The organism is Pseudomonas sp. P1.31 (assembly GCF_001269815.1).
GTDB lineage: Bacteria > Pseudomonadota > Gammaproteobacteria > Pseudomonadales > Pseudomonadaceae > Aquipseudomonas > Aquipseudomonas rustica.
In genome coordinates this window covers 574,105-630,612 of the sequence record NZ_LHVN01000007.1, presented here as the reverse complement: position 1 = coordinate 630,612, position 56,508 = coordinate 574,105, and the positions used below count along the sequence as shown (strand labels likewise).

The following is a 56,508-nucleotide window of genomic DNA, read 5'->3' as shown; positions in this document are numbered from 1 at the left end:
GTGCTGTTCAACCAGCAGATCAGCAAGGCGTGGAAATCCTCGCCGGGCATGCCATTGATCCCGGCCAAGGCCAGCAACTTCCTGACCCTGCCGACCACGCAACGCTACTTCATCATTGCGCTGATCATCGGTGCACTGGTGTGGCCGTTCTTCGGTTCGCGTGGCGCGGTGGACATCGCAACGCTGATCCTGATCTACGTGATGCTCGGCCTCGGCCTGAATATCGTCGTCGGTCTGGCCGGTCTGCTCGACCTCGGTTACGTCGGCTTCTACGCCGTCGGCGCCTACAGCTACGCGCTGCTGTCGCACTACTACGGCTTGAGCTTCTGGATCTGCCTGCCGATTGCCGGCCTGATGGCGGCGACGTTCGGCTTCCTGCTGGGCTTCCCGGTGCTGCGTTTGCGCGGTGACTATCTGGCGATCGTGACCCTCGGCTTCGGTGAGATCATCCGTCTGTTCCTGCGTAACCTGACCGACATCACTGGCGGTCCGAACGGCATCAGCAACATCGAGAAACCGACGTTCTTCGGTCTGACCTTTGAACGCAAGGCTGCGGAAGGCATGCAAACCTTCCACGAGTATTTCGGCCTGCAATACAACTCGATCAACAAGGTGATTTTCCTCTACCTGGTTGCCCTGGTGCTGGCGCTGGCGGCGTTGTTCGTCATCAACCGTTTGCTGCGCATGCCGATCGGCCGTGCGTGGGAAGCGCTGCGTGAAGACGAGATCGCCTGCCGTGCGCTGGGCCTGAATCCGACGATCATCAAGCTGTCGGCGTTCACCCTTGGCGCTGCGTTCGCCGGTTTCGCCGGTAGCTTCTTCGCCGCCCGTCAGGGTCTGGTAACCCCGGAGTCGTTCACCTTCATCGAGTCGGCAATCATCCTCGCCATCGTCGTGCTGGGTGGTATGGGCTCGCAGTTGGGTGTGATTCTGGCCGCCGTGGTAATGATCCTGTTGCCGGAAATGATGCGTGAGTTCAGCGAGTACCGCATGTTGATGTTCGGTGCCCTGATGGTGTTGATGATGATCTGGCGTCCACAAGGTCTGCTGCCGATGCAACGCCCACACATGGAGTTGCGAAAATGAGCCGCGAGATCTTAAAAGTTGAGAACCTGAGCATGCGCTTCGGCGGCTTGCTGGCGGTCAACGGCGTGGCCCTGACCGTAAAAGAGAAACAAGTGGTTGCACTGATCGGGCCGAACGGCGCGGGCAAGACCACCGTGTTCAACTGCCTGACCGGTTTCTATCAGCCCACCGGCGGCAGCATCCTGCTCGACGGCGAGCCGATTCAAGGCCTGCCGGGCCACAAGATCGCCCTCAAAGGCGTGGTGCGCACCTTCCAGAACGTGCGCCTGTTCAAGGACATGACGGCGGTCGAGAACCTGTTGATCGCCCAGCACCGTCACCTGAACACCAACTTCCTGGCCGGCCTGTTCAAGACCCCGTCGTTCCGCAAAAGCGAGCGCGAGGCCATGGAGTTTGCCGAGTACTGGCTGGAAAAGGTCAACCTTAAGGAGTTCGCCAACCGTACCGCCGGCACCTTGGCCTACGGTCAGCAACGTCGTCTGGAAATCGCCCGCTGCATGATGACCCGTCCGCGGATCCTCATGCTCGACGAACCGGCCGCCGGCCTGAACCCGAAGGAAACCGAAGACCTCAAGGCGCTGATCAGCGTGCTGCGTGAAGAGCACAACGTCACCGTGCTGTTGATCGAACACGACATGAAACTGGTCATGAGCATTTCCGACCACATCGTCGTGATCAACCAGGGCACGCCGCTGGCCGACGGCACGCCGGAACAGATCCGCGACAATCCTGAAGTGATCAAAGCCTACCTGGGGGAAGCGTAAATGCTGCAGTTCGAAAACGTTTCCACCTTCTACGGCAAGATCCAGGCCCTGCACAGCGTCAACGTCGAAGTCCGTCAGGGCGAGATCGTGACCCTGATCGGCGCCAATGGGGCCGGCAAGTCCACGCTGCTGATGACGCTGTGCGGTTCGCCGCAAGCGCACAGCGGCAGCATCCGCTACATGGGTGAGGAACTGGTCGGTCAGGACTCGTCGCAGATCATGCGCAAAAGCATCGCGGTGGTGCCGGAAGGTCGTCGGGTATTCGCCCGTCTGACCGTTGAAGAAAACCTCTCGATGGGCGGCTTTTTCACCGACAAGGGCGACTATCAGGAACAGATGGACAAGGTTCTCGGACTTTTCCCACGCCTGAAAGAGCGCTTTAACCAACGCGGCGGCACCATGTCCGGCGGCGAACAGCAAATGCTCGCCATCGGTCGTGCGCTGATGAGCAAGCCGAAACTGCTGCTGCTCGACGAGCCGTCGCTGGGCCTGGCACCGATCATCATCCAGCAGATTTTCGACATCATCGAAATGCTGCGCAAGGACGGTGTGACGGTGTTCCTGGTCGAGCAGAACGCCAACCAGGCGCTGAAAATCGCTGATCGCGCGTACGTTCTGGAGAACGGCCGTGTGGTCATGCAAGGCACCGGTGAAGCGCTGCTGACCGACCCGAAAGTACGGGAGGCGTACCTCGGCGGTTGATGCATTCGCCAACAAAAAAACGGCCTTCGGGCCGTTTTTTTTTATGCCCAGCACAAACCTCCAACCCAGCAAAAATCCCCTGTGGGAGCGGGCTTGCTCGCGAAGGCGGGGTGTCAGTTAGCAATGATGTCGACTGATACACCGCGTTCGCGAGCAAGCCCGCTCCCACAAGATCAACAGCTTAGAGAAGCCCTCAGTCGTTTGGTGTTCGCCAGACTTGAAATTGCTTCACACGTTGGCGCGAACAAAATCGACGATCTGCTGCACGGATTGAAATCTCTCGGCATCCTCATCAGATATTTCAATGTCGAATTCTTGCTCTATCGCCATAACCAATTCGACCGCATTTATTGAGTCCGCTCCTAAATTACCAATCACGTGATCTGCCCCCTTGAGCGTTGAAGAATTACCTTCAGGGATATTCTGTGCTATCACCGACCTCACACGCGTTTCTATGTCATCCATGTCAAACCTCATCTCGTTTTGAGTGGTAATCAATGCTCTTGAATGAGGAATATAGAGCTCGAACGCTCTTCGCTCTACTGTCATAAATACCAGTTTTTTATACCCATTCACTATCAGCGCATCCTGCTTACTCCAAAAAATCAGATCTCTCTGTAGGAGCTGCCGAAGGCTGCGATCTTTTGATCTTGAAAGGCAAAATCAAAAAATCGCAGCCTTCGGCAACTCCTACAGGTGTCTGTAAAAGATTTGCACTTGAGCTGTAACGCATCGCCATGACCTTTCTCTAGAGGGTTAAGCAAGCGCAAAAAACGCTTGTAAAAACCCCGACCCAATCTGGAGAAACACCATGACTGCTACCACCCGCACCCTGTCCGCCACCGCCCTGGTTCTGGCCCTCGGCTCTGCGCTGAGCATCGCTGCCGTTTCTACCGCCCACGCGGCCGATGACATGGAAAAATGCTTTGGCGTGGCCATGAAAGGCAAGAATGATTGCGCTGCAGGCGCCGGCACCACCTGCGCTGGCACCGCGAAAACCGACTACCAGGCCAACGCCTGGAAGCTCGTCCCTAAGGGCACCTGCGCCAAGACTGAAAGCAAAACTTCGCCGACCGGTTTCGGCCAGATGGAAGCGTTCAAAGCGAAGTCCTGATTCACGGCCTGCCTGAGTGACGATCATGTTCACACCTGACGACCATGCCCTCCCCCACACTCAGGCAGCCCTCACCGGGCTCCCGCCCCGTGCCGGGCTGGGGCTCAAGACCGGGCACTTTCGTGAAGTGCTCGACACCCGACCGGACATCGGTTTCTTCGAAGTCCACGCCGAAAACTACATGGTGGCCGGCGGCCCGTTCCATCACTTTCTCGGTTTGATTCGCGAACAGTATCCGCTGTCGCTGCATGGCGTCGGCCTGTCCATCGGCAGCGAAGGCCCGCTGGATACTCAGCACCTGCAACGTCTGGCCGAGCTGATCGAGCGCTATCAACCACACTCCTTTTCCGAACATCTGGCCTGGTCGAGCCACGGCCCGGTGTTCCTCAATGACCTGCTGCCCCTGGCCTACGACGAGCCGACGCTGAACCGCGTCTGCGCGCACATCGATCAGGTGCAGAACACTCTTAAACGGCCAATGCTGCTGGAAAACCCGGCAACGTATCTGGCGTTTCAGCATTCAACGTACGACGAGCCTGACTTCATCCATGAAGTGATCCGTCGCAGCGGCTGTGGGCTGTTGCTCGACGTCAACAATGTCTATGTGTCGTGCGTAAATCATCACCGTGATCCATTGGCGTATCTCGATGCGCTGCCCCTGCACGCGGTTGGTGAGATTCATCTGGCCGGGTTTGCCGAAGATTCCGACAACCTCGGCGACCGATTGCTGATTGACGATCATGGCGCGCCGATCGATCAGGCGGTTTGGGCTTTGTATTGGCAGACGCTGGATCGTATCGGGCCGATAGCAACCTTGATCGAACGGGACAATCAGGTGCCCCCGTTCAACACCTTGCTGGCCGAAGCGCAGCAGGCAGACGAAATGCTGCTGTGCGCCGGGAGTCGGCCATGAGCACGCACAGCGCATTCAGCGCCGCGCTGCTCGATGTACGTCTGCCCTGCCCTGCCGGTTTGTGCAGCAGTAACGGCGCCGATCCCGCCAGCCGGTTTGCGGTGTACCGCAACAATGTGCAGAACTCGTTGATCAGCGCACTGGCGGACGGTTATCCGGTGGTTGCGCAACTGGTCGGCGAGGAATTTTTCCGCGCCATGGCGGCCATTTTCGTACAACAGCAGCCGCCGCAGAGTCCGTTGATGAGCCGCTATGGCGAAGCGTTTGCGGACTTTATCGACGCCTTCGAACCGGCATCGAGCGTGCCTTATCTGGCCGATGTCGCGCGCCTTGAGCATCTGCGCACGCAGGCCTATCACGCCGCCGACGCTCAACCGGTGCGGCAAGAACAGATCACCGCTGCTTTGGCCGCGCCGCAAGCCTTGAGCGAACTGCGCTTCAAGCTTCATCCCTCCCTGCACCTGCTCGATTCCACTTATGCCGTGGTTGCGATCTGGGCTGCACATCAGCAAGAACCTTCACTTGAAGGCATCGAGATCCGTCAGGGCCAGCACGCGCTGATCCTGCGCAACGGACTGGAGGTTGAGGTGTACGCCATCGATCACGGTGCCAGCGTGTTTATCCGCCATCTGATCAACGGCCAGCCGCTGCTGGCAGCTGCCGAAAACAGCCCTGAATTCGATCTCAGCCAGACCCTGGCCTTGCTGATCGCGCGCAACGTCATCACCCACTTGAACAATAAGGTAACGCCATGAACAACCTGATCACTCGCGCCATTGCGCTGCTCGAGAGAATCCCCCAGAGCCTGATCGCTTTCATTGCGCGCTTCGCGATTGCGGCGGTGTTCTGGAAGTCCGGGCAGACCAAGATCGAGGGGCTGGCGATCGACCTCATCGACGGCACCTTTCAGCTTGGCTGGCCGCGTCTGGCCGATTCGACCATTCCGTTGTTCACCAGCGAATATCACGTGCCGCTGCTGTCGCCGGAGATCGCCGCGCACATGGCCGCGTTTGCCGAGCACTTCTTTCCGGTGCTGATTCTGATTGGGTTTGCTACGCGCTTTTCGGCCATGGCGTTGCTGGGGATGACGTTGACCATTCAGCTGTTTGTGTACCCGGATGCTTACCCGACTCACGGTACGTGGGCGGCGGTGTTGCTGTATTTGATGGCAACCGGGCCGGGCAAGTTGTCGATTGACCACCTGATCGCCCGCCGTTTTTCCCGCTAAACAGAGATCCCTGTAGGAGCTGCCGAAGGCTCGGGCCGCGATCGGACGATCTTTTGATCTTTCTTTTTCAGGATCAAAAGATCGCAGCCTTCGGCAGCTCCTACAGGGGATCACCGTTAGCGCTGGAGTCTATCCAGCGCTTCGCCGCTGCGCTTGAACCAGCCAATCAGATAATCCGCCAGCACCTGCGTGCGCTTGGGCAACCCGCCCTGATACGGATGCACCAGGTACATCGGCATGCGCCGCGTCTGATAATCGCGCAGGATCCAGCGCAATCGGCCGTCAGCCAATTCCGCTTGCAGCAGGTACGAAGGCAATCGCGCGATACCGGCGCCGCTCAGCGCGGCTTTTTTCAGCAAGTTGTAGTGATTGCTGGCAAACGGCCCGGACACGCGTACTCGCAACAATTCGTGCTGCTGGTGATACAGCCATTCTTCGCGACCGCTGTAGTGGCTGTTGAGCAAACAACGGTGCTCGGCCAGCGCCTGTGGTGTCGCCGGTTCGCCGAATCGATCCAGATACGCGGGACTCGCACAGGTCATTTCCTGCCAGGCCAGCAACGGCTTGGCCACCAGTCGTTCGTCATTGGCCACTTCTGAACGGATCGCCAGATCAAAGCCATCGCGGGACAGATCGCGGTAGCTGTTGTTCAACTCCAGCTCGATCTGCACCTCGGGATACTGATGCGAAAACTCCAGCAACAATCCATCGAAAAACGTTTCCCCCAGCGACACCGGAACCGTCATACGCACCGGGCCGGCCATGTCGTCCTTCAACCGCGCCAATGCCTGACGGGCTTTTTCGACCTGGACTACAAGCGCCTGCGCCTGCGGCAATAACGCAGCGCCGGCCGCCGTCAGGCTCAGGCGTCGAGTGGTGCGTTGTAGCAACACCACGGAAAACTGCGCTTCGAGCTGACTGATGCGTTTGGACAACTGCCCCTTGCTGCAGCCCAATTGCTGCGCCGCCAAGGTGAAACTTCCGGCTTCAATCAACACGGCGAACGCCGCCAGATCATCCATTTCACTCATGGATTGTTTCCATTTGAAAACCAAAGGTTGCCTATTAGTGCGCTTATCCACAGAAAAAACCACTCTAGACTGAAACCTCGTTCACACACTTGAGGTACAGCTCGATGAAGATTCTGTTGATAGGCGCTGGCGGCACCATCGGTTCGGCCGTGGACAAAGAACTGTCGCAACGCCACGAAGTGATTCGTATCGGCCGCACCAGCGGTGATTTCCATGTGGATATCAGTGACAGCACGTCGATCCGCAAGCTGTTCGAGCAGACCGGCAAATTCGACGCACTGGTCTGCGCCGCTGGCAACGTCACCTTCGCCCCGCTGGGCGAGATGAGCGAAGACAGCTTCGCCCTCGGCCTCAAGGACAAGTTGATGGGCCAAGTGAATTTGCTGCTGATCGGCCGCGAATTCGCCAACGATGGCGCCTCGTTCACCTTCACTACTGGCGTGCTCAGCCACGATCCGATTCGCAGCGGTGCGTCGGCAGCGCTGGTCAACGGTGCGCTGGACAGCTTTGTGCGGGCAGCGGCCACTGAGTTGCCGCGTGGCCTGCGCGTTAACTCGATCAGCCCGACGGTGTTGCTGGAAGCAATGGGCAAATATGCGCCGTACTTCCGTGGCTATAAGCCGGTTCCTGCGGCGGATGTGGCGTTGGCCTACGCGAAAAGTGTTGAAGGGCTACAGACGGGGCAGACGTTTCATGTGGGGTGAGATCAAAAGATCGCAGCCTTCGGCAGCTCCTACCGGGGAATGTCGGGGTTGCGATGTTTTACATTTTGTCGGCGGGGGGTGTAATTCGGTGTAGGAGATGCCGCAGGCTGCGATCTTTTGCATTTGACTGACAGGCTGCGTAACGTGGCGACACTTGTCTGGAGAGCCGAAGATGCGTGTTGCCCGTTCGTTAGTCCTTGTTGCCCTGCTGCCGTTGTTTGCGGCGTGCCAGTTGTTCGATGGCCCGCGTGAAAGTGCCTCGCACGTCGGGCAAACGCGGATGCAGGGGCAACTGACCGCTGCTGACGGCAAACTGGTGTTCCAGCCGTGTCAGGATCAGCGCCAACTGGTGGTCAACGACATCGGCGGCACCAGCGTGCTGCAAGAAGCCGCCACCCTCGCCGACGAGCAAGGCAAACTGTTCGCCGATGTTCGCGGCAAAGTCTCCGGTGATCGACTCGATCTGACCCAGTTGTATCGCGTCGAACGTTCCGGCACCGCGTGTGATGATCCGAATTTCAAACTGCTGATCCTGCGTGCCGCCGGCCATGGCCCGGAGTGGAACGTCAAGGTCAGCGGCAAAGGTATGGTCATCGACCGTGAAGGCCAGCCGCCACTCGCCGTGCCGTACATTGAAGATCAATTGGGCGATGGCCGCTTCAACCTCAGCAGTGAAGCCAATAACCAGCGCATTGAATTGTGGGTCGCGCCGCAGCGCTGCGTCGACAGCAACACCGGCAGCGTGCAGCACATGAGCGCCGAGTTGCGCATCGACGGCAAGGTGCAGCGCGGTTGCGGGTATTTCGGCGGATCGCGCAACGACTGAGCGTTTTAGCCTCACCGGATCCGGCCTTTGCGGCTTATAATCGCGGCCTTCAAACGCCCTGGCGCAGTTGTGCGCCCCGCGAACCCGGATCCTCGCCATGTTACGAATCACTGAACTCAAGCTGCCAATCGACCATCCCGAAGAAGACCTGCGCCCTGCCATCGTGCAGCGCCTGGGCATCGCCAGCGATGATTTGCTCGATTTCACCTTGTTCAAGCGCAGCTACGACGCGCGCAAAAAGTCCTCCGAACTGTGCTTCATCTACACCATTGACCTCGAAGTGCGCGACGAGGCCAACGTGTTGGGCAAGTTCACCGACGACCGTAACGTCAACGTGGCGCCGGATGTCAGCTACAAATTCGTCGGCGAAGCGCCGAGCGACCTGAACCAGCGCCCGATCGTTGTCGGTTTCGGCCCGTGCGGCATCTTCGCCGGCCTGCTGCTGGCGCAAATGGGCTTCAAGCCGATCGTCCTCGAACGCGGCACCGAAGTCCGCCAGCGCACCAAAGACACCTGGGGCTTGTGGCGGAAAAGCGTACTCAATCCAGAATCCAACGTGCAGTTCGGCGAAGGCGGCGCGGGCACGTTCTCCGACGGCAAGCTGTACAGCCAGATCAAGGATCCGAAGTTCCTTGGCCGCAAAGTCCTGCACGAGTTCGTCAAGGCCGGTGCGCCGGAAGAAATTCTCTACGTCAGCAAGCCGCACATCGGCACGTTCCGTCTGACCGGCATGGTTGAAAACATGCGCGAGCAGATCCGCGAACTGGGCGGCGAAGTGCGCTTCCAGGAACGCGTCACCGACGTGCTGATCGAAGACGGCCAACTGGTCGGCGTCGAACTGGCCAGCGGCGAAACCCTGCATTCGAAACACGTGGTTCTGGCCCTCGGCCACAGCGCCCGCGACACGTTCCGCATGCTCCACAGCCGTGGCGTGTTCATGGAAGCCAAGCCGTTCTCGGTGGGTTTCCGCATCGAACACCCGCAATCGCTGATTGACCGCGCGCGCCTGGGCAAGTACGCCGGCCACCCGAAACTCGGTGCCGCCGACTACAAACTGGTGCACCACGCCAAGAACGGCCGCTCGGTCTACAGCTTCTGCATGTGCCCGGGCGGCACCGTGGTCGCGGCGACTTCCGAGCCGAACCGCGTGGTCACCAACGGCATGAGCCAGTACTCGCGTAACGAGCGCAATGCCAACTCCGGCATCGTCGTCGGCATCACCCCGGAAGTCGATTATCCGGGAGGCCCGCTGGCGGGGATCGAGTTGCAGGAACGCCTGGAATCCCACGCGTTTATCCTTGGCGGCAGCGATTACAAGGCGCCGGCGCAACTGGTTGGTGACTTCATCAACGACATTCCTTCGACCGAACTGGGCGAAGTCGAGCCGTCGTACAAACCGGGCGTGGCGCTGGGCGATCTGTCCCTGGCATTGCCGGAATTTGCGATTGAAGCGATTCGTGAAGCCTTGCCGGCGTTCGAGAAGCAGATTCGCGGTTACTCGCTGCACGATGCGGTGTTGACCGGGATCGAGACGCGCACCTCTTCACCGCTGCGCATTACGCGTAACGAAACGCTGCAGAGCATGAACGTGAAGGGCTTGTTCCCGGCGGGTGAAGGCGCGGGTTATGCGGGCGGGATTTTGTCGGCAGGTGTGGACGGGATTCGGATTGCCGAAGCCGTGGCACGCGACATCCTCGGCCTGACTGACTGACACAAAACCTTGTAGGAGCAAGGCTTGCCCGCGAAGACGGATTAAGATTCAACATTGAGTTGACTGATCTGTCGCCTTCGCGGGCAAGCCTTGCTCCTACAGGGGCTGTGTCAGATATTGGCGCGAAGGACTGAAGTCGGCAGCGGCTCACCGCGCTCGGCACTCGCCGCCACGGCGTCGATCAAATCGGCCAACTCGTAACCCTGCATCTTCAGCCAATCCTGATCGTAATACGTGTCGGCATACCGCTCGCCGCCATCGCACAAAATCGCCACGATTGACCCCGACTCCCCCGCCGCTTTCATCTGCTGCGCCGCCATCAACGCGCCGATCAGATTGGTGCCACTCGACCCACCAACATGCCGGCCCAGACGCTGCGCCAGATAATGCATGGCCGCCAGCGACAAGGCGTCCGGCACTTTGACCATCGCATCGATCACCTTCGGCAGGAACGACGCTTCCACCCGTGGCCGGCCAATGCCTTCAATCCGCGAGCCGCAATCCAGACGCAAAGTCGCGTCGCCAGTCTGGTAGTAATCGAAGAACACTGAACGCTCGGCATCGGCGCACAACACGCGGGTGCAATGCTGGCGATAGCGCACGTAACGACCAAGGGTCGCGGTGGTGCCGCCGGTGCCGGGGCTGGAAATTAGCCAGCTCGGTTCCGGGTGCCTCTCGAAACGCATCTGCTGGAAGATCGATTCAGCGATGTTGTTGTTCGCGCGCCAGTCGGTTGCGCGCTCGGCGTAGGTGAACTGGTCGATGAAGTGACCATCGTGTTCACGGGCCAGACGCTCGGATTCGGCGTAAATCTGCGTCGGATCTTTTACCAGATGACTTTTGCCGCCATAGAACTCGATCTGGGCGATTTTCTCTTTCGAGGTGGTCGCCGGCATCACCGCAATGAACGGCAAACCGAGCATCCGCGCGAAATACGCTTCGGAAATCGCCGTCGAACCGCTCGACGCTTCGATCACCGGCGCGCCGGGTTTGAGCCAGCCGTTACACAGCGCATAAAGGAACAGCGAACGGGCCAGGCGATGTTTGAGGCTGCCGGTCGGATGACTGGATTCATCCTTGAAGTACAGCTCGATGCCCGGAAAACCCGGCAGCGGCAAGGGGATCAGATGGGTGTCGGCGCTGCGCTGGAAGTCCGCTTCGATGATGCGGATGGCTTCGCGGGCCCACTGTCGGTTGTCGCTCATGGTCTGTGTTCTCGTTGAATCGGGCAGGAGATTGACCTCCTGAAAAGGTTCGTACGTCAGATTAGGATTAATCCTATATTCCGCACAGATACAGCTGAGTCTCAATATGTCAGGCAACTGCTAGGCTCACCGTGGCTTGAGCCAGACAGCCTGTAACGACATATAACAAAAAAGAATATAACTTTTGTTTTAACAACTAACAGTACGGGTTAGGGTGTTCCACCTTTTTGACGATTCGATGGAGAGCGACCTTGCCTCTGCGTAGCACTTTCACGCGTTTCTTTCAGTTGGAAGCTGCCAGCGGTCTGTTATTGATCGCCGCGGCCATCCTGGCTCTGATTATCAACAACTCGCCACTGTCGTGGCTGTACACCGGCCTGCTCGACACCCCCGTGGTGGCGCAGATCGGTGCGTTGAAAATCGCTAAACCCCTGCTGCTGTGGATCAATGACGGTCTGATGGCGATGTTTTTCCTGCTCATCGGCCTGGAGGTGAAACGCGAGGTACTCGACGGTCAGCTGTCGAAGCCGTCGCAAATCGTCCTGCCCGGCGCCGCAGCCATCGGCGGCATGCTGGTGCCGGCGCTGATCTACTGGTTCCTCAACCGCGACAACCCTGCGGCCCTCAGCGGCTGGGCGATCCCGACCGCCACCGACATCGCCTTCGCCCTCGGCGTACTGGCCCTGCTCGGCAAGCGTGTACCGGTATCGTTAAAGCTTTTCCTGATGACCTTGGCGATCATCGATGACCTCGGCGCCATCGTCATCATCGCGATCTTCTACTCCGGCGAACTGTCGACCCTGTCGTTGGGCCTCGCGGCCGCGTGCATTGCGTCGCTGGTGGCGATGAACCGACTCGGGGTGGTCAAGCTCGGGCCGTACATGATCATCGGGCTGATCCTCTGGGTCTGCGTGCTCAAAAGCGGTGTCCACGCGACGCTGGCCGGTGTGACCCTGGCCTTCTGCATCCCGCTGCGCACGAAAAACGCCGAGCCGTCGCCACTGCTGACCCTCGAACATGCGCTACATCCGTGGGTCGCCTACGGGATCCTGCCGCTGTTCGCCTTCGCCAACGCCGGCCTGTCGCTGAGCGGCGTCACCGTCGAAAGCTTCACCCACGACGTGCCGATGGGCATTGCAGTCGGCCTGCTGCTCGGCAAAACCGTCGGCGTCTTCGGCCTCACCTGGCTGGCCGTCAAAGTCGGCATCGCCGCCCTGCCGCAAGGCGCCAACTGGGGCCAGGTCATGGGCGTGGCGATCCTCTGCGGCATCGGCTTCACCATGAGCCTGTTCGTTGGTTCGCTGGCCTTTGAACCGGGTGTGAGCGACTACGCCGGGATGGATCGAATGGGCATTCTGACCGGCTCTATTCTGGCGGCGCTGATTGGTTATGCGGTGACGGCGGCGGCGAGTCGCCGAAACACATTACCGAATCCTGCGTAGAACAACTGTGGCGAGGGGATTTATCCCCGTTGGGCTGCGAAGCGGCCCCCGCTTTTAAATCAAGAGCTGGGGACTGCTGCGCAGTCCAACGGGGATAAATCCCCTCGCCACAAGTCCCGCCACACTGATACACAGCGACTAATCCCCACGTCTTTAGAGACACGTCCTACAGCCACAATTTTCCTGCTTCGTTAACGTTGCCCAGTCCCTTGCGAGGGGCTGTCGATGGATGAACGAAAGGACGATCAGTGGCTGGCAACAAGGACATTCCCCGGGTTCCCAACCCACCGCAAGGCGACGGGCATCACGTCACCTACCGCTACATGACGGCCAGCGAACTGGCTGACCGCGACGCCAGACAAAATGCTTACGACGCCATGCTGGCCCGGCAGGAGGCTTTCGAGCGTGGTCGGGAAGTGGCGGCGAAAAAGGACGATGTCGTTCGGGCCGGCTGCGTATTCGCCAAGTCCTGCAAATTGCCGGACGCGATCATCGATTACGCCAATCCTTCGGGGATGGTGCCAACTGACAGTTTGAAGGACTACGGTGAGCTGATTTTGCTGGGCGCGCGTGAGGCTGATGACAGCGGCGGCGTCCCGCTCAAGAAAATCGGTGCAACAGCTATTCCGGCCGGGTTTGGCAGTCTGACGTTGGCGGGTTCGGTGTTTGAAGCCCTGCCCGCAGTGGTATCCAGTGCGGCCGTTGCGCCTTTGGTGGGTTTGGTCGCGCTGTTCATGCCATCGAGTCTTGGCGACAGTGCGCTGTACACCGATGAGCAGTTGCGCGGACTTGAACAAGCGCGAACTCGCGTTCGGCTGAGAATCGAACAACAGGCCGACGGCAGTCTGAAAGGTTACGGTTTCTACACCGGCAAGAATCGCGATTGGGAAATGGTTGATGTCGTGCAGTTCACCGCGCGCGGCAGTCAGTTTATTGCGGATCTCGGTGAAGGCGTCGAACTGATCTGGACGCCTGCTGTGGATGGCTCCGACATTCTCAGTATTCCGGCGCTGGAGGCTGCACCGCAAGCGCCGCATATCTGGGTGTATCCACCGACGAAAGCGGCGGACGGGATTCTGGTTAATCCGGTTTATCCGCCGGAGTACCGGGATTTCATTTTGGTGTTTCCCGCGGACTCATTGGTTCAGCCGGTTTACATTGTTTTAAGCAAACTCCCAGACCATAAGTATTACGACGATCCAGACACGCTTCCCGCATTCCCTGACACGAAAAGGGTGAAGTCAAAAGCTTCAGTGCAAGGAGGAGGAAAGAAAAGAGCCCGCTGGCTTGATCGAAAGAACCGGATATATGAGTGGGACTCAAAAAGCGGTGCTGTCGAGATTTTTGACAAATTAGGAATACACCTGGGAGAGTTCGATCACGTAACCGGAAGGCAGACCAAAAAAGCAAAACCGGGCCGTACGACTCCAAAATGACTCAACAACGAGAGAAGTTATGCGCTACCTATCCATTACTGGATTCTTGCCTGACGAAGTACAAGACGATTCACTGCAGTTCGAGCTGCTAATAAAAGACTACGAGCTAAACCAAGCATTAGCACAGATCACAGAATCCAAATCCCTTGAAGATCTGGAACCAGGCGAACTGGAAATGAATGATGCTCAAATCAGGCAAGCCGCCAAGCTGTTGGAAACTGAGTTCCCCGAAGGCCTGGAATATTTCATTGGCACCCGAGCCGGGTCTTGACTTGAAGATGTAAGAAAGAAAAACCCCGACCAGTCACCTGATCGGGGTTTTCTTCAACGACTCGCTATCGCTTAGTGCGAAACGCGGCTCGTCCCGCCAACAGTCGAAATCCGTACCCGCTCGCCAACACGGAACACTTCGTTCTCCTGAACCTGCTGCACGTAGGCGCGCATGCTGCCGTCGTCTTCACGTACGGTGATTTCCACACCCTGAGTACGGGTCAAACCTTCTTCCGTGGCCGAACCAATCAAACCACCCGCCACCGCACCGATGACCGCTGCAACGATGCTGCCCTTGCCGCCGCCAATGGCGCTGCCGCCGACGCCGCCGACTGCTGCACCGGCGAGGCCGCCGATCGGGGTTTTGGTGCCTTCGATTTTGACCGGGCGCAGGGATTCGATGGTGCCCATGCGAATCGTCTGCACGCGACGCGCTTCGTCACGGGAGTAGGAGTCACCGGTCAGGCTCGATTGGCAGCCGGTAAGCAACATCGCCATCGTGGAAAAGGAAGCAACCAGCAGAACAGACTTACGCATAGCATCAACTCCAAAAGAACATATATTCATTAAACTCCGCTGCTTGACGCCTGTCACGGCGCAGCCCGGACAAATTTGCTTTCATTCAGGCGAGGTACAGACGCCTGCACGTTTCCTTCTAGAGCCCTACAGTAGCGCCAAATGACGGATTCTGCGCCACCGCCCCAAAGGATTTTCATGGATTACTTCATCATAGTCGTCACCACGCTCGCCGGGCTGTACTTCCACGGGTGGCTGTACGTGCGGATCAAACGCTGGATGGATCGCGACCTGGCGCTGTCGATGGCCGGCAAGGATGAAGGTAAACGCGCCTACATGCTCGAGCAACTGGCGAGCGCTCGGGCGCAGAAGATCAAGCGCCGCGATCTGCCGCAGTGGCTCAATGCCGCTGCGGCAAGCTATCTCGCTCGGTAGACTGCTTAAGGTGCCAGACGTTCAACAGACCATTGGCCGGTCTGCAGACGGTAGTTGAGGCGATCGTGCAGACGGCTCGGACGGCCCTGCCAGAATTCGATGCGCTCAGGCAGCAAGCGGTAACCGCCCCAGTGTTGCGGGCAATCTGGCTGGCTGTCGGAGAAACGTTGTTCAGTCGCTTTGAGCAAGTCTTCCAGTTCACCACGGCCGTTGATCACCCGGCTTTGCGGCGACGCCCAAGCACCGAGACGACTGCCCAGCGGACGCACCTGATAATACGCGTCGGACTCTTCAGGCGTGACCTTCACGACGCGCCCCTCGATGCGCACCTGGCGCTCTAGGGTTGGCCAGAAGAACGTCATGGCCGCATACGGATTCGCCGCCAGATGCTGGCCCTTGGCACTCTCGTAGTTGGTGAAGAAGGTGAAGCCCTGCGCGTCCAGGCCCTTGAGCAGCAGAATGCGGCAATGCGGACGACCGTCCGCATCAACCGTGGCCAGGGTCATGGCGTTGGCTTCCACCGGTGCCTGCTCGGTTTTCACCGCGTCGGCGAACCACTGGTGGAACAGCGCAAACGGCTCGGCCGGGGCTTGCGCCTCGGACAGACCATCCCGGGTGTAATCACGACGCATATCTGCCAGAGCCTGGGTCATGGCGCATTCCTTTCGTTAGCGAATCACTTTTTGGTGGTATCGGTCGCCGCGACTTTCTTGTCGGTGGTCGACGCTTTGGCTGGCGTGGTTTTCTTCGCCGGTGCCTTGGCCGGTGCTTTTTTCGCAGGCGCCTTGGCAGCGGCTTTTTTCGCCGGGGCTTTTTTGGTGGCCGGTACAGCGGCTTTCTTCGCGGCCGGAGCCGGAGTTACCGGTTTGGCCACTGGCTTGACGTCTTGCGCCGCCACCATGGTGACGGGCTTCGGTGCTGGCATGTTGTACTTGCTCAGCAGGGCAACCATGGTGTTTTGCGGAGTCACCAGCATCTCGACGCGACGGTTCAGGGCGCGACCTTCAACGCTGTCGTTGGCCGCACGCGGTGCTTCGGAACCCATGCCGCGCAGCATCAGACGATCACGCTGCAAACCGCTGAGGCGGAAAATCGCCGCGATGGCTTGTGCGCGTTCTTGGCTCAGCTTGACGTTGGCTGGCGCGGAACCGCTGGTGTCGCTGTGACCGAGTACCAGCACAGCGGTTTTCGGATCGGCTTCGAGGATTTTAGCCACGCGAGTGAACGGGCCAAGGGTGACCGGCAACAGCATGGCCGGGCGATCCGGGTTGAACGAACCTTCTACCGGTGCGGTAACGACCAAGACGTTTTCACGGCGCTCGAGTTGCAGGTTGCTGTCCTTGACCGCTTCGCGCAGGCGCGGCTCGTAATCGTCGAGCCAGGCCTGGGTTACTTTCGGATCTGGCATCGGCACGGCTTTAGGGGTTTGATCGTCCTTGGCGCCGAACGGCCACCACCACTTAGCGCCCGAATCGGCATCAGCCTTGGCCACGGCGACCGGTTTTTTCGCTTCAGGCGCGACTTCGGCTTTCATGTCAGCTTTGACGGCTTCGTCATCGGAACCGAACGGCCAGTACCAAGGGTTGCTGCTTTCAGACTTGGCAACCGGCGCGGTTGCGGCAGGTTTCAACGGGGCTGGAGCTGGCTCTTTGGCCGCGACTTTGTCTGAGGAACCGAACGGCCACCAAGTGCTGGCGCCTTCCGCATCGTTCTTTGGGGTCTGTGCGCAACCGGTGATCGCTACACACAGGGCCAGGGCGAGGGTCTTTTTAGATGACATTGAAAATCCACAAAATAAAGTAATGAAAAATCAGAGCACTTTCGCCCGGATAAACTGTCGCTTTGAATCGAAAAATTGCACGAGGTTCCGATGCAGAGACCTCGGGTGTTGCTTTATAGACAAGTGGCAAGCACCCGCGCGAGCTTCTGCGCGCGCGGATCCATCAAAACGTAAGGCCCAAGGGTATTTGTCACAAAACCAAACGCGACATCGTGCTCAGGGTCAGCAAAACCGATCGATCCGCCCGCGCCCGGATGGCCGAACGCCCGTGGGCCGAGGCCGTAGGTGGCGTTAGGCACATCGGGTTGGTCGAGCATGCAGCCCAGACCAAAGCGGGTGCGGGTCAGCAGGGTTTTATCTTCGCCGAGGCTGTGTTCGCGGGTCAGCTCTTCGAGCATGTCGCTTTCCAGCAGGCTGCCGTCGAGCAACCCGGCATAGAAGCCGGCGAGGCTGCGCGCATTGCCGTGACCATTGGCCGCCGGTTGCTGCATGCGTCGCCATTCCGGTTTGTTGGTGCTGGTGAGCACCGACGGCGGATTGGTAAAGGCGCGGGTGCTCATGGCGGTCGGTTCACGCATGGTCACTTGCAGCAGACGTTGCGCGGCGGCATCGCCGGGATTGCCTTTGCCGCGCGCGATATGCGCCACGCGATGGAATTCTTCGTCAGCCAGGCCAACGTGGAAATCCAGCCCCAACGGCTTGGCCACGCGGGCAACAATAGATTCGCCCGGACCGCGACCGTCGGCACGTCGCAGCAATTCGCCGATCAGCCAGCCATAAGTGATTGCTGCGTAACCGTGGCCAGTACCCGGCGTCCACCATGGCGTTTCCGCCGCGAGGGCGTCGACCATGGTTTGCCAGTCGTACAGGGCTTCCGGCGCCAGCAATTCACGCAGCGCCGGCAGACCGGCCTGGTGGCAGAGCAATTGGCGCAGGGTGATGGATTCTTTGCCGGCGGCGGCAAATTCCGGCCAGTAGCGGGCGACCGGCACATCGAGTTGCAACTTGCCTTCGGCGACCAGTTGCAGCGCGGTGACGGCAGTGAAGGTTTTGGTGCAGGAGAACAGGTTGGCGATGGTGTCGCTGTGCCAGGCTTCGGCGCCGTCTTTGTCGGCGGTACCTGACCAGAGGTCGAGGACGGTTTCTCCGCCGACCTGAATGCACAAGGCTGCGCCGCGTTCCTGGGGATCTTCGAACAGCGCGGCGAAAGCATCGCGCACCGCTTCGAATTGAAGCTCGTAATGTCCCTGAATCTGCACCCGCAACTCCCCCGCGAAAACGCTCTACAAAGTGGCCCGCATTGTTCCAGCCCTTGAGGGATTTGGGAACAGCTGCGGGCTAGACGGTTATTTCAGATTTTGGGTTGAGGCGACTGACGCCTTCGCGAGCAAGCCCGCTCCCACAGGGGATCTCGATAGCACCAAAGATCCCCTGTGGGAGCGGGCTTGCTCGCGAAGAACGATAACGCGGTATCACGCCTTAATGACCATTCCCCGAATGCCCACCCGCATGCCCTGCCCCCGCGCCTTTGCCGGCCTCGCCTTTGCGGCCACCTTCAGCTTCATGCATCGGGGCTTTCTGCGCCTGCTGACCCAACTGATCCATCGCCTGCAAATTGCTCTTGCGCACGGTTTCAACAAACCCCTGATACGGCAGATCCGTCACGCCCACCAAACCAAAGTGACCATTCTCGCCATCGAGCAGACGCCCGGTCACCGGTTGATCCAGATACTGGAACCAATGCACGCCGACGATCGACGGTTCACTCAACGCCTGTTTGAGGAAATTGGCATATGCCGGCCCACGATCTTCTTCCTTGCTCAGTTGCGTCACGCCGCCCCAGAACGGGCCGCGATCAGCCGAGCCAAAGTTGAATTCGGTAATTAGCACCGGTTTGTCCAAAGCTCCCAGCGCAGCGAAGTCATATCCATCCTGCGGCTTGAGCGTGTACATGTTGAAGCTCAGCACATCGCAATACTGCGCGCAGGACGCCACGGCTTCCGGGGTGCTGGTGGCGAAGCGACCGCCCAATAGCATCTGGTTGGGCGCGTGCCATTTCAGCGAATCGGAGATGGTCTTGAAGTAGGTGTCAGCGAAGACTTTCTGGAAATATTTGAAGTCGGCCTCGATTTCCGGGTGCTCGGGGTTCGGCAGTGGCGGCACGAAACCCGGGTCTTCCATCAATTCCCACGCCGGCAGATCAATGCCCCACGCCTTCGACAGGCCCGCCTGATTGCGATACTTGTCGCGCAATTGCTTGAGAAACGCACGTTTGGCCGGCACGTCGGTGGTCATTTTCAACGTACCGTAGGCCAGCGCGTAACGGGATTTCGCATCGTCGCCCGGGCCGGCCCAGGCCAGTTCGTTGTCGGCGTAATAGCCGACCAACCATGGATCGTCGCGGTGATCGCGAGCAGCGATGGCCACGGCACGCTCGGTGGCCATGGCGAAACGCGGGTCGAACGGATCGGGCATGCCGCCCCACCAGTCGCTGCCGGTGCTGATGCTGGTGTAATCGCCGACGATCGACAGCGGCAAGGTGTACGGCACGCGCTCGGCTTCACTCAGCGAATCGGCGCTCCAGTTGCCGACCGTGTTGAAGCCCCAGGCTTGCAGGCGATCGAGCGTGTGGTTGGCCCACTGTTGCTCATCAATAGTTGCTTTGCACGGCGCGGCAGCCTTTTCAGTGGCCACTTGCACGGTTTCAGTCTTGGCCGCTTCGGCGACGCCTGACTTCGGCTCTGCCGGCACAGCGGCAGGTTCTGCGGCTGTGCCGGCGGCGGTTTCAGTGGCTTCAGCCTTCGCCGCTTCAGCGACCCCGGATTTGCCTGCGCTGTCCGCTTTGCACGGTTCGCCGTACACACGCTGCAAGTTGGCGCCGTAGAAATCGTACCAGCGGCCGTTGCCGTAGCCTCGACCTTGATCAACACCATTGCCGCCACGGTTGTCGCCTTCACCAAAGTGGCTGGCCAACGGCTCATCCGGTTTCGGCAAGGATTCGAACATGAACTCGCGACCTGCCACGTACGTCTGGCTGACGTCGGGGCTGACGGTGTTGACGCCGAGGGAGTAGAACGGATGCCCTTCAGGCGTGACCAGATACCAGCGGCCGTCACGTTTTTCGGTGCGGAAGAAGCCGCTGGCCTTGAACGCCGGGCCTTTGTTCCAGCCACCAAACTTGTCCAGCGAGGACTTCTCGCGCTCGGCCAGCCAGGTTTTCAGTTGTTGCTGTTCCTTGGCGGCGGCGGATTTCAGTTGTTCGTCGCTGGCGACTTTTTCCGGCCATTTGCTGCGCGTCGATTGCCCGTAAGCGTCGACCAGATTGCCGTACACCGCTTGGCTGACCGACTCGCCGTCCTGCACGCCGAAACGCTCAAGCAGCAAGCTCTGCGCGACTTTCGGCTGATCCATCGACAGGCTCACCGATACCACTTGGCTGCGATCAATCTCACCGCTGCTCGCGGCCAGCAAAATGCGCTGACCGTCGACGGTCATCGGCATCGGCGGCCCGGCTTTCATGCCCTGGCTCAGCGGCGTCGACGCCACCAGCGGCACCAGCAAGGTCTGCGCAGGGCCGGCCGGCAGGTCGACGCGGCTGACCAGTGTGCGGCCGTCATTGCTCTGGATTTGCACATAGACCGTCACGGCCCAGTTCATCGCGCTCTGCAGACGCAGGCTCATCATGCCCGACTGCGACCAGTCCCAGGCACCGGTCTGCGGGGTCAGACGCAGGGTCGGACGGGCCACCGGGTTGAACGTCACCCGGCGCAGCACTTCGCCTTCTGCGGTTTGCTCAGCGTTGGCTTGGGGCAGATCGGCGTTTTCGGTGGTGACTTTGACCACGTCCGCCGGGCGGACAAAGTTGAACAGGGTCTGCTGACCGGCAGGCGCTGCCAGCAGAGGGGCAGCGAAGATCAAGGCGAAAACGGCAGGCAGCGAACGGCGGATCATAAGAACGGAGTTCTCCCTAACGACCAATAATGGCCAATGGAAAAGCGATGGCAGAGAGATAGACAACACGGCGGGCAAAACTGCCCACCGATGTCTCAGGATATTTCACGACGGAAGGGCGGCAACGCATTGAGGATCGCCTTGCCGTAGCGCTGAGTGACCAGGCGCCGATCCAGCAAGGTGATGGTGCCGCGGTCTTCTTCGGTACGCAGCAGACGACCGCAGGCCTGAACCAGTTTCAGCGAGGCGTCGGGCACCGAGATTTCCATGAACGGATTCCCGCCACGGGCTTCGATCCATTCCGACAGCGCCGCTTCGACCGGATCGTCCGGCACCGAGAACGGAATCTTGGCGATCACCACGTGCTCGCAGTAAGCACCCGGCAAGTCGACGCCTTCGGCAAAACTGGCGAGACCGAACAGCACGCTGGAATCACCGCCATCGACGCGCGCCTTGTGCTTGTTCAGGGTTTCCTGTTTCGACAGGTTGCCTTGAATGAACACTTGCTTGCGCCAGTCGCGGTCGAGGCCGTCGAACACGTCCTGCATCTGTTTGCGCGAAGAGAACAGCACTAGCGTGCCGCGCGAGCCTTCGACCAGATCCGGCAGATCACGAATGATCGCGGCGGTGTGCGCGGGAGCATCACGCGGATCGGCTTTCAGATCCGGCACTCGCAGCACGCCGGCATCAGCGTGATGGAACGGGCTCGGCACCACGGCGGTGACGGCTTTTTTCGGCAAACCGGCGCGCATGCGGAAGCGGTCGAACGTGCCCAGCGCGGTCAGGGTTGCGGACGTAACGAGGCAACCGTAGGCGACGTTCCACAGGCTGCGGCGCAAGGTTTCGGCGGCCAGAATCGGGCTGGCGTTGACCTCGATGTCGAACAGCGAACCGCTTTCAGCCAAGGTCAGCCAACGCGCCATCGGCGGGCTGTCTTCCGGGTCTTCGGCGGTGAAGGCCGTCCACAACTCCCAGTTGCCGGAGGCACGGGACAACAGACTGCCAAACAGCGGATACCACTCTTCCGCCTGATTGCTGGCGATGCCGATGTTGACCTCACCGTCCATGCCTTCCTTGAGCAGGTCGGTCAGACGGGTGAACAGATCATTAAGGCGCGAGAAGCCTTTCTTCAGCTCGATGCCCATTTCGCGCATGTGCTCGGGAATCACCCCGGCGACGAAACGATGACGCGGCCGCTCACGGCCCTCGACGTCTTCGCCCGGTTTGAAATCGGCGACCTGTTCGCAGGCGCTGAACATGAACTGCTGCTGCGCCTTGATCTCCCGCGCCAGCTCCGGCACTTGCTCGATCAACTTGCCGAGATCGCCCGGCAGCGGATGCTGGGCCAGCAGTTTAGTGAGGTTCTTCGCGGTGGTTTCCAGCCAGTCGGCGGTGGAGCGCAGACGCGTGTAATGGGCGAAGTGGCCGATAGCCTTGTCCGGCAGGTGGTGACCTTCGTCGAACACGTAAATGGTGTCACGCGGATCGGGAAGCACCGCGCCGCCGCCCAATGCCAGGTCAGCCAACACCATGTCGTGGTTGGTGACGATCACGTCGACCTTGCCCATGCCTTCGCGGGCCTTGTAGAAGGCGCACTGGCCGAAGTTCGGGCAATGGCGGTTGGTGCACTGGCTGTGATCGGTGGTCAAGCGTGCCCAATCGGCGTCTTCCAGCGCATTCGGCCAGCTGTCGCGGTCGCCGTCCCATTTATTGCCGGCGAGTTTCTCGATCATGCTGGTGAACAGCTTCTGACTGGCCTCGTCGATCTCGATCTTGAAGCCTTCTTCTTCGAACAGCTGGGCAGTGGCGGTTTGCGCGTGGCCTTCCTGCAAGAGCATGTCGAGTTTGGACAGGCACATGTAGCGGCCACGGCCCTTGGCCAGGGCGAAAGTGAAATTCAGCCCGCTGTTGCGCATCAGGTCGGGCAAATCCTTGTAGACGATCTGCTCTTGCAGCGCGACGGTCGCCGTGGCGATGACCAGACGCTTGCCAGCGGCTTTGGCCGTGGGGATCGCCGCCATGCTGTAGGCCACGGTCTTGCCGGTACCGGTGCCGGCTTCCACCGCAACAATTGCGGGGTCGCCACTGCGCCGGCCTTCGTCGTCGGTGTCGATATCCCCGAGGACTTTGGCGATTTCAGCGATCATCAGGCGCTGGCCGTAACGCGGTTTGAGGCTCTTGGCTTCAAGAAAACGCGAGTAGGCGCCCTGGATCGTGGTTTTGAGTTCAGTGCTGATCATTGAGTGTCGGGCGCAAAAAACGCTGGATAAATTTTCAGTGGTTTGGATCGGCGGCTATCATACCCCGCGAATCGATCCTGCGCAGAACGGAGTAACCCAATGACACTTTTTAGCCTCGTCTACCCCCTGCATGTCCTGTCCGCCCTGGTGTGGGTCGGCGGCATGTTTTTCGCCTGGATGGTCTTGCGCCCTGCGGCCGTAAAGGCCCTCGACGGCCCTGCCCGGCTGACCTTGTGGGTGGAAGTGTTTCAAGGTTTTTTCCGCTGGGTGTGGGTCGCGGTGATCTTGTTGCCGATCAGCGGTGTGGGCATGCTGCATCTGCAGCAGGTCGGGTTTGAAACCGCGCCGAAATATGTGCAGGTGATGATCGGGTTGTACGTGGTGATGACGGCGCTGTTTATCCGCATTCAAGGGCTGATGCTGCCGGAATTGCGCACGGCGGTGGACGCCAAGGACTGGCCGGCGGGTGCGGCGGTGTTGGGGCGGATTCGGCGGGTGGTGGGGATTAATCTGATTGTCGGGTTGGTGCTGGTGGCGATAGCGGCGGCGAGGCCGTGATCGTTCCCACGCTCTGCGTGGGAATACCGCAAGGGACGCTCCGCGTCCAGTGACGCGGAGCGTCACGGGCTGTGTTCCCACGCAGAGCGTGGGAACAATCAGCCATGGATAGCGTGAGTCACCTCGGTCGGCTTCCTCTCCCTCCGGGAGAGGGCTAGGGTCTGCTTTTACAGGCGCTGAACAGTCACAGCCCCCGCCGCACCCACCGGCCCAGGCTGTCCATCCGCCCCGGCCTTGCCATTTTTGCCACCATCGGCGCGATACACCAGGCAGCCCTTGGACTTGCCGCCCTTGCCTGCTTTACCGCCAACCCCCGCCGGGCCACCGTTGCCACCGGTCACATTGACCTTGATCAGCTCAGCCGGAAACTCGCGCGGCACTTCCAGCCGCACCAGCGCACCCGGTGCCCCCGGTTGGCCATCAGCGCCGTCACTGCCATCAAAACCATGCCCGGCCGAACCATAAGTGCAGCCCGGATCCTCACCGTTGCCGCCATCCAGACCGACAAAACCCGGCGCACCGGTGCCACCACGAGCATCGACCAACAGTTGCGGCGCGCTCAACGCTTTGAATTGCAGATTCAGATTGCGCCCCGCGCGCGCGGCTTTTTCATAAGTACCGGGAGCACCGCGCGCGGTGATCTGGCTGCCTTCGCTGAGTTCAGCGCGCGCCACTTTCATCTCCAGCGCCTGTTCGGCCGGGACGATGGCGATGCGAGCCTCATGACCCAGACGCAATTCGCCCACGGTCAGTTCGGTCACATTCGATGGAATCAGCAACGTGCCGTAATCAGCCACGTCCAGTCGTTCAAGTTGCAACGTGCTGGTAGTGTTGGGCAGGCGCATCAGCGAGTTGGTTTCAACCGTCACCACTTGGGCGCAGGCCAAAGGGCTGATGAATGCAGCGAGCAGGCAAAGTTTACGCATGGGAAGAAGCCTCCGGAGCGGCCGGGGCCGGGATGGTTTGCAGGTGGAATACGCCGAACAACAGGATGCGGCCACGGTCACGCCAAGGGTGCGGACGCCCCTTGAGGCTGCGATTGCACAGCAGCACTTCGAGCACGTGGATCAGCAACAACAGACCGCCAGCCAGATTGACCAGCAGGTGCAGCGGATGAACGAATGGCACCAGTTGATTGGCCAGCACCACGCAGCAGAACAGCAGGGTCAACAACCGCCCCAGCCCCCAGAACACTTTCATACGCTCCCCCGTGTTGCGAATTATTCTTTGGACGCACAGTAACGGCTTCTGCGGGGGATAAGCCAGAGGGGAAAAGAAAAAATCCAGACAAGTCGCCAAATGGCCGCCGGGTCAACGATGATCGAAGCCCGGCGGCTCTAGCCTGCGCCCTACAGACGCGTCCTAACGATTGATGTGCAATTCCACGCGACGGTTTTTCGCGCGGCCCTCATCGGTTGCGTTGTCAGCCACCGGTTCACTCTCGCCACGCCCTTCACTGGTGAGTTTGTTCGGCGACAGACCCTGGCTCAGTAAATACGAAGCGACACTGCTGGCGCGACGTTCCGACAGCGCCTGGTTGTAAGCGTCCGAACCCTTGCTGTCGGTATGACCGATGACCTTGATGCTCACCACGTCGGCATTACGCAGTTTGTCCATCAGCGTATCGAGTTGGGCTTTGGCCGAAGGCGTCAGGTCAGACTTGTCGAAATCGAACAAGACATCGCCGGCATCGCTGAGGGTGATGACTTCCGTTTGCGGCACAGGCTCCGGTGTTTTTTCGGTGACCGGATATTGCGGCAACGGGCAGCCACGGTGATCGACCGGGGTATTGGCCGGCGTATCGGGGCAACGGTCGCGGCGGTCGAACACGCCATCGTCGTCTTCATCGCCATCCTGGGCGTAACAGATCAGTCCGCCGGCAAGAATCCCCAGCGCTGCGCCGCCACCGGCCCAGCCGCCACTTTCAATGGCGCCAAGACCGCCACCGACCAAGCCGCCAAGAAGGCTGCAGACCGGCCACGTACGTTGATTGAGGGGTGCAGTGCCATCGCTGTGCGTGGCGCAACCGGTGAGCAAACTGCCTAGCAGCAGAACCGGCAAGACGGACCTTGAGAAAACACTCATTTGAAAGCTCCTGTGTCACCGGCCCATACCGGTTACACAGGAGTAAAGACCCGCATCCGCGACTGCACAAGCCGCGGATGCGAGGGGGCTAGCGTTGGATTTTGATTTCGGTGCGACGGTTTTGCGCGCGACCGTCTGCCGTTTTGTTGTCAGCGACCGGCTGGCTTTCACCCAGACCCGACACCGAAACGAAGCTGGCACGTGGCACGCCCTGCTGGATCAGGTACTCCACCACCGAGTGCGCACGGCGATCCGACAGTTTTTTGTTGTAGGCATCGCTGCCCACGCTATCGGTGTGACCAGTGACGGTCAGTTGTGCAGTCGAGGATTCCTGTTTCAGGCGCGTCGCGACTTTATCGAGCACTTGTTTGTCAGGGCTGGTCAGTGTGGCTTTGTCGAACTGGAAGTGCACATCACGAATAACGATGGTTTCTTCTTTGACCACTACCGCTTCTTCAACCACGGGGGCTGGAGCCGGTGGTGGGCAGCCGTCAGCATCGACCTGCACGCCTTTTGGAGTGCCCGGGCACTTGTCGCGGCTGTCCGGCACACCATCGCCGTCTTCGTCGCCATCACCATGTACCCAGCAATACGCCGCTGCCGTACCGCCTACGATCAGCGCGCCGTAGCCCGCCCACGCCGAACTTTCCGTCGCGCCAAGACCGGCCCCGACGACACCACCGACCGCCGCACAGGTCGGCCAGTCGGTTTTCTGCAAACCTGCGCAACCCGTCAACACACTGGTTAGCAGAATCAAAGGTAATGCTGTCCGCACTATGCTCATCTGGTTTTCTCCTGAGGGATCGGCTTGAAACCGATTCAGGGAGTAAAGACCGGAGTTTTAATCTCCGCCAGCAATAGGCCACTGCTGTTTGCGACCGTGTTCACAGGACTTCGCCGCAATTGCCGCAAAGTCGCGGGACAGGGCTCTTTGCGGGCGTGATCAGGCAGGCTAGTCTTGGCGGTCTGATTGAGGAGCTTCGATGAACGTCGCCATTTCTTCCCGCACGCCACAACAGGCGTTGGCCGCTTTGCTGGATCGCTACGCCCCGGCGCGTTTGCTGTTGATCGGCGCCAGCGAATTCCCGGCCCTGACTGCTTTCAAGGAGGCGCACCCGAATTCCGTTGTCGCCCACGCCGCCCCCGGTGCGTTGCCCGCCGAGCTGGCTGCGCAGCGTTTTGATCTGGCGCTGGTGGTCGATTGCCTGGAACATTTGCCCAAGCGCGATGGCCTGAATCTGTTGGGCGGGATTCGAAATTTAAATGCCAGCCGCATCGCGGTACTGGCAGATCTGTCGGCTTGCGGCTGGCAGGAAACCGATTTCTATTCGCTGGCCCTGCAAGCCAGCGAACGTTTTCAGCGCGACGATCAAGTGTTGACCCTGTTCACCTACGATCTGCTTGACTACAAACAAGTCCCCGATTGGCTCAACGCGCGGTTCTGGGCCAATCCGGAAAATTTCGGGAAATACTGGTGGTAATGCAATGAGTACAGCCATTTGCCCGTGCGGCAGCGGCAACCTGCTGGATGCCTGCTGCGGCCATTATCACGACGGCCTGCCGGCGCCCTGTGCCGAAGCCTTGATGCGTTCGCGCTACAGCGCTTATGTGCTGGGCCTGATCGACTATCTGGTGGCGACCACCCTGCCCGCTCAGCAAGCGGGCCTGGATCGGCAGTCGATCAGCAACTGGAGCGCGCAGAGCACCTGGCTCGGCCTGGAAGTCGAGAGCTCGGAAGTCTTTGGCGGGCAGCCGGAACACGCCTTCGTCACCTTCACTGCGCGCTGGCACGACGATCAGGGTGAGCACAGCCATCGCGAGCGTTCCTCGTTTGTGCAGAACGCCGGGCGCTGGTATTTCATCGACCCGACGGTGCAATTGAAACTGGGGCGCAATGACAGTTGCCCATGCGCCAGCGGGCAAAAGTTCAAGAAGTGCTGCGCGGGGTATTTCGGCGCTTGAGGTTGGAGATCAAAAGATCGCAGCCTGCGGCAGCTCCTACGGGGGACGCGATCTCCTGTAGGAGCTGCCGAAGGCTGCGATCTTTTAAGGCTAGACTGAGCACCAAAGGGAGTTATCACATGCTCGGTTGCAGGCGCACATTCCAATTCTTGATCCTCACGCTGTTCCTCAACCTCGGCGGCTGTGCCTCGTGGTTCAGCGACAACAGCGTCGATCCCGCCGTGCACTTGGTGAACGTCGAAGTGGTGCGGGCGAAACTGCTCGAGCAGAAATTCATCCTGCACTTTCGCGTCGACAATCCCAACGACAGCGACCTGACCGTGCGCGGCCTCGAATACCGCATTCATCTGGGCGATATGCTCTTGGCTGAAGGCGAGCATGAACACTGGTTCACCGTCGGGCCGAAGCACAGCGCGTACTTCAAGGTGCCGATCCGCACCAACCTGTGGCCGAAGGTCAAAGACGTGGTGAAACTGCTGAAAAAACCCGACCAGCAGATTCCTTATCGATTGCAGGGTGAAATGGAAACCGGTTTATTCATCGCCCACTACGTGCACCTTGAGCGCAATGGCGTGATAATCCCCGCCGATTTTATTCCGGAGCAACACCGATGACTCAGCAACCTCATGTCCATGGCCCTGACTGCAACCACGATCATGATCATGACCATCACCACGATCATGACCACGGTCACGTACACGGCCCGAACTGCGGCCACGCCCACCAGGAACCGGTGCGCAACGCCCTGAAAGACGTCGGCCGCAACGACCCGTGCCCATGCGGCAACGGCAAGAAATTCAAGAAGTGCCACGGGGCGTGATGCTCTGGGCGGAGAGCTTCTTCGCCTGATCTGAAGCCTTCGCGAGCAAGCCCGCTCCCACAGTTGACCGGTTCCTTCACTTGGAATGCATTTATTGTAGGAGTGAGCCTGCTCGCGATTGCGGTGTGTCAGTTGATGAATTTGTTACCTGACAAACTGCTATAGCGAGCAGGCTCACTCCTACAGTTGACCGCGTTCTTTCTGCTGGAACGCCATTAACTGTGGGAGCGAGCCTGCTCGCGAAGAGGCCCGCACATTCACTACAGATTTCAGCCCGCCGCCAATACCTGCGCCGCACTCACCACCGTCGCATACTCCCCCTGCAAATTCCCCAACGACATCCCGTGCACCTCTTCAGCCGTCCGCAACGTGCCGAAATAATCGGCTTTGTCGAAGGTAAAGCACGCATCCTCTGCCACCCACGTATCAAACCCCAGATTCCCCGCCGAACGCGCCGTCGATTCCACCGAGTTATTCGTCGCCACGCCAACAATGATCAACTGCCCAACCCCCGCCTCACGCAAACGCGCCTCCAGCCCGCTGGCACAAAACGCATCCGGCACTTGTTTCTGAATCAGCCATTCAGCGTCCTGCGGCAAGAACCGTTGCTGAAACTCCACGCCTTCCTGCTCAGGCCAGAACACCGAGTCCGGCTCGCGCGACAGATGCTGCACATGAATCACCGGCCGCCCGCTGCGCCGCCAGAACCCCAGCAGGTCAACAATTCTGTCTTCCGCCTGAGGATTATTCCGTCGCCCCAAACGTGGCTGCAGGATGCCTTTTTGCTGGTCGATGATGATCAGTGCTGCGTTGGCCTGAAGCTCCATGGCGATTTTTCTCATGTGCGGGTCATTGAATTCTGCGCAGTTCAGCATCACCTCCTGATAACAGGCAAGCTATCGAACGCACACAGGATCACCTGACGCTGGCGTTTGCTGTCCGCACGTAAGCCATTTTCTGATTTGGAGCTTTCCATGATCGACCTGTATTACTGGACCACCCCCAACGGCCACAAGATTTCCCTGTTCCTAGAAGAAGCCGGCCTGCCCTACAAGGTTCACCCGATCAATATCAGTCAGGGTGAGCAGTTCCAGCCCCACTTTCTGAAAATCTCCCCGAACAACCGCATCCCGGCGATCGTCGATCATCAGCCGGTTGATGGCGGCGAGCCGTTGTCGGTGTTTGAATCCGGGGCGATTCTTCTGTATCTCGCAGAAAAAACCGGCCAGTTCCTGCCCAAGGATCTGCGCGGGCGGCAAACCGCGTTGCAATGGCTGTTCTGGCAGATGGGCGGTTTGGGGCCGATGGCCGGGCAGAATCATCATTTCAGCCAGTTCGCGCCGGAGAAAATTCCTTACGCGATCAAGCGCTACATTGATGAAACGGCGCGGTTGTATGGCGTGTTGAACAAGCAATTGGCGGACAACGAGTTTGTTGCTGGCAGTGAATACAGCATTGCCGACATGGCGATTTATCCCTGGATCGTCTCGCACAAATGGCAGAGCCAGAACCTTGAAGACTTCCCGCATGTGCAGCGCTGGTTCAACCACATCAAGGATCGCCCGGCGACGGTGAAGGCGTATGCGCTGGTGCAGAAGATCAATCCGCCGAAATCCTGAACCGACCTGATTTGTAAGGCGGTCGAGTAAAAACTGTGGTGAGGGGATTTATCCCCGACCGGCTGCGTAGCAGTCGCAAAACCTGCAAATGCGGTTTAACTGTCAGACCGCGTTGACCGGATTAGGGCCGCTTCGCAGCCCGTCGGGGATAAATCCCCTCACCACAAGTACTGGACTCGACTTCCAGGTTGCTGTTTATCAGACAAATCTTGAAATAACCCCCGCACCCGCTTGCGCGGCATCCTCCTGCTCACTAACGTAGCGCCTTTACTGACGCTACCCCCCGCAGGAGCTTTGCCATGGCCTCGCCAGCCCTTACTCATTTTCTTCCCCGGTTCGGCGTTGCCGCAGCAGTGGCCGGTGTTTTGGGCCTGTCCGGTTGCCAGACCTGGAACGCTCAGGACACCCTACCGCCGACCTCCGGCGTGCAACCGCTCAAGGGCCTGGCGCAGAATGTTTCGGTGCGACGCAATGCCATGGGCATGCCGTTGATCGAAAGTAATACCTTCCATGACGCACTGTTCAGCCTCGGCTACGTACACGCCAGCGACCGGATCAACCAGATGGTCACCCTGCGCCTGCTGGCTCAGGGCCGTCTGGCGGAAATGTCCGGCGCCTCGATGCTCGACGCCGACCGCTACATGCGCGCGGTCAATCTGAAGAAAAGCGCCGCCGAGCTGTACAAGGCTTCGTCGCCACGCCTCAAGCGTTTCTTCGAAGTCTATGCGCGGGGCGTCAACGCTTACCTGTTCCGCTACGCCGACAAGCTGCCGGGCGACCTCGCTTCCAGCGGCTACAAACCCGAATACTGGAAACCGGAAGATTCGGCGCTGATTTTCGCCCTGCTGAATTTCAGCCAATCGGCCAACCTGCCGGAGGAAATCTCCTCGTTGGTGCTCGCGCAAACCGTGACCACCGACAAACTCGCCTGGCTCACCCCGTCAGCGCCGGACGAAAATCTGCCGCTGGCCGAGGCCGACAAGCTGCAAGGCCTCAAGCTCAACGGGCAGATCCCCGGCCTGACTGAACTGAGCAGCGCCAGCCAGCAACTGTCGACGCTGAACCTCTTGGGCGCGACGTCTTCGAACAACTGGGCGATCGCCCCGCAACGCAGCCGCAGCGGCAAAAGCATTCTCGCCAGCGACGCCCATGGGCCGCTCGCCGCGCCGTCGCTGTGGAGCTTCGTGCAGATCCGCGCACCGAAGTATCAAGCCGTCGGCGTCACCGTTGCCGGTTTGCCGCTGGTACTGGGTGGTTTCAACGGCAAAGTCGCCTGGAGCATGACCAGCGTGCTTGGCGACAACCAGGATCTGTTCCTGGAAAAAATCCGTCGTCAGGGCAGCAGCCTGACCTACGAGGTCAACGGCAAATGGCAGCCGCTGGGCGTGCGCAACGAAACCTACTTCGTCAAAGGTCAGCGACCGATTCGCGAAGCGGTGTACGAAACCCGTCACGGTGCGTTGCTCAACAGTGCGCAGGCAGCGGCGCAAGGCAGTGGCTACGGTCTGGCGTTGCAGACGCCGAGCTTCACCGACGATAAATCGCTGGATGCATTTTTCGATCTGACCCGTGCGCAAACCGTGGAACGTGCTTCGGACGCCAGCCGTGAAATCCGCGCCATCGCCCTGAATCTGGTGTTCGCCGATGCGAGCAACATTGGCTGGCAAGTCACCGGACGTTTCCCTAACCGTCGCGAAGGCGAAGGTTTGCTGCCCTCGCCGGGCTGGGAAGGTCGTTACGACTGGGACGGTTACGCCGACCCGATGCTGCACCCCTACGATCAGGATCCGGCGCAAGGCTGGCTCGGCACCGCCAACCAGCGCGTGATTCCTCACGGTTACGGCATGCAGCTGTCCAATTCCTGGGCCGCACCGGAACGTGGCGAACGCCTGGCCGAACTGGCCGGCAGCGGCAAGCACGACAGCCGCAGCGTGATCGCCATGCAGTACGACCAGACCACCACGTTTGCCGCCAAGCTGAAGAAAGTCTTCGAAGCGCCGGGCATGAAGCAGCCGCTGAAGCAGGCGATCGATGCCCTGCCGGAAGCCGACCGCAGCAAGGCCCGCGAGGCGTTCACACGATTGATGGCGTTCGACGGCAAGCTCAGCCCGACCTCGGCGGACGCGGCGATTTATGAGCTGTTTCTGCAAGAAAGCATGAAGCAGATCTTCCTCGACGAACTCGGCCCGGAATCCAGCCCGGCGTGGAAGGCGTTTATCGCCAACGGCGATTTGTCCTACGCGGCGCAGGCCGATCATCTGTTGGGGCGTGAAGACAGTCCGTTCTGGGACGACATCCGCACACCGCAGAAAGAAGACAAAGCGCTGATTCTTGCCCGCAGCCTTGCGACGGCGATCAGCGCTGGCGACAGTCAGTTGGGCGGCGATCACCGGGCCTGGCAGTGGGGCAAGTTGCACAGCTATGCCTGGAAAAACAGCAATGGTCAGACCGTGCGCGGCCCATTGGCGGCGGGCGGCGATCACACCACGTTGAACACGTCGGCATTCGCTTGGGGTCAGGACTTCAACACCACGCGCGCGCCGTCGATGCGTTTTATCGTCGACTTCGGCCAGACCGAACCGCTGATGGGGCAAAACGGTACGGGACAATCGGGCAATCCGCAGAGCCCGAATTACCTCAACGGGATTGATCAGTGGTTGAAGGGGCAATACATCGGCTTGCCGATGCAGCCGCAGAACTTTGAGCGGGTGTATGGCAAAACCCGTTTGACCCTGACTCCAGGGAAATAAGCCTGACGTCAAAAGCCCCTCACCCTAGCCCTCTCCCGGAGGGAGAGGGGACTGATTGGGGGTGGCTGAAGTCTTACGCCGACCTGGAGGTGCTGTGCTGAATCCGGGATTTCCTCGGTTCGTGTTTTTCCACATCCGGGATTTGCTCGGTTCGTGAAGTGCCAAATCCATAATCGACCCGGTTCTTCAGGTCGATGTCATTCGCCAGACACCTCGGTCGGCCCCCTCTCCCTCCGGGAGAGGGCTGGGGTGAGGGTGGCGCTTCAAAGTCGATAGAACTTCCAGCCCAGCGCCAGCCTCATAGCTAACAAGCCCCCCATTGTGGTCACGCCATGGACCTTGTTATCGCGCGCCCCGAAGGTCTTTATTGCCCTGCGGGTGATTTCTACATCGACCCCTGGCGCCCCGTCGAGCGCTCGGTGATCACCCATGCCCACGGTGATCATGCGCGCACCGGCAATCAGCATTACCTGTCCAGCAGCGCCAGCGAAGGGATTCTCCGCGCGCGTCTGGGTCAAGACATCAACCTGCAAACCCTCGACTATGGCCAACGCCTGACCCACCACGGCGTCACCCTCAGTTTCCACCCGGCCGGCCACGTGCTCGGTTCAGCACAAGTGCGCCTCGAATACGGTGGCGAAGTCTGGGTCGCGTCCGGCGATTACAAGATCGAACCGGACGGCACCTGCGCCCCCTTCGAACCGGTGCGCTGCCACACCTTCATCACTGAATCGACCTTCGGCCTGCCGATCTATCGCTGGCAGCCGCAAGCGCAGGTGTTCAGTGAAATCAATCAGTGGTGGTCAGCCAATATCGCCGCCGGCAAGGCCAGCGTGCTGTTCTGTTACTCGTTCGGCAAAGCCCAGCGAATCCTTCACGGCATCGACGGAAGCCTCGGCCCGATCCTCAGCCACGGCGCGGTCGAGCCGCTGAACCGCGTGTACCGCGAGGCCGGCGTATACCTGCCGCCGACGATCTACGCCGGCGACGTCAGCAAAAACGATCCGCTCATGCGCCAAGCCCTGGTCATCGCCCCGCCGTCTGCTGGCGGCAGCAGCTGGATGCGCCGTTTCGGTGATTTCAGCGACGCCTTCGCCAGCGGCTGGATGCGCTTGCGCGGCACCCGTCGGCGGCGTGGTGTCGATCGTGGTTTCGTTCTTTCCGATCACGCCGACTGGCCCGGCCTGTTGTGGGCGATCAATCAAACCGGCGCGGAACGCGTGATGGTCACCCACGGCTCAATCGGCGTGCTGGTGCGCCACTTGCGTGAGCAAGGCCTCGACGCGCAAGGCTTCAACACCGAATACGGCGATGACGAGGAAGACAACATCGCCGCCGAACCCACCGTCGCCGAGACTCCCACATGAAAGCCTTCGCCGAGTTGTACGCCGAGCTCGACGCGACCACTTCCAGCAACGCCAAACTGGCTGCGATGCAAGCTTACTTCGCCCAGGCTGCACCGCAAGACGCGGCGTGGGCGGTGTATTTTTTGTCCGGCGGACGGCCTCGGCAGTTGGTACCGGTGCGGATTCTGCGCGAGATTGCCGTGGAAATGTCGGGCCTCGAACCGTGGCTGTTCGAGGAAAGTTATCAGTCGGTCGGCGATCTGGCGGAAACCATTTCGCTGGTGCTCCCGGAGAATCCGCACAGCTCTGAAGCCGGCCTCGCCGAATGGATCGAAGAAAAGCTGCTGCCGCTGCGTGGTGAAACACCCGAGTTTTTGAGCAGGCAACTGCCAACGCTGTGGGCGCAACTCGATCGATCAAGCCTGATGCTGTGCATCAAACTGATCACCGGCAGCTTCCGCGTCGGCGTGTCGAAATTGCTCGTCACCCGCGCGCTGGCCTCAATGGCTGGCCTGGACAGCAAACGCGTAGCGCAGCGACTGGTGGGTTACACCGACCTGTCGAACCGCCCGAACGCCGCCAGTTACCTGAAACTGATCGCCCCAGAATCCGCCGACGAGCATGCTCAGCGCGGCGGCCAGCCCTACCCGTTTTTCCTCGCCCACGCGTTGTCGCAACCGGTTGAAGAATTTGAAGCGCTGATCGGCCCGGCGAGCAATTGGCAGATTGAATGGAAATGGGATGGCATCCGCGCGCAGGTGGTCAAACGCGACGGCAAATTGTGGGTGTGGTCACGCGGCGAAGAGCTGGTCACTGAACGTTTCCCCGAGCTGGATGTGCTGGTGCACGGCTTGCCCGACGGCACGGTGATCGACGGCGAAATCGTCGTGTGGAAAAGCACTCACCCGACCACCGAAGACGCCTTCGATCCGCAATCGACAGAGCCGCCAGCGGTGCAGCCGTTCGCCCTGCTGCAACAGCGTATCGGCCGCAAAACCCTCGACAAGAAAATCCTCGAAGAAGTACCGGTGGTGGTGCTCGCCTACGACTTGCTCGAATGGCAGGGCGAAGACTGGCGCAACCAGCCGCAGGCCAAACGTCGCGCGCAACTTGAAGAGGTCATTGCAAGGTGTAACAGCCCGGTGTTGCTGCCCTCCCCCGTGCTGACCGGCAGCGACTGGTTCGACCTCGCCCGCCAGCGCGAAGCCTCTCGGCGACTGGGTGTGGAAGGCATGATGCTCAAGGCGCGAGATTCGCTGTACGGCGTCGGACGCACCAAGGACATGGGCGTTTGGTGGAAATGGAAGGTTGATCCGTTCAGCGTCGACGCGGTGTTGATTTATGCGCAGCGCGGGCACGGTCGGCGCGCCAGTTTGTACAGCGATTACACCTTTGCCGTGTGGGACGGCCCGCCGGAGTCGAGCCAACGAGCGCTGGTGCCGTTTGCCAAGGCGTATTCGGGACTGACGGATGCGGAGATGCGTCAGGTCGACAGCATTGTGCGCAAGACCACGGTGGAGAAGTTTGGCCCGGTGAGTAGCGTGAAACCGAGTCTGGTGTTTGAGCTGGGGTTTGAAGGGATCGCGTTGTCGCGGCGGCACAAGAGCGGAATCGCGGTGCGCTTCCCGAGGATGTTGCGCTGGCGGCAGGATAAAACCGTGGAAGAAGCGGATAGCCTCGCGACGTTGCAAGATCTGTTGGCCTGACCTCCTTTCTCAGGCGATAAATAACCCCTGTGGCGAGGGGATTTATCCCCGATGGGCTGCGAAGCGGCCCCCTGCAATTCTCCCTGAATACCGTGCATTCAGGTTTTGCGACTGCTGCGCAGCCGATCGGGGATAAATCCCCTCGCCACAATAGTTTGTTGCCATGACATCGAACCAGGTTGGTGCAGCGTTATTCATGTGCCCATTTCCGGGCATTCAATCGCCCTCATCCCTCCCCGCCCAACCTTTTAAAACACTTGTTCGGGACTATGGTTCGGAAATTGCTACTTTCTATAGGTCGTACGCGTTCCAGTAACAATAATTCTGCGCCACAAGCGCTCATATTGGTTCTTAGGGATTGAATAATGAAAAAAGCATTGCTGACCCTTTCTGCACTGGCGTTGTGCATGGCCGCTGGCTCCGCGCTGGCCAAGGAATACAAAGAGCTGCGCTTTGGCGTTGACCCTTCGTACGCACCGTTTGAGTCGAAAGCGGCCGACGGCAGCCTGGTGGGCTTCGACATCGACCTGGGCAACGCGATTTGCGCCGAACTGAAGGTCAAGTGCAAGTGGGTCGAAAGTGACTTCGACGGCATGATTCCGGGCCTCAAAGCCAACAAATTCGACGGTGTGATCTCGTCGATGACCGTGACCCCGGCCCGCGAGAAAGTCATCGACTTCTCCAGCGAGCTGTTCTCCGGCCCGACGGCTTATGTGTCGAAAAAAGGTTCGGGGATCACCGCCGACGTTGCATCGCTGAAGGGTAAAACCGTTGGCTACGAGCAAGGCACCATTCAGGAAGCCTACGCCAAAGCCGTGCTGGACAAGGCCGGCGTGAAAACCCAGGCCTATCAGAACCAGGATCAGGTGTACTCCGACCTGACGTCCGGCCGTCTCGACGCCGGTATCCAGGACATGCTGCAAGCCGAACTGGGTTTCCTGAAGTCGCCACAGGGCGCCGACTATGACGTCAGCAAGCCAGTCGACAACGAATTGCTGCCAGCCAAAACCGCTGTCGGTATTAAGAAAGGTAACACTGAGCTGAAGGCGCTTTTAGATAAAGGTATCAAAGCGTTACACGATGACGGCAAATACGCCGAGATTCAAAAGAAACACTTTGGCGATCTGAATCTGTACAGCGGCAAATAATGCCTCGGCGCCCATCTTCGATGGGCGCCTTTTCCATCCGCTCAGGTTGCTGATTTATGTTCGAAACCCTCCTGCAAAATCTGGGGCTCTCCGCCTTCAGCCTCAAGGGCTTTGGTCCTTTGCTGCTGGAAGGCACCTGGATGACCATCAAATTATCGGCGTTGTCGCTGCTGGTGGCCGTGTTGCTCGGCCTGCTCGGCGCCAGTGCCAAACTGTCGAAAATCAAATTGGTGCGCCTGCCCGCCCAGCTCTACACCACGCTGATTCGCGGCGTGCCAGACCTGGTGCTGATGCTGCTGATTTTCTACAGCCTGCAAACCTGGCTGACGTCCCTGACTGACTACATGGAATGGGAATACATCGAGATCAACCCGTTCAGCGCCGGGGTGCTGACTCTGGGCTTCATTTATGGCGCGTATTTCACCGAGACTTTCCGAGGCGCGATTCTCGCGGTGCCGCGCGGTCAGGTTGAAGCTGCGACCGCCTATGGCCTCAAACGCGGTCAGCGCTTTCGCTACGTGGTGTTTCCGCAAATGATGCGCTTCGCCCTGCCGGGCATCGGCAACAACTGGATGGTCATGCTCAAGGCCACGGCGCTGGTGTCGATCATCGGCCTCGCCGATCTGGTCAAAGCCGCGCAGGACGCCGGTAAAAGCACCTATCAACTGTTCTACTTTCTGGTACTCGCCGCGTTGATTTATCTGCTGATCACCAGCGCTTCAAACTTCATCCTGCGCTGGCTCGAACGCCGTTACGCCGCCGGTTCCCGGGAGGCCGTACGATGATCGAACTTCTGCAGGAATACTGGCGCGCCTTCCTTTATACCGACGGCCAGAACATCACCGGGCTGGCGATGACGATGTGGCTGCTCACGGCCTCAATCGTTATCGGTTTCCTTGTGTCGATTCCGTTGTCGATCGCGCGGGTGTCGCCGCACTTCTACATTCGCTGGCCGGTGCAGTTCTACACCTACCTGTTCCGGGGCACGCCGCTGTATATCCAGTTGCTGATTTGCTACACCGGGATCTATAGCCTCGCCGCCGTGCGTGCGCAGCCATTGCTCGACAGCTTCTTTCGCGATGCGATGAACTGCACGATCCTCGCCTTCGCCCTCAACACTTGCGCTTACACCACGGAGATTTTCGCCGGGGCGATCCGCAGCATGAACCACGGCGAAGTCGAAGCGGCCAAGGCCTATGGTCTGACAGGCTGGAAGTTGTATGCCTACGTGATCATGCCCTCGGCCTTACGCCGTTCGTTGCCTTACTACAGCAACGAAGTGATCCTTATGCTGCACTCGACCACGGTGGCTTTCACCGCGACCATCCCCGACATCCTGAAAGTCGCGCGGGACGCCAACTCGGCGACCTTTCTGACCTTTCAGTCGTTCGGCATCGCCGCGCTGATCTACCTGACCATTACCTTTGCGCTGGTCGGCCTGTTCCGCCTTGCCGAACGCCGATGGCTGGCCTTCCTCGGCCCGACTCACTAGGACCGGCCCCAGAAAAAAAGAGATGCCAATGCGCCACCTGATCCATGACTTGCTGGCCCCGCTGCCGGGGACTGCGCGACAGATTCACAGCTTCCACTTCGGCCCGGAGCAGGCCAAGGGCAAGGTTTACATTCAGTCTTCGCTGCACGCCGACGAACTGCCGGGCATGCTCGTCGCCTGGCACCTCAAGCAGCGACTGGCGGAGCTGGAAGCCGCCGGCCGCCTGCGCAGCCAGATCGTGCTGGTGCCCGTGGCCAACCCGGTCGGCCTCGAACAAGTGCTGATGGACGTGCCGCTGGGCCGTTATGAACTGGAGAGCGGGCAGAATTTCAACCGCTGGTTCGTCGACCTCAGTGAAGAGATCGGCAACGCCATCGAGGGCAAGCTCAGCGACGATGCGCAGCACAACCTCGAACTGATCCGCAGCCATCTGCGCGACGCCCTCGCCCGCCAGACCGCCACCACGCAACTGCAATCGCAGCGCCTGACCCTGCAACGGCTGGCCTGCGACGCTGACATGGTGCTGGACTTGCACTGCGATTTCGAATCGGTGGTGCACCTCTACACCACGCCCGAAGCGTGGCCGCAGGTCGAACCGCTGGCGCGCTACATCGAATCCCAGGCGAGCCTGTTGGCCACCGATTCCGGCGGCCAGTCGTTCGACGAATGCTTCACCCTGCTGTGGTGGCAATTGAAGGAACGCTTCGGCGAACACTTCGAGATTCCACTCGGCAGTTTTTCGGTGACCGTCGAGTTGCGCGGTCAGGGTGACGTCAATCACCCGATGGCCAGCCGCGACTGCCAGGCGTTGATCGACTATTTGATTCAGTCCGATGCGATCGTTGGTGAAACCAAACCGCAACCGCCGCTGCCGTATCCCGCTACGCCACTGGCGGGCGTGGAACCGGTTACCACGCCGGTCGGCGGCTTGCTGGTGTACACGGCGGTGGCCGGCCAATACCTGGAGGCCGGGCAGCAGATCGCCGAAATCATCGACCCGATCCACGACCGCATCACTCCAATTCATAGCTCGACTGCCGGGCTGATGTACGCCCGCTCGCTGCGCCGCATGGCCACCGCGGGCATGGTCATCGCCCACGTGGCGGGCGCCGAAGCCTATCGCAGCGGCTACCTACTTTCGCCTTGAGGATGTCTGTCCCATGTACAAACTGACCGTTGAAGGCCTGCACAAAAGCTATGGCGACCATCAGGTGCTCAAAGGCGTTTCGCTCAAGGCCAAGACCGGCGACGTGATCAGCCTGATCGGCGCCAGCGGCTCGGGCAAAAGCACCTTTTTGCGCTGCATCAACTTTCTCGAACAACCCAACGACGGCGCCATGAGCCTCGATGGCCAGACCATCCGCATGGTCACCGACCGCCACGGCATGCACGTCGCCGACGCCGATGAACTGCAACGTTTGCGCACGCGACTGGCGATGGTGTTCCAGCATTTCAACCTGTGGAGCCACATGACCGTGCTGGAAAACATCACCATGGCCCCGCGCCGGGTGTTGGGTTGCAGCAAGCAGGAAGCCGATGATCGCGCGCGGCGTTATCTGGACAAGGTTGGCTTGCCGGCGCGGGTGGCGGATCAGTACCCGGCGTTTTTATCGGGTGGTCAGCAACAACGCGTGGCGATTGCCCGGGCACTGGCGATGGAGCCTGAGGTGATGCTGTTTGATGAACCGACGTCGGCGCTTGACCCCGAGTTGGTGGGCGAAGTATTGAAGGTGATTCAAGGTCTGGCCGAAGAAGGCCGCACCATGATCATGGTCACGCACGAGATGAGCTTCGCCCGCAAAGTCTCCAGCCAGGTATTGTTTCTGCACCAAGGCCTGGTCGAAGAAGAAGGTGCCCCCGAAGACGTGCTCGGCAACCCGAAAAGCGAACGCCTGAAACAATTCCTAAGCGGCAACCTCAAGTAACCCCGTACGCCGTCCCCCTGTGGGAGCGAGCCTGCTCGCGAAAGCGGTGTGTCAGTTAAGAAATTGTTGGCTGACACACCGTATTCGCGAGCAGGCTCGCTCCCACATTCGTTTTTCATCGTCTACAAAAATCAAACTTGTCCGCCCGCGCCGTGGTCTCTGAAAGAACCCCTCCAGAGCGCGCGCAGCCGGCATGGCGAAATCTCTCGACCTCGCAAAAATCTGGTTCAGCGCCCGCGACTGGAAGCCCTTCGCCTTTCAGAAACAAGTGTGGGCGGCCGTCAAAAACGGCGAATCCGGTCTGCTTCACGCCAGCACCGGCGCCGGTAAAACCTATGCCGTGTGGTTCGCCGCCCTCAATCGATTCGCCAAAACCCTTCCCGTCGATGCGCCGCCACGCAAACGCAAACAACCTGCCGAACCACTGACCGTGTTGTGGATCACCCCGATGCGGGCACTTGCCGCCGACACCGCGCGCGCCCTGCAAACACCCGTCGATGACCTGCAAATCCCGTGGAGCATCGGCCTGCGCACCGGTGACACCAGCAGCAGCGAGCGTGCGCGGCAGGGTCGACGTTTGCCAACCACGCTGATCACCACGCCGGAAAGCCTCACGCTGCTACTGGCCCGTGCCGACGCACAGACTGCGCTCGCTTCGCTAAAGATGATCGTCGTCGATGAATGGCACGAATTGCTCGGCAACAAACGCGGCGTGCAGCTGCAACTGGCGCTCGCTCGTTTGCGCCGCTGGCAGCCTGATCTGATCGTCTGGGGGGTGTCCGCCACGCTCGGTAATCAATCCCACGCAGAATACGTGCTGATCCCACAGGGCGGCGGCGTGAGTATTCAAGGACAAAGCGAAAAAACGCTGAAGGTCGACACCCTGATCCCACCGTCCATTGAGCGTTTTCCGTGGGCCGGGCACATTGGTCTGAAGATGCTCCCGCAAGTCGTCGCCGAGCTCGATGCCTGCGCCAGTACGCTGGTGTTCACCAACACCCGGGCGCAATCGGAAATCTGGTATCAGGCATTACTGGAAGCGCGGCCGGACTGGGCCGGGTTGATTGCGTTGCACCACAGTTCACTGTCTCGCGACACCCGTGACTGGGTCGAAAAAGCCTTGAAGGATGGTTTGTTGAAAGCGGTGGTCTGCACGTCGAGTCTGGATCTCGGTGTGGATTTTTTACCGGTCGAACGCGTGCTGCAAATCGGCTCGGCCAAAGGCGTTGCGCGTTTGATGCAGCGTGCCGGACGCTCCGGTCACGCACCGGGACGCACCTCGCGGGTGACGCTGGTGCCGACCCACAGTCTTGAACTGATCGAAGCCGCTGCCGCGCGCGACGCCGTCGAACAACGGCGCATCGAACCGCGCCTGTCGCCGCATCAATCGCTGGACGTGCTGGTACAGCACCTGGTCAGCATGGCGCTCGGTGGCGGATTTTTACCGGATGAGCTGTACGAAGAAGTCCGCACGGCGTGGGCCTATCGTGATCTGACGCCTGCGGATTGGGCGTGGGCGCTGGCTTTCGTACGCCATGGCGGGATGTCTCTGACAGCCTATCCGGATTATCGCCGGGTCGAACCGGATGAGCACGGCGTGTGGCGTGTGCCCGATGCGCGATTGGCGCGGCGGCATCGCATGAGCGTCGGCACCATTGTCAGCGATGCGAGCATCAACCTGAAATTCTGGAGCAAGGGCGGCGGTGGCAAGCAGCTCGGCAGCGTCGAAGAAGGCTTTATCGCCCGACTGAAACCCGGTGATGGGTTTCTGTTTGCGGGGCGTTTGCTGGAATTGGTGCGGGTGGAAAACATGACGGCGTACGTCAAACGCAGCACCGTGAAAAAAGCGGCGGTGCCACGCTGGAATGGCGGGCGGATGCCGCTCTCCAATGAACTTGCGCAAGCGGTGGTTGCACGGTTTAGTGCGGCCGCCGAAGGTGAGTTCGTCGGCCCGGAAATGCAGGCGCTGCGCCCGCTGCTTGAGACTCAGGCACGTTGGTCAGGCTTGCCGACGGTTAATAATCTGCTGGCGGAGGTACTGAAATCCCGCGAAGGCTGGCACCTTTTCCTCTACCCGTTCGCCGGTCGCCAGGTGCATCTGGGGCTGGCGAGCCTGTTGGCGTGGCGCGTCAGCCAGCGCCAACCGGTGACCTTTTCCATCGCGGTGAATGATTACGGGCTGGAGCTGCTCAGTGCCACGCCGGTGGATTGGTCGCAGCACCTCAATGCCGAGCTGCTCGACCCTGCGGATCTTTTGGCTGATGTGCTCGCCAGCCTCAATGCCGGCGAATTGGCCTTGCGCCGTTTCCGGGAAATCGCCCGAATCGCCGGGCTGGTATTCGCCGGCTATCCCGGCGCGCCGAAAAGTACCCGGCAGGTGCAGGCTTCGAGCGGATTGTTTTTTCAAGTGTTCAAACAATATGACGCCGACAACCTGTTGCTGGCCCAGGCCGGGGAAGAAGTCCTACGCGAAGAACTGGATATTCGTCGGTTGGAACAGACACTGGAGCGGATCAACGGGATGAAACTCGATGTGCATCAGATCAAACGTCCTACGCCGCTAGGGTTCCCGCTGCTGGTGGAACGCATGCGCGAAAGCATGAGTTCGGAAAAACTCGCCGACCGGATCAGGCGCATGGTCGGTGATCTGGAGAAGTCTGCCGACAACGGTAAATCGTCATGAACGCGGCGTATCCCGTGCGTTTGGCCGGCGAGGAGTTGTGGTTGCTCCCGGAAAAGGCGCTCTACTGGCCAGCACAAGAAGCGTTGTTGATCGCCGATGTGCATTTTGGCAAGGCAGCGGCCTATCGCAGCCTCGGACAACCAGTGCCGCAGGGTACGACGGCGAGCAACATTGCGGTGATTGACCAGTTGTTGGGCGTGCTGCCGTGTCGGCAACTGATCTTTCTGGGGGATTTCCTGCACGGGCCGGGCTCGCATGCGGTCGGTACGCTGAATGCGCTGGCGCAATGGCGTGAGCGTCATGCGGATCTGCCGATGACGTTGATTCGCGGCAATCACGACAAACGCGCAGGGGATCCGCCGGCGTCGCTGAACATTCGCGTGGTGCCGGAGCCGCTGCTCTTAGGGCCGTTTGCGCTTCAACACGAGCCTGATCCGCACCCGGAACGGCATGTATTAGCCGGCCACGTCCACCCGGTTTATCGGTTGTTTGGCAAAGGGCGGCAAAGTTTACGATTAGCCTGTTTCAGACTGGGCGAGCGAATCAGCCTGCTACCGGCATTCGGAGCGTTTACCGGCGGCTATCCGGTCGAAAAAGATGACCAATGCCGAATTTTCGTCACCGGCGACAACGAAATCTGGCCCATCAACTGATCACACCCTGCCCTTGTAGGAGCAAAGCTTGCTCGCGAAAGCGTTCGTCCATTTCACACAAAAAAATCAGACAGATCTCTTCGCGAGCAAGCTCTGCTCCTACAAAAGCAGGTAATTAATCAGGCAACTGGCGCCGGTGGTGGCTCGTCCGGAAGCGTTGGCTCGCCCGGCTCGGTCGGTTGCTCATTGGGGGTATCTGGATCAGGCTGACCAGGAATTCCGCCGGCCATGTTGATAGGCGGGTGTGCCAACAAGGACCAGGCCAATACGCCAATCTGATTGGGCTCAAGCCTTGCCAGTTCGGCAGTGATATGCGGATCGATCTTCATAAAGCACTCCTCGGCGAAGGCCCGCATTTGCTGAAACAAAAACGGGCAGTACACCCCATAGAGTGTCTGCCCGCCAAAGAATTCCCGGCATCCGCCGGATGGACGACTCAGGTACGTGGCAGCGTTACGCCACGTTGGCCCTGATACTTGCCGCCGCGATCCTTGTAGGAAACTTCACATTCTTCATCGGATTCGAGGAAGAGCATCTGTGCCACGCCTTCGTTGGCGTAGATTTTCGCCGGCAGGTTGGTGGTGTTGGAAAACTCCAGCGTCACGTGACCTTCCCACTCAGGCTCGAGCGGCGTCACGTTCACGATGATGCCGCAGCGTGCGTAAGTGCTTTTACCCAGGCAGATGGTCAATACGTTGCGCGGAATGCGGAAGTATTCAACGGTGCTGGCCAGGGCGAAGGAGTTCGGCGGAATAATGCAGACATCACTGTGGACGTCGACGAAGCTGCCCGGATCGAAGTTTTTTGGGTCGACGATCGACGAGTTGATGTTGGTGAACACCTTGAAATGATTGGTGCAGCGCACATCGTAGCCGTAGCTCGAGACACCGTAGGAGATGACCCGGCTCTCGTCGCTGCCGCGTACCTGGCGCTCGACGAAAGGTTCGATCATGCCGTGTTCCTGCGCCATGCGGCGAATCCACTTGTCCGATTTGATGCTCATGGCGGGGTGTCCTGAATAGCGAGGTGGAAAAATTCTGTCCGGCATCTTACCGGGCGCGCCGCCCTCTTCAAAGTGCGCGCTGCAATTCTCGCCGAACACCCCGTATTTACGCGCGCTGGCGACGAACTGTCACACCGCTGGTCCCTAAATCTTAGAAACCTTCGCAAGAAGCATTGGCACGTTCCGGAAAAAGGGTTAAGGTGGCGCCACTGTGCTGCTTGTGTCACTGAGAATCTCTACACGATATGTTGAATTTCGATCCAACCATCTACAAGAATTTTTCCTGCTCTTTGCACTCAGTCTCGGCCAGGGTTCTTCCTGTGTCGCAGTTATCTTTGTTCAAGGAGTTACACCATGTCTAATCGCCAAACCGGTACCGTTAAGTGGTTCAACGATGAAAAAGGCTTCGGCTTCATCACTCCACAATCCGGTGACGACCTGTTCGTTCACTTCAAAGCTATCCAATCCGACGGCTTCAAAAGCCTGAAAGAAGGCCAACAGGTTTCTTTCATCGCTACCCGCGGTCAGAAAGGCATGCAAGCTGAGGAAGTACAAGTTATCTAACTTGTAGCTTCTTTAGAAAAGAGCCCCGCCCTTAAAAGCGGGGCTTTTTTGTGGGCGCCTGTTTTTCAGGCGCAAAAAAAGATCGCAGCCTTCAGCAGCCCCACACAATCCGTGCAGGAGCTGCCGAAGGCTGCGATCTTTTGCTTTAAACGTTACCAGGCCACGCCAAACCCAGCGGTATAACGGGTCTTGCTCAAATCCGCATCATCTGTACCACTGATAATGTCGCGCTCAGCTTTCAAATTCAGAGACGCCCATTCAGTAACCTTGTAGCGCAGGCCCATCTCGGCATCCAGCGCGTAATCCGCGACACCCGACAACGGCTTGCCAAACTCGCCGTTGGTGAAGAACTCGACCTTCTTGCCGATCAGGTAACGGTTGTAATCCCACTTCATCGCGACCGAATAGAAGTTGTCCTTGCCGCCATCGCTGTATTCGTAATCGGTACGGTTGAGCAGCGAACCGAGCGAGAACGCGCCCAACTCGTCATCCCAGAACTGGTAACCCGGACCGGTACCGACCACGCGCTGGCGCGAAAGGTCTTCAACATGGTCGCGCTTGTAATTCAGGCGCCCCTGCCAAAACCACTTATCGGTCAGGAAGCGGTCGAGGGAGTATTCGGCGCGCCAGTTGTTGGTGGTGACTTCGTCGTCCTGCACTTCGCGGTTGTACTCGCCCTCGGCGGTGTGACGCCAGCGACCGTGACGCGCGGTGGTTTTGAAATCGATGTCGTAATCGTCGGTGTCTTTTTCCGCGCGCTGATAATCCATTGCCAGGTCGACATTGCCCTTCCACACCAGATCCTCGACCACCGGTTTCGGCTTGAGAATCTGCTGAATGCTCGCCAGTTCGACAGTTTTTGGCGCCTCGCCGTTGGCCAGGGTGACCTTGCCGTCTTCCGCTGCGGTCAGCGACTTGGAGACCTCGCCGGTGTAGGCATCCTGTTTGACCAACAGGTGCTGATTGCTCTCAAGGGTCTTGACCTCTTTCCAATCGATCGTGACTGCTCCGGCGTACTTGGTCTGAATCAACAGTTTGCCGCCGTCGAACAGGGAAATGGTGCCGCTCAACTTGTCACCGTTCTTCAACCAGACGGTGTCGGCAAGCAGGGGCGTGGACGCACTGAAAACAGCAAGGCACAGCAAGGTTCTGGACAACATAAGCGAATCGAGGGCTCAAGTTTGCGAAAAAAGGTGGGCATTATCCGTAGGAATAAGACCCTGACAAGGACTGACCGGACTATTTCTATTGAGTTCATTCCTCAACTGCACGACGAGGGATTACGCTTAGGGCCTCGATACGATCAAGTTCAGGAACTCCGTACGTGACAGACCCGAACCCCGAAGGGGACAGCGAAGCGCAAATCCGACGCACGGCGCTCTACTCGACACTCGCCCAAGTGCCCGAAGGCAAAGTCGTCAGCTATGGTCAGTTAGCCGAACTGGCCGGGTTGGGGCGCGCCGCCCGCTGGGTCGGCCGCGTATTGAGTCAGTTGCCTGGTGATACCAAACTGCCCTGGCACCGTGTCTTGGGCGCCGGCGGTCGTATCAGTTTGCCGGTGGGCAGCCCGTCGGGCGATGAACAACGGGCGCGTTTGCGCGTGGAAGGCATCACCGTCCAGAATAATCGTGTGGATATTCAGCGCCATGGCTGGCGTCCGGTAGAGCACAGCGGTTAGAGTGCGCGCTTTGTTTTCGCAATCTTGAGGCAGACTTCAGCCCATGCCCCGTAAAACCTGGCGCGCCGCGCTAGCTGCTTATGCCAGTCCTTCGACGCTCGTGCTGTTGTTGCTCGGTTTCGCCGCCGGCCTGCCGTACATGCTGGTGTTTTCAACGCTTTCCGTCTGGCTACGCGAAGCGGGCGTAGCCCGTGAAACGATTGGCTACGCAAGCCTCATCGGCCTGGCCTATGCGTTCAAATGGGTCTGGTCACCGCTGCTCGACCAATGGCGCCTGCCGTTGCTCGGCAAGCTTGGCCGACGCCGCTCCTGGCTGGTGCTATCACAAGTTCTGGTGATCCTTGGCCTGATCGGCATGGGTTTCTGTGATCCGCAGAAGCACCTGTCCTGGTTGATCGCGATTGCCGTGGTCGTCGCTTTCGCTTCCGCTACCCAAGACATTGCGGTCGACGCCTATCGACTGGAAATCGCCGACGACAATCGTCAGGCTGCACTCGCCGCCAGCTACATGTCCGGCTACCGCGTCGCCGCCCTGCTCGCCACCGCCGGCGCATTGTTTTTCGCCGAAGGCTTCGGCTCTACCGGTTTCAACTACAAGCACTCGGCGTGGACCGGCACTTATGTGTTGTTCGGCGCGTTGATGATCCCTGCCCTGCTCACTACGCTGTTCATGCGCGAACCGCCGGTGCCGCTGCGTACGCAATTGCAGGCCGGGCGCTATACGTTCATGCATCAATTGATGTCGGTGTTCGTGCTGATCGTCTTGCTCGTGTCCGTGCCGGCGATGTTCACCCAGCTGTACAACACCGATTTCGCCAGCGTGCTGTTCGGCAGCATGAGCCCGCTCGATCTGCTGCTCGAAGACCGCGCCTTCCTGCGCGCCATCCTCTATACGCTGCTGACCGGTCTGTGCCTGTCGACCATGGGTCGCCGTGGCCTGGCGCCGGTGCTGACGCCGGTCAACGACTTCATCCTGCGTTATCGCTGGCAGGCACTGCTGTTGCTCGGTTTGATCGCGACCTACCGGATGTCGGACACGGTGATGGGCGTAATGGCCAACGTGTTCTACATCGATCAGGGCTTCACCAAGGATCAGATCGCCAGCGTCAGCAAGATTTTCGGCCTGATCATGACCCTCGTCGGCGCCGGCATGGGCGGCCTGTTGATCGTGCGTTTCGGCATTCTGCCGATTCTGCTGATCGGCGGCGCCGCCTCGGCAGGCACCAACCTGCTGTTCCTGATGCTCGCCGACATGGGCCCGAACCTGAAGATGCTGGTGGTGACCATTTCCCTCGACAACTTCAGTTCGGGGCTGGCGACATCGGCGTTTGTCGCCTACCTGTCGAGCCTGACCAACCTGAAGTTCTCCGCGACGCAATACGCCCTGCTCAGCTCGATCATGCTCCTGCTGCCGCGCCTGATCGGCGGCTATTCCGGGGTGATGGTGGAGAAGTTCGGTTACCACAACTTCTTCCTGATCACCGCGTTGCTCGGTGTGCCGACGCTGGTGCTGATCGCCCTGCACTGGTTCCAGGAAAGTCGCCGCGAAGGCCCGACACCCACGCCCGAGCCCGTCCCGACGCCCGTCGCGGAAGAGTCGTAAGACATTTCGTCAATGGCGGGAGGAATCCCGCCGTTGAACTCCTCCACCGGCCACACGCCTGTACGTCAGCAAAAGTCGCCGGTACACTGCTCCGTCATTTCCAGTCATAGCAACCGACAACGGCCAACCATGCGCACCAGTCAATTTTTGCTCGCCACACAGAAAGAAACGCCTTCCGATGCGGTCGTGATCAGCCACCAGCTGATGCTGCGCGCCGGCATGATCCGCAAACTCGCCTCGGGCCTGTACACCTGGCTGCCGATGGGCTTGCGAGTAATGCGCAAGGTTGAAGCCATCGTTCGTGAAGAAATGAACGCTGCCGGCTCTCTGGAAGTGTTGATGCCGAGCACCCAACCGGCCGAGCTGTGGCAGGAATCGGGGCGCTGGGAAGAATACGGCCCTGAGCTGCTGCGCATCAAAGACCGCCACGGTCGTGATTTCTGCGCGGGCCCGACCCACGAAGAAGTGATCACCGATCTGATGCGCAACGAGTTGAGCAGCTACAAACAGCTGCCAATCAACCTGTACCAGATCCAGACCAAATTCCGTGACGAGATCCGTCCACGCTTCGGTTTGATGCGTGGCCGCGAATTCATCATGAAGGACTCCTACTCCTTCCACGCGGATCAGGCGTCGCTGCAGATCACCTATGACCGCATGCATGAAGCCTACTGCAACATCTTCACGCGTCTGGGTCTGAAATTCCGTCCGGTGGAAGCCGACAACGGTTCGATCGGTGGCGCTGGTTCGCACGAATTCCACGTACTGGCTGAATCCGGCGAAGACGACATCGTTTTCAGCAACGGTTCCGACTACGCAGCGAACATCGAAAAAGCCGAAGCCGTGCCACGCGAAACCTCGCGCGCTGCTGCGACCGAAGAGTTGCGTCTGGTCGATACGCCAGACACCAAAACCATCGCGGCGCTGGTGGAAAAATTCAATCTGCCGATTGAAAAGACCATCAAGACCCTGATCGTGCGCGCCGAAGAAGAAGGCAAGCTGATCGCGCTGGTGATCCGTGGCGACCACGAACTCAACGAAATCAAGGCTGCCCAGCAAGCTGGCGTGGCCAACCCGCTGGTCATGGCCACCGATGCCGAACTGCGTGACGCCATTGGCGCCGGCGCCGGTTCGCTCGGCCCGCTGAACCTGCCGCTGCCAATCATCATCGACCGTTCGGTCGAACTGATGAGCGACTTCGGCATCGGCGCGAACATCGACGACAAGCACTACTTCGGCGTGAACTGGGAGCGTGATCTGCCGGTTCCGACCGTGGCTGACCTGCGTAACGTGGTCGCCGGCGACCCAAGCCCGGACGGCAAAGGCACGCTGGAAATCAAACGCGGCATCGAAGTCGGGCACATCTTCCAGCTGGGCAACAAGTACAGCAAAGCGATGAAGTGCGAAGTGCTGGGCGAAAACGGCAAGCCAGTCACGCTGGAAATGGGTTGCTACGGCATCGGCGTTTCCCGCGTGGTGGCGGCGGCCATCGAGCAGAACAACGACGCCAACGGCATCATCTGGAGCGACACTTTGGCGCCGTTCCAGATCGCACTGGTACCGCTGCGTTATGAAACCGAGCAGGTGCGCGAAGCCACCGACAAGCTGTACGCCGAACTGACGGCGGCCGGCTTCGAAGTGCTGCTGGATGATCGCGACAAGAAAACCAGCCCGGGCATCAAGTTCGCGGACATGGAGCTGATCGGCATTCCTCACCGGATCGTGGTCAGCGACCGCGGCCTCGCCGAAGGTAACCTGGAATACAAGAGTCGTACCGAAGGCGAAGCGCAAGCACTGCCGGTCGCCGACGTACTGTCCTTCCTTCAGGCCCGTATCCGCCGCTGAAACCAGATAGAGACGTCATGTTCAAGCGAAACACCTTAGGCCTCGGTGGCACCGCCCTGTGCGGTGCCCTGCTGGTCAGCGGCTGTGCCAATCACATGTCACAGCGCAGCGAGCACGAAGAGCGGGTCGAGCGTAAGTTGCTCGACCACAGCCTGCAGATTGATGTCGGTGAGCCTAAGGAGCTTGAGCTGCCGCAGCGACGCGTGAAGATCAACGAACAGAAGACTTTTGAAGTCACCGAGTTCGAAGTGACACGTCGTTACGATCGCTACACGCCTTACCAGCCTTGGCGCGAGGTCTACGAGATTCCGCTGGGCGTGGTGGCGGTGGTCGGTGGTGTCGGCGCCAACGTGGTCAACGTGTTTGCCCTCGGCAATCTGCCGGACAGCGTCACCAAGGATTGGCTGAGTTACGGTTTTGCCGGGCTCAACCCGTTCATGAACGTGCAGTCCAACGGCCGTGCGCAGCAGAACCTGGCCGGTATCGATGAAGTCCAGCGCGACAAGCGCACGGAGTATTCGAGCCTGCCGTGGAGCGAGCGACCGGTGCAGGTCAAGGCTGGCAAACAGACCTTCGACATGACCACCGACCGCAACGGCGTGCTGCGTGTGAACCTGCTCGACAGTCCATTCGCTGAGCATGACCTCAATTACGTCGGCAAACTGCAGATCAGTGTCGAGGACGCTAAGGATGACGTGCATTCCGACTCGTCCCTGGCGATCAGCAGCCACCTGCGTGGCAAGTTGCTCGAAGCGCACGGCTTGATTTACGACGATCTGGAAGACGACGAAGTGAGCCAGTGGGTACACCGGGTCAAACGCCTGTCGGAACTGGGTCTGGAAGAAGAAGCCAGCGAACTGGAACAAAGCCTGATCGAACTGACGCGCAACGATCCTGAGTTACAGACTGAGTTTCTCAAGTCGCTGACCAAGGATGCGGGGCGTCTGGTGGCGGATCCGGGGCCGAATTAAGGCCTCATAAAAGATCGCAGCCTTCGGCAGCTCCTACATTGGAACGCGTTCTCCTGTAGGAGCTGCCGAAGGCTGCGATCTTTTGACTTTTACCGCTCAAACAACTCCATCTGCTCAAACCCACCGCGCAAATCCTCCAGCCTCACCCCAACCCCCAACAACCGCACCGGTTTCCCGCCGCGATTGAACGCCTGCGTCAGCATCAGCTGATAACTGCCCAAGTCCCGCCCTGCCCCGGCCTGTTCCAGCGTGGTCTGGGTAAAGTCATGAAACTTCACTTTGACGAACGGTTTGCCCGGTCGATAACTGCTGTCGATCCGTGCCATGCGGGTTTTCAGGGTTTCCAGCAGCTCCGGCAATTTATCCAGGCAACTGCGCAGATCCGGCAGATCAACGTCGTAGGTATTTTCCACGCTGATTGACTGACGCCGACTGTCGTTGTGCACCAGTCGATCATCAATCCCACGCGCCAGGCTCCACATTCGCTCGCCGAAACTGCCGAATTCGCGCACCAGCGCCAACTTGTCCCACTCGCGCAATTGCGAGCAGTCGACGATGCCGAGCCTGCCCAGTTTGTCGGCGGTGACCTTGCCGACCCCGTGCAGCTTGCTCACCGGCAAACCGCTGACGAAGTCCTCGACCTGATCCGGGGTGATCACGAACAAACCATTGGGTTTTTTCCAGTCGCTGGCGATCTTCGCCAGAAACTTGTTCGGCGCCACACCGGCAGACACGGTGATATGCAGTTGATTGGAGACGCGTCGACGAATGTCTTGAGCAATACGCGTGGCGCTGCCGCCGAAATGCGCACTGTCCGAGACATCCAGATATGCCTCATCCAGCGACAGCGGTTCGATCAGGTCGGTGTAATCGCTGAAAATCACATGGATTTCTTTCGAGGCTTCGCGATAGGCGTCCATGCGCGGTTTGACGATGGTCAGATCCGGGCACAGCTTCAAGGCATGCCCCGAGGACATCGCCGAGCGCACGCCATAGGCCCGCGCCTCGTAGTTGCAGGTGGCGATGACCCCGCGTCGATCCGCCGAACCGCCTACTGCCAAAGGCTTGCCGGCAAGGTTTGGGTCATCACGCATCTCGATGGCGGCGTAGAAACAGTCACAGTCGACGTGGATGATTTTTCGCTGAGTCATGACAGAAAAGGAAACATGGCGAGCCGGATCGGCAGTATCTCACTGACACCTGTATATAGCACCAGTGGTAAGAATGTTCTTTTCCACGCGTAGGAAAAGTCCGATGAATTTATTTTCTCAATCGAAAGAAGCCATTCGATAGAGCTGAAACCCTTGTGCCACCTGCCCTGCACGCCTTTTCAGGCACTGCAAAAAGCGCTAACCGATTGAACCTCAACAGATTTTATCGAGATTGCGGGTTGACACCCCGGCGATCCTCTGTAGAATGCCGACACACAGACGCGGGATGGAGCAGTCTGGTAGCTCGTCGGGCTCATAACCCGAAGGTCGTCGGTTCAAATCCGGCTCCCGCAACCAAACATCAAAAAAGGCTACTCGAAAGAGTGGCCTTTTTTGTGCGCGTCTGTTTTGCAGATTTCTTCTACTTATAAGGAAGCGATCGCCAAACAGGAATTCGTTGCATTTCCGAAACTTAGGCGCGACCTGCGACCGTTTGACGCGATCTCACACTTATTTGACCCTTTACGGGATTAGCGGTTGACACCCCGTCGTTCCTCTGTAGAATGCCGCCACACAGACGCGGGATGGAGCAGTCTGGTAGCTCGTCGGGCTCATAACCCGAAGGTCGTCGGTTCAAATCCGGCTCCCGCAACCAAACATCAAAAAAGGCTACTCGAAAGAGTGGCCTTTTTTGTATCTGTTGAAAAAGTCCTTTCGCAACAATGATCTGTCACTGTGCAGTGAACGCTTGGGATCTTCAGACTCGCCAACTTGCGACTATGCTTGTGTCGCAGGCACGACGTCTGCAATCCAGGAACTGCCCTCGCCGATACCCGGTGAGAGGCGTAGTATTTTGTGATTATTTTTTTCTACAGGGATTGGTAACTTGGCTGGATACCTCCATCCTGTCGCGCACAATCCAAGAGGTGATTGATGCGCGCCAACTCGTCTGATCCACAAGACACCGTCACAGCGGAACATCCGATCAAGCCCGAGCGTTTGCGCTTGCTGGATCGTTTGAGCAAATACCGTCAGCCAATTGGTCTGGCCGTTACGTTGCTGCTGTTCGCCATTGCGCTGATTGCCTGTCGCCATCTATTGGCCGAGCTTGATCTCGACGCTCTGCACGACTCGATTCTCGAGGTACCGAAACCCGCCCTGCTCGGCGCTTTCGGTGCGACGGTGGTCGGCTTCATTATTCTGCTGGGCTATGAATGGTCGGCCAGCCGCTATGCCGGCGTGACCTTGCCGCCGCGTACTCTGGCGATGGGCGGGTTCACCGCGTTTGCGATTGGCAACGCCATTGGCCTGTCGCTGCTGTCCGGCGGCTCGGTTCGCTATCGTTTATATGCACGGCATGGTCTGGGGGCGGCGGAAGTCGCGCACATGACCCTGTTCGCCAGCCTGTCGCTGGGTTGCGCGCTGCCGCCACTGGCTGCGCTGGCGACGCTGAGTGACCTGCCCGCTGCCTCTGCGGCACTCGGTCTGTCAGAAGGTCTGCTCGGCACAGTTGCCGCTGTCGTCCTGTTGCTTGGCGCGGTATTGGCTATCGGCATCTATCGTCGGCGTCTGCCGGAACAACCACTGCGTGACAACCTGCTGGTTCGGGTCGGTCGCCGCACCTTGCGCCTGCCGGGTCGCCGTCTGACCTTTCTGCAACTGATCATCACCGCACTCGACGTCGCCGCCGCCGCGACCGTGCTGTATCTGCTGCTGCCCGAAGCGCCACCGTTTGGCGCGTTCCTGCTGGTGTATCTGCTCGCCCTTGCCGCTGGCGTGCTCAGCCATGTGCCGGGCGGCGTTGGCGTGTTCGAAGCGATTCTGCTGGCAGCGTTTGCCGACAAGCTTGGCGCCGCACCACTGGCCGCAGCCCTGCTGCTGTATCGCCTGATCTACGTGGTGCTGCCATTGCTGGTGGCCTGCGTAGTGCTGCTGATCAACGAAGGTCAGCGCCTGTTTCAATCGCAAACAATGCGCGCAGCCTCAGGTTTGGCCGCGCCGATCCTTGCGGTGCTGGTGTTCTTATCGGGTGTGGTGCTGCTGTTTTCTGGCGCCACTCCTGAAATCGACACGCGTCTTGAGCACATTGGTTTTCTGATTCCACATCGTCTGGTCGACGCTTCGCACTTCGGCGCCAGCCTGATTGGCGTGTTGTGTCTGATGCTCGCCCAAGGTCTGCGCCGTCGCCTGTCGGCAGCATGGATGCTGACCACCATTCTGTTGCTGGTCGGCGCCCTGCTCTCGCTGCTTAAAGGCTTCGACTGGGAAGAAGCCACACTGATGACCCTCACCGCCGCGTTGCTGGGGGTTTTCCGTCGCTCGTTCTACCGCCCGAGCCGCCTGACCGAATTGCCGTTTTCGCCGCTGTATCTGGTCGCCAGCCTGTGCGTTCTCGGTGCATCGACCTGGCTGCTGCTGTTCGCCTATCAGGACGTTCCTTACAGCCATCAGTTGTGGTGGCAGTTCACCCTCGACGCTGATGCCCCACGCGGTCTGCGTTCGCTGCTTGGCGCTGCGGTGTTGTTGCTGGTGATCGCTCTGACCTGGCTGCTGCGCACTGCGCGCCCGGTGATTCACTTGCCGACGCCGGATGAGCTGGAGCGCGCCTCGAAGATTTTGATGGCCTCTTCGCAACCCGACGGCGGCCTCGCGCTGACCGGTGACAAGGCGTTGTTGTTCCACCCCAACGACGAGGCGTTTCTGATGTACGCCCGTCGTGGCCGCAGCCTGGTGGCGCTGTACGACCCGATCGGCCCCGGCCAGCAACGCGCAGAAATGATTTGGCAGTTCCGCGACCTCTGCGACATCTACCATGCGCGCCCGGTGTTCTATCAGGTGCGCGCGGAAAACCTGCCGTACTACATGGACATCGGCCTGACCGCGATCAAGCTCGGCGAAGAAGCCCGCGTCGATCTGCATCGCTTTGACCTGGAAGCCAAGGGCAAAGAGATGAAGGATCTGCGTTACACCTGGAACCGAGGCACCCGCGACGGTCTGTCGCTGGAGATCCACGAGCCGGGCCAGGCGCCGATGGATGAGCTGAAAGTGATTTCCGATGCCTGGCTGACCGGCAAGAACGTGCGCGAGAAAGGCTTCTCCCTCGGCCGTTTCAGCGACGAATACCTGAAGCATTTCCGCATCGCGGTGATTCGCTTCGAAGGCCGCCCGGTGGCGTTCGCCAACCTGCTTGAGACGTTCAGCCATGATCTGGCCAGTCTCGACCTGATGCGCGCGCACCCGGATGCGCCGAAGCTGACCATGGAATTCATGATGGTCGGCCTGATTCAACATTATAAGAGTCACGGATACGCGCGTTTCAGCCTGGGCATGGTGCCGTTGTCGGGGTTGCAACCCCGCCGTGGTGCACCGCTGACCCAGCGTCTGGGCTCGATGGTTTTCCGCCGTGGTGAGCAGCTGTACAACTTCCAAGGCTTGCGCCGCTTCAAAGACAAGTTCCAGCCTGACTGGGAACCCCGTTATATGGCCGTGCCCGCCGGACTCGATCCGTTGGTGGCGCTGGCCGACACTGCTGCCCTGATCGCGGGCGGCTTGACTGGATTGGTGAAACGCTGATGATTCAACGCTCCCTGAA

55 protein-coding genes and 2 tRNA genes (2 of these 57 cut by a window edge) are annotated in these 56,508 nt (G+C 59.6%); 39 read left to right on the top strand and 18 right to left on the bottom strand.

Annotated features, from left to right (window positions below):
- The 3 genes in view from AD669_RS06165 to AD669_RS06155 are tightly spaced (each overlapping or abutting the next) and all read left to right on the top strand, a layout consistent with a single transcriptional unit that may run on beyond the window.
- On the top strand, positions 1-1,086 hold the 3' portion of the coding sequence (locus tag AD669_RS06165) for a high-affinity branched-chain amino acid ABC transporter permease LivM (RefSeq protein ID WP_008082257.1). It extends 171 nt beyond the left edge of the window; the window shows 1,086 of its 1,257 coding nt (coding positions 172-1,257); its start codon lies beyond the left edge, outside the window; its stop codon occupies positions 1,084-1,086.
- A complete protein-coding gene (gene livG / locus AD669_RS06160) occupies positions 1,083-1,850 on the top strand; it encodes a high-affinity branched-chain amino acid ABC transporter ATP-binding protein LivG (protein ID WP_034154995.1) in 768 nt (255 codons plus the stop codon). Before AD669_RS06165 ends, livG begins: the two co-directional genes overlap by 4 nt.
- Positions 1,851-2,552, top strand: a complete 702-nt coding sequence (locus tag AD669_RS06155; RefSeq protein WP_008082262.1) for an ABC transporter ATP-binding protein — start codon at positions 1,851-1,853, stop codon at positions 2,550-2,552. It abuts the gene before it with no gap.
- 228 nt (positions 2,553-2,780) lie between these two features.
- Here AD669_RS06155 and AD669_RS06150 read toward each other — a convergent pair whose 3' ends face one another.
- Positions 2,781-3,017 carry an acyl carrier protein gene (locus tag AD669_RS06150; protein WP_053117967.1) on the bottom strand — a complete coding sequence of 79 codons (237 nt, stop codon included), beginning with the start codon at positions 3,015-3,017 and terminating at the stop codon, positions 2,781-2,783.
- 346 nt (positions 3,018-3,363) lie between these two features.
- Here AD669_RS06150 and AD669_RS06145 point away from each other — a divergent pair, with 346 nt between their 5' ends.
- From AD669_RS06145 to AD669_RS06130, 4 genes are read left to right on the top strand one after another with little or no spacing between them, the layout of a single operon-like run.
- Positions 3,364-3,666 (top strand): DUF2282 domain-containing protein, encoded by a 303-nt coding sequence (locus AD669_RS06145; RefSeq protein WP_053117837.1) that lies wholly within the window; start codon positions 3,364-3,366, stop codon positions 3,664-3,666.
- Between the two features lie 25 nt (positions 3,667-3,691).
- A complete protein-coding gene (locus AD669_RS06140) occupies positions 3,692-4,579 on the top strand; it encodes a DUF692 domain-containing protein (protein WP_053117835.1) in 888 nt (295 codons plus the stop codon).
- Complete coding sequence (locus AD669_RS06135; protein ID WP_053117833.1) at positions 4,576-5,334, top strand: DUF2063 domain-containing protein; 759 nt, start codon at positions 4,576-4,578, stop codon at positions 5,332-5,334. The genes AD669_RS06140 and AD669_RS06135 overlap by 4 nt, the downstream gene beginning before the upstream one ends.
- On the top strand, positions 5,331-5,807 hold the full coding sequence (locus tag AD669_RS06130) for a DoxX family protein (protein ID WP_053117831.1): 477 nt from the start codon (positions 5,331-5,333) through the stop codon (positions 5,805-5,807). Before AD669_RS06135 ends, AD669_RS06130 begins: the two co-directional genes overlap by 4 nt.
- Positions 5,808-5,923: 116 nt before the next feature.
- Here the strand turns inward: AD669_RS06130 and AD669_RS06125 are convergent, their stop codons facing one another.
- On the bottom strand, positions 5,924-6,838 hold the full coding sequence (locus AD669_RS06125; protein ID WP_053117829.1) for a LysR family transcriptional regulator: 915 nt from the start codon (positions 6,836-6,838) through the stop codon (positions 5,924-5,926).
- A 104-nt stretch (positions 6,839-6,942) separates the two neighbouring features.
- Between AD669_RS06125 and AD669_RS06120 the strand changes: the two genes are divergently transcribed.
- From AD669_RS06120 to AD669_RS06110, 3 genes are all read left to right on the top strand, one after another.
- Entirely contained in the window at positions 6,943-7,542 is a 600-nt protein-coding gene (locus AD669_RS06120) for a short chain dehydrogenase (protein WP_053117827.1), read from the top strand.
- Between the two features lie 172 nt (positions 7,543-7,714).
- Positions 7,715-8,368: a COG3650 family protein gene (locus tag AD669_RS06115; RefSeq protein WP_053117825.1), complete on the top strand. Its 654-nt coding sequence runs from the start codon at positions 7,715-7,717 to the stop codon at positions 8,366-8,368.
- A gap of 97 nt (positions 8,369-8,465) precedes the next feature.
- Positions 8,466-10,079: an NAD(P)/FAD-dependent oxidoreductase gene (locus AD669_RS06110; protein ID WP_053117823.1), complete on the top strand. Its 1,614-nt coding sequence runs from the start codon at positions 8,466-8,468 to the stop codon at positions 10,077-10,079.
- A gap of 110 nt (positions 10,080-10,189) precedes the next feature.
- Here the strand turns inward: AD669_RS06110 and AD669_RS06105 are convergent, their stop codons facing one another.
- Positions 10,190-11,284 (bottom strand): PLP-dependent cysteine synthase family protein, encoded by a 1,095-nt coding sequence (locus AD669_RS06105; RefSeq protein WP_053117822.1) that lies wholly within the window; start codon positions 11,282-11,284, stop codon positions 10,190-10,192.
- Positions 11,285-11,535: 251 nt separating this feature from the next.
- Between AD669_RS06105 and nhaA the strand changes: the two genes are divergently transcribed.
- The 3 genes from nhaA to AD669_RS06090 all read left to right on the top strand — a co-directional run bounded on the left by nhaA (position 11,536) and on the right by AD669_RS06090 (position 14,433).
- Positions 11,536-12,726 carry a Na+/H+ antiporter NhaA gene (gene nhaA, locus AD669_RS06100; protein WP_053117820.1) on the top strand — a complete coding sequence of 397 codons (1,191 nt, stop codon included), beginning with the start codon at positions 11,536-11,538 and terminating at the stop codon, positions 12,724-12,726.
- A 248-nt stretch (positions 12,727-12,974) separates the two neighbouring features.
- Positions 12,975-14,162: an S-type pyocin domain-containing protein gene (locus AD669_RS06095; protein ID WP_053117818.1), complete on the top strand. Its 1,188-nt coding sequence runs from the start codon at positions 12,975-12,977 to the stop codon at positions 14,160-14,162.
- A gap of 19 nt (positions 14,163-14,181) precedes the next feature.
- Positions 14,182-14,433, top strand: coding sequence for a pyocin S6 family toxin immunity protein (locus tag AD669_RS06090; RefSeq protein WP_053117816.1), 252 nt, complete (start codon positions 14,182-14,184; stop codon positions 14,431-14,433).
- 71 nt (positions 14,434-14,504) lie between these two features.
- On the opposite strand, the gene AD669_RS06085 is transcribed toward AD669_RS06090, so the two are convergent.
- Positions 14,505-14,969, bottom strand: a complete 465-nt coding sequence (locus AD669_RS06085; RefSeq protein ID WP_007918566.1) for a glycine zipper 2TM domain-containing protein — start codon at positions 14,967-14,969, stop codon at positions 14,505-14,507.
- 177 nt (positions 14,970-15,146) lie between these two features.
- Here AD669_RS06085 and AD669_RS06080 point away from each other — a divergent pair, with 177 nt between their 5' ends.
- The gene (locus AD669_RS06080) at positions 15,147-15,383 is read left to right on the top strand and encodes a hypothetical protein (protein WP_053117814.1); all 237 of its coding nucleotides are present in this window, start codon (positions 15,147-15,149) and stop codon (positions 15,381-15,383) included.
- 5 nt (positions 15,384-15,388) lie between these two features.
- On the opposite strand, the gene pdxH is transcribed toward AD669_RS06080, so the two are convergent.
- From pdxH to dinG, 5 genes are all read right to left on the bottom strand, one after another.
- Positions 15,389-16,036, bottom strand: coding sequence for a pyridoxamine 5'-phosphate oxidase (gene pdxH, locus AD669_RS06075; RefSeq protein ID WP_053117812.1), 648 nt, complete (start codon positions 16,034-16,036; stop codon positions 15,389-15,391).
- Between the two features lie 23 nt (positions 16,037-16,059).
- Positions 16,060-17,163, bottom strand: a complete 1,104-nt coding sequence (locus AD669_RS06070) for an OmpA family protein (RefSeq protein ID WP_053117810.1) — start codon at positions 17,161-17,163, stop codon at positions 16,060-16,062.
- Between the two features lie 113 nt (positions 17,164-17,276).
- Positions 17,277-18,422 carry a serine hydrolase domain-containing protein gene (locus AD669_RS06065; protein WP_053117808.1) on the bottom strand — a complete coding sequence of 382 codons (1,146 nt, stop codon included), beginning with the start codon at positions 18,420-18,422 and terminating at the stop codon, positions 17,277-17,279.
- 220 nt (positions 18,423-18,642) lie between these two features.
- Positions 18,643-21,114: a beta-galactosidase gene (locus tag AD669_RS06060; RefSeq protein WP_053117806.1), complete on the bottom strand. Its 2,472-nt coding sequence runs from the start codon at positions 21,112-21,114 to the stop codon at positions 18,643-18,645.
- Between the two features lie 95 nt (positions 21,115-21,209).
- On the bottom strand, positions 21,210-23,354 hold the full coding sequence (gene dinG, locus AD669_RS06055) for an ATP-dependent DNA helicase DinG (protein WP_053117804.1): 2,145 nt from the start codon (positions 23,352-23,354) through the stop codon (positions 21,210-21,212).
- A 99-nt stretch (positions 23,355-23,453) separates the two neighbouring features.
- On the opposite strand from dinG, the gene AD669_RS06050 reads away from it, so the two are divergent.
- Positions 23,454-23,912 (top strand): CopD family protein, encoded by a 459-nt coding sequence (locus tag AD669_RS06050; RefSeq protein ID WP_053117802.1) that lies wholly within the window; start codon positions 23,454-23,456, stop codon positions 23,910-23,912.
- 167 nt (positions 23,913-24,079) lie between these two features.
- Here AD669_RS06050 and AD669_RS06045 read toward each other — a convergent pair whose 3' ends face one another.
- The 4 genes from AD669_RS06045 to AD669_RS06030 all read right to left on the bottom strand — a co-directional run bounded on the left by AD669_RS06045 (position 24,080) and on the right by AD669_RS06030 (position 26,781).
- Positions 24,080-24,838, bottom strand: coding sequence for a collagen-like protein (locus AD669_RS06045; RefSeq protein ID WP_053117799.1), 759 nt, complete (start codon positions 24,836-24,838; stop codon positions 24,080-24,082).
- Entirely contained in the window at positions 24,831-25,112 is a 282-nt protein-coding gene (locus tag AD669_RS06040; RefSeq protein WP_053117797.1) for a DUF1145 domain-containing protein, read from the bottom strand. The genes AD669_RS06045 and AD669_RS06040 overlap by 8 nt, the downstream gene beginning before the upstream one ends.
- A 162-nt stretch (positions 25,113-25,274) precedes the next feature.
- A complete protein-coding gene (locus AD669_RS06035; RefSeq protein WP_053117796.1) occupies positions 25,275-25,997 on the bottom strand; it encodes an OmpA family protein in 723 nt (240 codons plus the stop codon).
- Positions 25,998-26,085: 88 nt separating this feature from the next.
- Positions 26,086-26,781 (bottom strand): OmpA family protein, encoded by a 696-nt coding sequence (locus tag AD669_RS06030; RefSeq protein ID WP_053117794.1) that lies wholly within the window; start codon positions 26,779-26,781, stop codon positions 26,086-26,088.
- 199 nt (positions 26,782-26,980) lie between these two features.
- Between AD669_RS06030 and AD669_RS06025 the strand changes: the two genes are divergently transcribed.
- The 4 genes from AD669_RS06025 to AD669_RS06010 all read left to right on the top strand — a co-directional run bounded on the left by AD669_RS06025 (position 26,981) and on the right by AD669_RS06010 (position 28,779).
- Positions 26,981-27,478, top strand: a complete 498-nt coding sequence (locus AD669_RS06025) for a DUF6231 family protein (RefSeq protein ID WP_053117792.1) — start codon at positions 26,981-26,983, stop codon at positions 27,476-27,478.
- 4 nt (positions 27,479-27,482) lie between these two features.
- Positions 27,483-27,959, top strand: a complete 477-nt coding sequence (locus AD669_RS06020; RefSeq protein WP_053117790.1) for a YchJ family protein — start codon at positions 27,483-27,485, stop codon at positions 27,957-27,959.
- Between the two features lie 119 nt (positions 27,960-28,078).
- A complete protein-coding gene (locus AD669_RS06015; RefSeq protein ID WP_053117788.1) occupies positions 28,079-28,573 on the top strand; it encodes an LEA type 2 family protein in 495 nt (164 codons plus the stop codon).
- A complete protein-coding gene (locus AD669_RS06010; protein ID WP_008083915.1) occupies positions 28,570-28,779 on the top strand; it encodes an SEC-C metal-binding domain-containing protein in 210 nt (69 codons plus the stop codon). The genes AD669_RS06015 and AD669_RS06010 overlap by 4 nt, the downstream gene beginning before the upstream one ends.
- A gap of 269 nt (positions 28,780-29,048) precedes the next feature.
- Here the strand turns inward: AD669_RS06010 and AD669_RS06005 are convergent, their stop codons facing one another.
- Entirely contained in the window at positions 29,049-29,606 is a 558-nt protein-coding gene (locus tag AD669_RS06005; protein WP_053117965.1) for a cysteine hydrolase family protein, read from the bottom strand.
- A gap of 147 nt (positions 29,607-29,753) precedes the next feature.
- Here AD669_RS06005 and AD669_RS06000 point away from each other — a divergent pair, with 147 nt between their 5' ends.
- The 11 genes from AD669_RS06000 (at position 29,754) to pdeM (ending at position 44,101) form a co-directional block, all read left to right on the top strand.
- Positions 29,754-30,398, top strand: a complete 645-nt coding sequence (locus AD669_RS06000) for a glutathione binding-like protein (protein ID WP_053117786.1) — start codon at positions 29,754-29,756, stop codon at positions 30,396-30,398.
- 299 nt (positions 30,399-30,697) lie between these two features.
- Positions 30,698-33,148 carry a penicillin acylase family protein gene (locus AD669_RS05995; protein ID WP_053117784.1) on the top strand — a complete coding sequence of 817 codons (2,451 nt, stop codon included), beginning with the start codon at positions 30,698-30,700 and terminating at the stop codon, positions 33,146-33,148.
- A 332-nt stretch (positions 33,149-33,480) separates the two neighbouring features.
- On the top strand, positions 33,481-34,515 hold the full coding sequence (locus AD669_RS05990) for a ligase-associated DNA damage response exonuclease (RefSeq protein ID WP_053117781.1): 1,035 nt from the start codon (positions 33,481-33,483) through the stop codon (positions 34,513-34,515).
- Positions 34,512-36,200, top strand: a complete 1,689-nt coding sequence (locus AD669_RS05985; protein WP_053117779.1) for an ATP-dependent DNA ligase — start codon at positions 34,512-34,514, stop codon at positions 36,198-36,200. Before AD669_RS05990 ends, AD669_RS05985 begins: the two co-directional genes overlap by 4 nt.
- Positions 36,201-36,565: 365 nt before the next feature.
- Entirely contained in the window at positions 36,566-37,348 is a 783-nt protein-coding gene (locus AD669_RS05980) for a transporter substrate-binding domain-containing protein (RefSeq protein ID WP_008083900.1), read from the top strand.
- 56 nt (positions 37,349-37,404) lie between these two features.
- Positions 37,405-38,133 (top strand): ABC transporter permease, encoded by a 729-nt coding sequence (locus tag AD669_RS05975; protein ID WP_008083898.1) that lies wholly within the window; start codon positions 37,405-37,407, stop codon positions 38,131-38,133.
- On the top strand, positions 38,130-38,840 hold the full coding sequence (locus AD669_RS05970; protein WP_008083897.1) for an ABC transporter permease: 711 nt from the start codon (positions 38,130-38,132) through the stop codon (positions 38,838-38,840). The genes AD669_RS05975 and AD669_RS05970 overlap by 4 nt, the downstream gene beginning before the upstream one ends.
- Positions 38,841-38,868: 28 nt before the next feature.
- Complete coding sequence (locus AD669_RS05965; protein WP_053117776.1) at positions 38,869-39,987, top strand: succinylglutamate desuccinylase/aspartoacylase family protein; 1,119 nt, start codon at positions 38,869-38,871, stop codon at positions 39,985-39,987.
- A gap of 13 nt (positions 39,988-40,000) precedes the next feature.
- A complete protein-coding gene (locus tag AD669_RS05960) occupies positions 40,001-40,765 on the top strand; it encodes an ABC transporter ATP-binding protein (protein WP_008083895.1) in 765 nt (254 codons plus the stop codon).
- 193 nt (positions 40,766-40,958) lie between these two features.
- Positions 40,959-43,448: a ligase-associated DNA damage response DEXH box helicase gene (locus AD669_RS05955; protein ID WP_053117774.1), complete on the top strand. Its 2,490-nt coding sequence runs from the start codon at positions 40,959-40,961 to the stop codon at positions 43,446-43,448.
- On the top strand, positions 43,445-44,101 hold the full coding sequence (gene pdeM / locus AD669_RS05950; protein ID WP_053117772.1) for a ligase-associated DNA damage response endonuclease PdeM: 657 nt from the start codon (positions 43,445-43,447) through the stop codon (positions 44,099-44,101). The genes AD669_RS05955 and pdeM overlap by 4 nt, the downstream gene beginning before the upstream one ends.
- Before the next feature lie 119 nt (positions 44,102-44,220).
- Here the strand turns inward: pdeM and AD669_RS05945 are convergent, their stop codons facing one another.
- On the bottom strand, positions 44,221-44,430 hold the full coding sequence (locus AD669_RS05945; RefSeq protein ID WP_053117770.1) for a hypothetical protein: 210 nt from the start codon (positions 44,428-44,430) through the stop codon (positions 44,221-44,223).
- A 107-nt stretch (positions 44,431-44,537) separates the two neighbouring features.
- On the bottom strand, positions 44,538-45,104 hold the full coding sequence (dcd, locus tag AD669_RS05940; RefSeq protein ID WP_053117768.1) for a dCTP deaminase: 567 nt from the start codon (positions 45,102-45,104) through the stop codon (positions 44,538-44,540).
- A gap of 354 nt (positions 45,105-45,458) precedes the next feature.
- Between dcd and AD669_RS05935 the strand changes: the two genes are divergently transcribed.
- Complete coding sequence (locus tag AD669_RS05935; RefSeq protein ID WP_002554837.1) at positions 45,459-45,668, top strand: cold-shock protein; 210 nt, start codon at positions 45,459-45,461, stop codon at positions 45,666-45,668.
- Between the two features lie 152 nt (positions 45,669-45,820).
- Here the strand turns inward: AD669_RS05935 and AD669_RS05930 are convergent, their stop codons facing one another.
- Positions 45,821-46,828 carry a DUF481 domain-containing protein gene (locus tag AD669_RS05930; RefSeq protein ID WP_053117766.1) on the bottom strand — a complete coding sequence of 336 codons (1,008 nt, stop codon included), beginning with the start codon at positions 46,826-46,828 and terminating at the stop codon, positions 45,821-45,823.
- Positions 46,829-46,992: 164 nt separating this feature from the next.
- On the opposite strand from AD669_RS05930, the gene AD669_RS05925 reads away from it, so the two are divergent.
- From AD669_RS05925 to AD669_RS05910, 4 genes are all read left to right on the top strand, one after another.
- Positions 46,993-47,346, top strand: a complete 354-nt coding sequence (locus AD669_RS05925) for an MGMT family protein (protein ID WP_053117764.1) — start codon at positions 46,993-46,995, stop codon at positions 47,344-47,346.
- A 43-nt stretch (positions 47,347-47,389) separates the two neighbouring features.
- Positions 47,390-48,949, top strand: a complete 1,560-nt coding sequence (locus AD669_RS05920; protein WP_053117762.1) for an AmpG family muropeptide MFS transporter — start codon at positions 47,390-47,392, stop codon at positions 48,947-48,949.
- A 129-nt stretch (positions 48,950-49,078) separates the two neighbouring features.
- The gene (locus AD669_RS05915; RefSeq protein ID WP_053117760.1) at positions 49,079-50,794 is read left to right on the top strand and encodes a proline--tRNA ligase; all 1,716 of its coding nucleotides are present in this window, start codon (positions 49,079-49,081) and stop codon (positions 50,792-50,794) included.
- Positions 50,795-50,811: 17 nt separating this feature from the next.
- Positions 50,812-51,765 (top strand): hypothetical protein, encoded by a 954-nt coding sequence (locus tag AD669_RS05910; RefSeq protein ID WP_008083883.1) that lies wholly within the window; start codon positions 50,812-50,814, stop codon positions 51,763-51,765.
- A gap of 89 nt (positions 51,766-51,854) precedes the next feature.
- On the opposite strand, the gene dinB is transcribed toward AD669_RS05910, so the two are convergent.
- Positions 51,855-52,916, bottom strand: coding sequence for a DNA polymerase IV (dinB, locus tag AD669_RS05905; RefSeq protein ID WP_053117758.1), 1,062 nt, complete (start codon positions 52,914-52,916; stop codon positions 51,855-51,857).
- Between the two features lie 280 nt (positions 52,917-53,196).
- On the opposite strand from dinB, the gene AD669_RS05900 reads away from it, so the two are divergent.
- From AD669_RS05900 to AD669_RS05885, 4 genes are all read left to right on the top strand, one after another.
- Positions 53,197-53,273 (top strand) — tRNA-Met (locus tag AD669_RS05900).
- A gap of 221 nt (positions 53,274-53,494) precedes the next feature.
- Positions 53,495-53,571: transfer RNA gene (locus AD669_RS05895), tRNA-Met, on the top strand.
- A gap of 278 nt (positions 53,572-53,849) precedes the next feature.
- Positions 53,850-56,489 carry a bifunctional lysylphosphatidylglycerol flippase/synthetase MprF gene (gene mprF, locus AD669_RS05890; protein WP_053117756.1) on the top strand — a complete coding sequence of 880 codons (2,640 nt, stop codon included), beginning with the start codon at positions 53,850-53,852 and terminating at the stop codon, positions 56,487-56,489.
- Positions 56,489-56,508 carry the beginning of a virulence factor family protein gene (locus AD669_RS05885; protein WP_053117754.1) on the top strand. The gene runs 1,276 nt beyond the window's last position, so the window shows 20 of its 1,296 coding nt (coding positions 1-20); the start codon lies at positions 56,489-56,491; the stop codon falls past the right edge of the window. Before mprF ends, AD669_RS05885 begins: the two co-directional genes overlap by 1 nt.

Coding starts and splice junctions, on each gene's coding strand:
- AD669_RS05945 (WP_053117770.1), bottom strand. CDS start 44,430: ATGAAGATCGATCCGCATATCACTGCCGAACTGGCAAGGCTTGAGCCC.
- dinB (WP_053117758.1), bottom strand. CDS start 52,916: ATGACTCAGCGAAAAATCATCCACGTCGACTGTGACTGTTTCTACGCC.
- AD669_RS06145 (WP_053117837.1), top strand. CDS start 3,364: ATGACTGCTACCACCCGCACCCTGTCCGCCACCGCCCTGGTTCTGGCC.
- AD669_RS06030 (WP_053117794.1), bottom strand. CDS start 26,781: ATGAGCATAGTGCGGACAGCATTACCTTTGATTCTGCTAACCAGTGTG.
- AD669_RS05935 (WP_002554837.1), top strand. CDS start 45,459: ATGTCTAATCGCCAAACCGGTACCGTTAAGTGGTTCAACGATGAAAAA.
- pdeM (WP_053117772.1), top strand. CDS start 43,445: ATGAACGCGGCGTATCCCGTGCGTTTGGCCGGCGAGGAGTTGTGGTTG.
- dinG (WP_053117804.1), bottom strand. CDS start 23,354: ATGATCAGCACTGAACTCAAAACCACGATCCAGGGCGCCTACTCGCGT.
- AD669_RS06050 (WP_053117802.1), top strand. CDS start 23,454: ATGACACTTTTTAGCCTCGTCTACCCCCTGCATGTCCTGTCCGCCCTG.
- AD669_RS06025 (WP_053117792.1), top strand. CDS start 26,981: ATGAACGTCGCCATTTCTTCCCGCACGCCACAACAGGCGTTGGCCGCT.
- AD669_RS05955 (WP_053117774.1), top strand. CDS start 40,959: ATGGCGAAATCTCTCGACCTCGCAAAAATCTGGTTCAGCGCCCGCGAC.
- AD669_RS05960 (WP_008083895.1), top strand. CDS start 40,001: ATGTACAAACTGACCGTTGAAGGCCTGCACAAAAGCTATGGCGACCAT.
- AD669_RS06070 (WP_053117810.1), bottom strand. CDS start 17,163: ATGTCATCTAAAAAGACCCTCGCCCTGGCCCTGTGTGTAGCGATCACC.
- livG (WP_034154995.1), top strand. CDS start 1,083: ATGAGCCGCGAGATCTTAAAAGTTGAGAACCTGAGCATGCGCTTCGGC.
- AD669_RS06035 (WP_053117796.1), bottom strand. CDS start 25,997: ATGAGTGTTTTCTCAAGGTCCGTCTTGCCGGTTCTGCTGCTAGGCAGT.
- AD669_RS06155 (WP_008082262.1), top strand. CDS start 1,851: ATGCTGCAGTTCGAAAACGTTTCCACCTTCTACGGCAAGATCCAGGCC.
- AD669_RS06085 (WP_007918566.1), bottom strand. CDS start 14,969: ATGCGTAAGTCTGTTCTGCTGGTTGCTTCCTTTTCCACGATGGCGATG.
- AD669_RS05975 (WP_008083898.1), top strand. CDS start 37,405: ATGTTCGAAACCCTCCTGCAAAATCTGGGGCTCTCCGCCTTCAGCCTC.
- AD669_RS05980 (WP_008083900.1), top strand. CDS start 36,566: ATGAAAAAAGCATTGCTGACCCTTTCTGCACTGGCGTTGTGCATGGCC.
- AD669_RS06080 (WP_053117814.1), top strand. CDS start 15,147: ATGGATTACTTCATCATAGTCGTCACCACGCTCGCCGGGCTGTACTTC.
- AD669_RS06135 (WP_053117833.1), top strand. CDS start 4,576: ATGAGCACGCACAGCGCATTCAGCGCCGCGCTGCTCGATGTACGTCTG.
- AD669_RS06130 (WP_053117831.1), top strand. CDS start 5,331: ATGAACAACCTGATCACTCGCGCCATTGCGCTGCTCGAGAGAATCCCC.
- AD669_RS06040 (WP_053117797.1), bottom strand. CDS start 25,112: ATGAAAGTGTTCTGGGGGCTGGGGCGGTTGTTGACCCTGCTGTTCTGC.
- AD669_RS05965 (WP_053117776.1), top strand. CDS start 38,869: ATGCGCCACCTGATCCATGACTTGCTGGCCCCGCTGCCGGGGACTGCG.
- AD669_RS06125 (WP_053117829.1), bottom strand. CDS start 6,838: ATGAGTGAAATGGATGATCTGGCGGCGTTCGCCGTGTTGATTGAAGCC.
- AD669_RS06060 (WP_053117806.1), bottom strand. CDS start 21,114: ATGATCCGCCGTTCGCTGCCTGCCGTTTTCGCCTTGATCTTCGCTGCC.
- AD669_RS05985 (WP_053117779.1), top strand. CDS start 34,512: ATGAAAGCCTTCGCCGAGTTGTACGCCGAGCTCGACGCGACCACTTCC.
- AD669_RS06110 (WP_053117823.1), top strand. CDS start 8,466: ATGTTACGAATCACTGAACTCAAGCTGCCAATCGACCATCCCGAAGAA.
- mprF (WP_053117756.1), top strand. CDS start 53,850: ATGCGCGCCAACTCGTCTGATCCACAAGACACCGTCACAGCGGAACAT.
- dcd (WP_053117768.1), bottom strand. CDS start 45,104: ATGAGCATCAAATCGGACAAGTGGATTCGCCGCATGGCGCAGGAACAC.
- AD669_RS06020 (WP_053117790.1), top strand. CDS start 27,483: ATGAGTACAGCCATTTGCCCGTGCGGCAGCGGCAACCTGCTGGATGCC.
- AD669_RS06010 (WP_008083915.1), top strand. CDS start 28,570: ATGACTCAGCAACCTCATGTCCATGGCCCTGACTGCAACCACGATCAT.
- AD669_RS06105 (WP_053117822.1), bottom strand. CDS start 11,284: ATGAGCGACAACCGACAGTGGGCCCGCGAAGCCATCCGCATCATCGAA.
- AD669_RS05930 (WP_053117766.1), bottom strand. CDS start 46,828: ATGTTGTCCAGAACCTTGCTGTGCCTTGCTGTTTTCAGTGCGTCCACG.
- AD669_RS05920 (WP_053117762.1), top strand. CDS start 47,390: ATGCCCCGTAAAACCTGGCGCGCCGCGCTAGCTGCTTATGCCAGTCCT.
- AD669_RS05970 (WP_008083897.1), top strand. CDS start 38,130: ATGATCGAACTTCTGCAGGAATACTGGCGCGCCTTCCTTTATACCGAC.
- AD669_RS06000 (WP_053117786.1), top strand. CDS start 29,754: ATGATCGACCTGTATTACTGGACCACCCCCAACGGCCACAAGATTTCC.
- AD669_RS06140 (WP_053117835.1), top strand. CDS start 3,692: ATGTTCACACCTGACGACCATGCCCTCCCCCACACTCAGGCAGCCCTC.
- AD669_RS05995 (WP_053117784.1), top strand. CDS start 30,698: ATGGCCTCGCCAGCCCTTACTCATTTTCTTCCCCGGTTCGGCGTTGCC.
- pdxH (WP_053117812.1), bottom strand. CDS start 16,036: ATGACCCAGGCTCTGGCAGATATGCGTCGTGATTACACCCGGGATGGT.
- AD669_RS05915 (WP_053117760.1), top strand. CDS start 49,079: ATGCGCACCAGTCAATTTTTGCTCGCCACACAGAAAGAAACGCCTTCC.
- AD669_RS06090 (WP_053117816.1), top strand. CDS start 14,182: ATGCGCTACCTATCCATTACTGGATTCTTGCCTGACGAAGTACAAGAC.
- AD669_RS06015 (WP_053117788.1), top strand. CDS start 28,079: ATGCTCGGTTGCAGGCGCACATTCCAATTCTTGATCCTCACGCTGTTC.
- AD669_RS06115 (WP_053117825.1), top strand. CDS start 7,715: ATGCGTGTTGCCCGTTCGTTAGTCCTTGTTGCCCTGCTGCCGTTGTTT.
- AD669_RS06045 (WP_053117799.1), bottom strand. CDS start 24,838: ATGCGTAAACTTTGCCTGCTCGCTGCATTCATCAGCCCTTTGGCCTGC.
- AD669_RS05910 (WP_008083883.1), top strand. CDS start 50,812: ATGTTCAAGCGAAACACCTTAGGCCTCGGTGGCACCGCCCTGTGCGGT.
- AD669_RS06005 (WP_053117965.1), bottom strand. CDS start 29,606: ATGGAGCTTCAGGCCAACGCAGCACTGATCATCATCGACCAGCAAAAA.
- AD669_RS05990 (WP_053117781.1), top strand. CDS start 33,481: ATGGACCTTGTTATCGCGCGCCCCGAAGGTCTTTATTGCCCTGCGGGT.
- AD669_RS06120 (WP_053117827.1), top strand. CDS start 6,943: ATGAAGATTCTGTTGATAGGCGCTGGCGGCACCATCGGTTCGGCCGTG.
- AD669_RS06150 (WP_053117967.1), bottom strand. CDS start 3,017: ATGGATGACATAGAAACGCGTGTGAGGTCGGTGATAGCACAGAATATC.